Here is a 54,679-nt window from a genome sequence, read left to right as displayed (position 1 = left end):
GCGTGGCCCCGGTCTTCTATCATTCGGACCCCGAGACCTGCCTTGAAGTCATCCGCGCCTGCTACCGCGGCGGCGTCCGCGCCATCGAGTTCACCAACCGCGGCGACTTCGCCTGCGACCTGTTCGGCGACCTGGCCAAGGAGCTTCAGCGCACCGACCCCGACATCATCATGGGCATCGGCTCGGTGATCGACGCGGGCACCGCCTCCCTGTTCCTGAACCGGGGCGCGCGCTTCGTGGTCAGCCCCTGCCTGGTCCCCGACGTGGCCCGGGTCTGCAACCGGCGCATGACGGCCTACTTCCCCGGCTGCGGCTCGGTGCGCGACATCGGCGAGGCGCATGAACTGGGCGTCGAGATCGTCAAGCTGTTCCCTGGCGCCAGCGTCGGCGGCCCCGACTTCGTCAAGGCGGTGCTGGGCCCCATGCCCTGGACCAAGATCATGCCCACGGGCGGCGTCGACCCCGACGAGGCCTCCATCGCCAAATGGTTCGGCGCGGGCATCGTGGCGGCGGGCATGGGCTCCAAGCTGATCACCGACGCCGCCGTGCGCGACAAGGACTGGGCCGGGATCGAGGCTCAGGTCAGGAAGACCGTCGAGGCCATCGCCGCCTTCCGGGCCAAGTAGGATGCCCCAGGACCTGCGAAGGCTCGCGGATCTGCCCGGCGTTGACGACCTTGAGCTGAAGGCGCTGATGAAGCCGCGCTTCGCCGATCCCGACATGCCCGAGGGTCGCGACGAGATCGACGCCCTTTCGTTGGCCATCTTCGGCCTGTCGCTGGACGACGCCGAGGCCACGCCGCTGCCCGCCGACTGGGACAAGGCCCACACCTGGCCCGCCGCCGATCAGGCCGAGGCCTTCGAAGCCGAGGGCTGGGATGTCACCGACAAGAAGAGGAAGCCCCTGCGCCTGCTGCCGATCCTCAGCCTGCCGTTGTGGCTGGCCGTGCGCGGCGTCGCCGGAACCCTGCCCTTCCACGCCGAGCCGGACGTGAAGGAAACCGACTGGGGCTCGGGCCTGGCTGCCGAGGCCGCGCGCTTCCGCAAACGCTAGGGATCACGACCGCCGTTTTTCGGTCCGGTGCGGAACGACCATCGGCTCTGTCGGTTGGCCTACATAGCGTCCGCCTCAACCCTGCCGATCCGATGAGACCGTCCATGACCGACTTTCGAGATGTCGTCGCCCAGCAGCGCTTTGAACAGGGTTTCACCGACCCCGACGGTCAGACACGCACGGTCTGGGCCGACTATTCCGTGCAGAAGATCGAGGGCGGCGGCGAGCGCCTCGCCATCCTGCACGTCGAGGCCGAGGATGAGTTGCGCGGCACGGGCGCGGCCGGCAAGTTCATGCAGAGCCTGGCCGATCACGCCCGCGCCGAACGCCTGACCCTGGCGCCGCGCTGCAGCTATGCGGTCGCCTGGTTCAAGCGCCACCGCGACTATGAGGACGTGCTGGGCTAGCCGCCTGAATAGCCGCCGATGATGGGCAGCACCTCGCCCGTGATGAAACTCGACATCTGAGGCGAGGCCAGAAAGACGTAGGCCGGCGCGATCTCCTCGGGCTGGGCCGGGCGTTTCATCACCGTCTGAGAGCCGAACTGGGCGACCTGGTCCGCCTGCTTGTCGGCGGGATTCAGCGGCGTCCAGACAGGGCCGGGCGCCACGACGTTCACCCGGATGCCGCGCGGCGCCAGATGGGTGCCCAGCGAGCGCGCATAGGCGTGGATGCCGCCCTTGGTCAGGGAATAGTCGAGCAGGTCCTTGTTGCCCTGAAGCCCCGTCACCGACCCCGTCATGACGATGGCCCCGCCGGTCTTCATGTGCGGGACCGCCGCCTTGGTCAGGTTGAAATAGCCATAGAGGTTGGTCTTCAGCGTCCGGTCGAAATGCTCGTAGGTCAGATCCTCGAAGGCCTCGACATGTTCCTGAAATGCCGCGTTGGGCACCACGACATCCAGCCGGCCAAAGGCGTCGAGCGTGGCCTTCACCGCCATCTCGGAAAAGGCGGGATCGGCTACGTCGCCCTTGAGCACGATGGCCCTGCGCCCTTCGGCCTCAATGGCCTTCTTGGTGTCTTCGGCGTCGCCGTCCTCATCGAGGTGACAGACGGCGACGTCGCAGCCCTCGCGCGCGAACAGCACCGCCACGGCCCGCCCGATGCCGGAATCGGCGCCTGTGATCAGGGCGGCGAACCCCTCCAGCTTGCCCGACCCCTTCCAGAAGGGGGCGTCATACATGGGCGCAGGATCCAGAGCCGCCTCGTCGCCGGGCTTGGTCTGGTGCTGTTTGGGGAAGGGCGGCTCAGGATACCGGCGAGCGCCGGCCTGGACCGCCCCGCCTGATTTGTCGCCGGATGCTTCGCCGTCGGCCTTGTCGTCGATGACCTTCTGGATCGCGCGTTCGTTCTCGGCGATGTTCTCTGCGGCGGCGGTGAAGCGGTCGGACATGGGCGGCCCTCTGGAAAAACTGCGGGCCAGAACAGCGGCCTGCATCGTCGCCGGTTCCTAAGTCCATTGGCGGACGCACCGATCCGAACCATGATCCGTCAAACGACTTGGCGCGTTGACCCGTAAAGGAGGCCGTTCATGCCGATCGATTCCCTGCCGGACCTGGGCGCCTCTGCGGGGGTGTTACAGACCTGGATCCTGCCCGCCCTGCTGGGGTTGGGTCTCGCCTCGGCGACCGGGCTGCGCACCTTCATGCCATTGCTGATGCTGGCCATCGCGGCGCGGTTCGGCCTGTTCGGGATCAGTTTGAACGAGCAGATGGGCTGGCTGGTCTCGACCCCGGCCATCGCCGCACTGGGCGTCGCTGCGGTGGTGGAGTTCGCGGGCGACAAGATCCCGGTGCTGGATCACGGCCTCAGCGCCATGGGCGTCTTCATCCGCCCCATCGCGGGCGCCGTCGCCGCCGCCAGTGTCTTTGCAGGGCTGGATCCGACCACCGCCGCCATCGCCGGGGTGATCGTCGGCGCGCCCACGGCCCTGGCCTTCAACGCAGCGCAAGGGGGAACACGTCTAGCCTCGACGGCGACGACCGGCGGGCTGGGCAATCCCATCCTGTCCTTCATCGAGGACGTGCTGAGCTTCTTTACGGTTCTGCTGGCCTTCGTCGCGCCGATCCTGATCCCCATCGCCATGATCTTGGTGGCGGTGCTGGTCTTCCGTCTGGCCAACCGGCTGCGCGGCCGAGCCGAGGACGTTCCGTCCTTCTAGCGCGTCTGGCGGCTAGGTCGTCTTGTGCACGATCGCGCGGATGGTCTCGGCCTTGACCGGCAGGTCCGCGTGCAGCCGTGAGGCGATCTCGCGCGCTCCGACCGGATAGGCGTCGCCGCCCTCGGCGATTTCGCGCGCCATCTCGGCGGCCTGCAGCAGCACGGTCTCCAGCGCCTCGACCTGTTCCAGCGCCAGGAACCGCGCCTCGGATTGCAGGCGCTTGACCCGGTCGCCCGTGGTCTCGGGCGTCTTCATGATCTCGTAAACGGCGCTCTCTGCCTCGACCAGGCGCAGGTCGGGCTTGCCGGATTTCGAGGAGGGAGACTTGGCCATCTGAATTTCCTTGTCAGGGAGAAAATGAGCGGCGGAGTCGGGCGTTCCGTCAACCTTCGCCATTAAGGACAATCCAGCGTCAGTGTGGCGGTCGGACCACAGGTCGGGCCGTCAGACCTTCTCCCTGCGCGCCTCCGCCTCCTCCAGCAGGTCGCCCGCCTCGTCGTTGAGGGCGGTGCTTTCGCGGCGCGGTTTGACATAGGGCTCGGGCTGCGGCGTCGAGGTGTTGTTGCGCCACAGTGACCGCCCGGCCTGCAGGCCGCCGGTGACCTGAAGCGTCAGCCGTTCCTCGTCGCGACGGCGGACGTCCTCGATGGTCTCGCGCGCCTCGTCTTCCGAAAAGCCCAGGTCCTTCAGGACGTGTTCGCCAAAGGCCAGGGCGCTCTCGAAGGTCTCGCGGATGTGGAACTCGACCCCCGCCTGGATCAGGCGGATCGAATGCCCGCGGTCATAGGCGCGAACGAACAGCTTGGTCAGGGGGAACTCGGACTGGACCAGTTCGACGATCCGGTCCGCCGTTTCGGGCCTGTCGACGCAGACCAGGATGGTCTCGGCCTTTTCGGCCCCCGAGGCGCGCAGCACGTCCAGCCGCGAGCCGTCGCCGTAATAGACCTTGAAGCCGAAGTTTCCGGCCGCCTGGATCATCTCCACGTCCATGTCGATGATCGAGACATCCACGTCGCGCGCCAGAAGGGGCTGGGCCACGACCTGGGCGAAGCGGCCAAAGCCTATGATCAGCACCCGCTCGCGCAGGTTCTCGGCGCGGTCGATGCCGTCCATGTCGTCCACCGATACCGCCTGATCCCGCAAGAGAAAGCGCGACACCAGGATGGTGACCAGCGGCGTCAGCACCATCGACAGGATGACGATGGCCGTCAGGATAGCGCTGGTCCGGGCGTCGAACAGGCCGGCCATGAAGGCGGCGCCGAACAGGACGAAGGCGAACTCGCCGCCTTGCGCAAACAGGGCCGCCCGCTCCAGCGCCTCGTTGTGACGGGCCTTGAACAGCCGGGCGATGGCATAGATGCCGATAGCCTTAACCACCATGAACAGGATCACGCCCCCGATCACCCAGCGCCAGTCGGCGACGACGACGCCCAGGTTCAGCGACATGCCGACACTGAGGAAGAACAGGCCCAGCAGGATCGAGCGGAAGGGCTCCACGTCCGCCTCCAACTGATGCCGGAAGGTCGAATCCGACAGCAGCACCCCGGCCAGGAAGGCGCCCATGGCCATGGACAGTCCGCCCAGCGACATGGCCCAGGCGGCGCCGAACACCACCAGCAGGGCGGCGGCCAGCATGACCTCGCGCCCGCCGTACTTGGCCAGTTGGCGGAAGATGGGGTTGATCGCGTACTTGCCGGCCAGGATGACGCCGCCGACCGCCGCAACGGCCAGGCCTATCGTCTGCCACAGGGGCGGGCCGTCCTCGGCCGTGCCCATGACCGAGCCCAGCACGGCGACGATGGCCAGGAGCGGCACGATGGCCAGGTCTTCCAGCAGCAGGATGGACACCGCCCGCTGGCCGTGCGGCGAGGTCATCTCGTTGCGCTCGTCCAGAGTCTGCATGATGACGGCGGTCGATGACAGGACAAAGCCCATGGCGCCGATGAAGGCCACGGCCGGGGCGACGCCGAACACCATGGCCGCCGCCGTCAGCAACAGGCCGCAGGCGATGACCTGGGCGGCGCCGAGGCCGAAGATCTCCTTCCTCAGCTTCCACAGCTTGGCGGGTCGCATCTCCAGCCCGATGATGAACAGGAAGATGACCACGCCCATCTCGGCGACGTGCAGGATGGCCTCTGCGTCGCCGATCAGGCCCAGGGCGTAGGGGCCGATGACCACACCGGCGGCCAGATAGCCCAGCACCGAGCCCAGGCCGAACTTGCGGAACAGCGGCACAGCGACCACGGCCGCGCCCAGGAGGGCGACTGCGTGCCCCAGATTCAGTCCCGCTTCCGTCGCCATGTCGCCTGCCCTGCTGCCGAACCTTGATAGTGGGGGCGGATGGGCGCGATTGCGAGCCCCGACCTGGCTCCGACATCAGCCGTGATCGCCATTTCTGCAACAGTCACGCCTCGCCCTTTTTCGCGCGCGGCCCGGCCACAGTTTCGCCGAACCCCGATCCGCCTCATGCGCCCAAGGACATAACCGAGGGAGACGGAACGATGCTGGCGACCATGCTGAAACAGGGGGTGGCCGCCGTGATGGGCCTGACCCTCGCCGCACCCGCCGCAACGGGCGGGACCGCGCCCCAGGCGCCGACACCGCCGCAGGTGATCGACGGGACGGCCAATGCAGCGACGTGTCTGCAGTACGGCTTCGACCTGAAACGGCGTCCAGACGCAGGCTACCAGTACCGCATGCAGATGGTCGCGCCCTCCAGCGGCATGGCTGGGCCACCGCCGCCGCCAGCTCCACCGCCCCCGCCTCCGCCGCCTCCTCCTTCCAGCGCCCTGCCGATGGAGGCGACGAAAAGGGAGGATCGGGTCGAGTACCGGGGGCCGCCGGTCATCGTCCCCGGGTCACCCGGCATCGTGTCGCCCAGACCCTTGCCTCCGGGACTGCCTCGGCCGCCCGCCGACACCGAACGCTATCCCGACGCCACGCCCAATCCGGTCAAGCGCACGGCGGATGAGCCGGTCTCGACCTTCTCCATCGACGTGGACACCGCCGCATACGCCAACGTCCGCCGCTTCATCGACGACGGCTCGGCCCCGCCGCGCGACGCCGTGCGGGTCGAGGAGCTGATCAACTATTTCGACTATGGCTACGACCGGCCGACCGACCCGAACGAGCCGTTCGCGATCACCACCGTCGTCGCGGCCTCGCCCTGGGCCGCCGCCGCCGGTCGCCAGATCGTCCACATCGGCCTGCAGGGCTATGAACTGCCCGCCAACGCACAGCGGCCGCTGAACCTGACCTTCCTGGTCGATGTCTCCGGCTCGATGGGGTCGGAGGACAAGCTGGGTCTGGCGCAGAAATCCATGAACCTGATCATCGACCGGCTGAGGCCGCAGGACACGGTCGCGGTCACCTATTACGCCGAGGGCGCCGGCACGACCCTGGCCCCCACGCCGGGGACCGACAAGCTGCGTCTGCGCTGTGCGGTGGCCAGCCTCTCTGCGTCGGGCGGCACCGCCGGGGCGACCGGCATGACCAACGCCTACGACCAGGCCCAGGCCAGCTTCAGCCGCGACAAGGTCAACCGCATCCTGATGTTCACCGACGGCGACTTCAACGTCGGCGTGACCGACGACAAGCGGATCGAGGACTATGTCGCCGACAAGCGGGCGACCGGCATCTATCTGTCGGTCTATGGCTTCGGGCGCGGCAATTATCAGGACGCGCGGATGCAGACGATCGCCCAGTCGGGCAACGGCGTCGCCGCCTATGTCGACGACCTGAACGAGGCGCGCCGCCTGTTCGGCCCCATGTTCGACCGGGGCGCCTTTCCCATCGCCGACGACGTCAAGATCCAGGTCGAGTTCAACCCGGCCCGCGTCAGCCAATACCGTCTGATCGGCTATGAGACCCGGCTTCTGAACGAGGAGGACTTCGCCAACGACCGCATCGACGCGGGCGAGGTCGGATCGGGTGCCTGGGTCACCGCCCTGTACGAAATCACCCCGGTCGGCGCCGCATCCCAGGTCCCCGAGCGACGCTATGAGGCCAACCGCCCTGCGGCCTCGGCGGTCAGTCCTGCGGGCGAGATCGGCTTTGTCCAGGTGCGCTACAAGCGGCCCGGCGAGGCGACCTCGCGCCTGATCCAGCACCCGCTCGCCAATCACGTCTCGCGCGCCGCCTCGGCCCAGCCGCCCGAGAGCACCCGCTGGGCCCTGGCCGTCGCCGCCTTCGGCCAGAAGCTGCGCGGCGATCCCTGGATGGCGGCGGACTACGACTGGTCCCAGGTGCTGGAACAGGCGCAAGGCGCACGGGGCTCAGACCCCTACGGCGACCGCGCCGAGTTCGTGCAGATGGTCAGAGCGGCGGGTGAGCTGCCAGCGAGGTCTCGGCCCTAGACCTCGAACTTCACCCCCTGGGCCAGCGGTAGGTCGTGGCTGAAATTCACCGTCTGGGTCTGGCGGCGCATGTAGGATTTCCAGGCGTCCGAGCCGCTCTCGCGCCCGCCGCCGGTGTCCTTCTCGCCGCCGAAGGCCCCGCCGATCTCGGCGCCCGAGGGGCCGATGTTGACGTTGGCGATGCCGCAGTCCGAGCCCCAGGCCGACAGGAAGGCCTCGGCCTCGCGCACGCTGTCGGTGAAGATGCAGGACGACAGCCCCTGTGGCACGTCGTTCTGGATTTCGATGGCCTCATCCAGATCGCGCCAGGTCAGGACATAGAGGATGGGCGCGAACGTCTCGTGTTTCACGACCTCGCTCTGGGACGGCATCCGCACGATGGCGGGGCGGACATAGACGCCGTCCCGCTCCACCCGCGCGCCGCCGACGACGATCTGGCCGCCCTGTTCGACGGCCTGTTTCAGCGCCGCGTCAAAGCCCTCGCCAGCCGCCTCGTCGATCAGAGGCCCGACCAGAACCCCATCGTCACGCGGATCGCCGATGGGCAGGGTCTCATAGGCCCGGGCCAGCCGCGCGATCAGGGCATCGGCCACATCCTCGTGCACCAGGAGGCGACGCAGGGAGGTGCAGCGCTGGCCCGCCGTTCCGACCGCCGAAAACGCGATGGCGCGCACGGCCATTTCCAGATCTGCGCTGGGCGTCACGATCATGGCGTTGTTGCCGCCCAGTTCCAGCAGGCTTCGTCCCATCCGACCCGCCACGACCTGGGCCACCGCCCGGCCCATCCGCGTCGAGCCGGTCGCCGAGACCAGGGCGATGCGCGGATCGGCGGCCAGGGCCTCGCCGACCTCACGACCGCCGATCAGCAACTGCGCCAACCCGTCCGGCGCGCCCGGTCCATTGTCCTCGGCGAACCGGGCCGCAGCGCGCTCGAACACCGCCTGCACCCCCAGCGCCGTCAGCGGCGTCTTCTCTGACGGTTTCCAGATCACCGCATCGCCGCAGACCAGGGCCAGGGCTGCATTCCAGGCCCAGACCGCGACGGGGAAGTTGAAGGCCGTAATGATCCCCACGGTCCCCAGCGGTTGCCAGATCTCGCGCATATGGTGGCCGGGCCGTTCGCTGGGCATGGTCAGGCCGTACAGCTGGCGCGACAGGCCAACGGCGAAGTCGCAGATGTCGATCATCTCCTGAACCTCGCCCAGGCCTTCGGACACGACCTTGCCCGCCTCCAGGGTGACCAGCATCGCCAGGTCGTCCTTGGCGGCGCGCAACTCTTCGCCCAGCAGCCGCACCAGCTCTCCCCGGCGCGGCGCCGGCACGCGACGCCAGGCGGCGAAGGCTGTGGCCGAGGTTGCAAACGCCGTTTCGATGTCCTGCGGCGTCGCCTGACGCAGACCGCCCCCGCTGGATCCGTCGATCGGCGAGCGCGTGGCCAGACCGCCGTCGGTCCAGACCGCCTCGTTCACGCCCAGCCGCGCCAGGATTGCCTTCGTCTCGTTCGCCGCCGTCGTCATTCGTCATCTCCGTCTTCGGCGCAGCCCATAGCCCGGCCGTGCGGCCCCCGCCATGGCCCAACCCGCTGCAGCCCAGCCCGCTAAGGCCCAGCCCGCTATGGCCCAGCCCGGAACTCGCCCCCTGCCCAGGGGTTCTGTCGCCAGCACAACATTCGAAAGACCCCGCCATGAAGATCCGCGACGTGATGAGCAAGGACGTCCATGTGGCCCGCCCCGGCGACAGCCTGAGAGCCGTGGCCGAGCGCATGGCCTCTGGCGACTTCGGCTTCATCCCCGTGGCCGACGGTGACCGTCTGGTCGGGACCCTGACCGACCGCGACATCGTCGTGCGCGGCGTCGCCTCCGGTCTCGGCGTCGAGGCGACGGTGACCCAGGTCATGACCGCCAATGTCACGACGGTTCTGGACACCGACGATCTGAAGGTGGCGCTGGACGCCATGGGCGGCGGCAAGATCCGCAGGCTGCCGGTGGTCGACAAGCACGACCGTCTGGTCGGCGTCGTCTCTCTGGGCGACCTGTCGACGCGGGTGAAGGAAAAGTACGCTGGCGAGGCGCTGGAGACCATTTCCCAGCCCGGCTGATTAACCCCTGCTTCACCCTGCTCGGCAACGGCCCGCTAAGCCGGACGTGCGAAGTGTCACGGTCGGATACGAGGGGATCGGGATGGCGCGCGCACAATTCCAGAAGGGCCAGAAGGTCTGGGTCGAATGCGTCGGCGCATGGGCCCAGATCGAGAAGGTCCAGCCGGTATGGGCCAAGGGTTTCGACGAGCCGGTCCGGGTCACCTACGACATCGGCCTGGGGCGCGAGTTCGTCGCCTCCGAACTGTTCCTGCCGGTCGAGGATCCGACCGACGCCGACCTGGGCCAATGGCGGATGCTGCGGGCGCGCAACAAGTGGCAGGCGGCCGAGGATGTGCCGCACCACCCCTTCCCCGGCACCTATCCGGTCGTGGTCACCGATACCCAGGACTGGGGCGGATGGCGGGTGCCGGGCGCCGAATACGACCGCGACCCGCAGCGTATCGAATACCAGGCCCGCCTGATCGCCGCCGCGCCGCGCCTGATGGCGGTTGCTCAGGCCCTGGTCGACGCCGTCGCCGAAAATCCCGAGGACGCCCCGCCCGAGTGCCTGTCCCTCGCACGACAGGCCCGCGACGCCCTGCGCACCGTGACCGACATTCTCTCAGCCCCGCCCGAGGCTCTGCTGGCCCCGCCCTCGGCGCCCGGATCGGCCAGCGGGGACGCCGTCACCCGCCCCGGTGCGGCCTCATCGGCACGACGCACAACTGTTCGCGCCGCCTGACAGAGTTTGGTTAACCAGTTCTCGACACGAATCCGCGACGCAGCCTAGATTCCCAGGCGTCGTCGAATCATTCGTGCGCGCCTGGCGGCTGATCCCAGCCCCCGCCGCGCCAAGTCCGGGAGAGCGCCTTGCGGGGCAACGAGCGCCGCATTGAAAAGTCCGGGCGGCGATCCACGGATCAGGCCGCCGGCGGCTTGCCGATCTGGGCGCGTGTGGCCGTGCTGGCCGTGACCCTGGGCGTCGCCATCTATGTGCTGCTGGTGGCGCGCGAGACTGCCCGCCCCGAACGGGAACTGGAACTCAGCCGGACCGCATCCCTGCAACAGGAAGCCCGGCTTCTGGCCGCCGTCATGGACGGGCGGATCACCGCCGCCCGCGCCGCCTTGCAGGTCGGCGAGGCCGCCCTGGCCGCCCAGCCGACCCGCCCGCTGGACGCCGCCGAGGCCGCTCGGGCCGCCGCGCCCCAGGCCGGGTTCTCGGTCCTGTCGCCGACCGGCGTGCAACTGGCCGCCGTCGGAGCATCGCCCGAGGGTTTCACCGCCCCGCTGGCGTCACAGACGACGCCGGAGACGGCTTCCGACATCCAGCTCAGCACAGGCCGCGACGCCCTCTTGATCGCCCGCTCCGCCGGTCGTTTCCGCATCCTGGCCCGGATTCCCCTGCCGCCCTCCATGCTGGTGAAGACCGCTACGGGGCCGTCCCTGGCCCTGGTCTCCGCAACGGACGGCGTGATCTCCACCGCCCTGTCGCAAGGCGCGCCCGCCGCCGTCCTGGGCGCCGACCTCAGCGCCCTGGCGACCCAGAACAGCCCTGCCCGCACCCAGCCGACCGGAGGCGAACCCGTCACAGTGGCGGCGGCGCCGATAGGCGAGACCGGCCTTCTGGCCGTCGCCGTCAGCCAGCATGAGGGCGGCTCGATCTGGCTTTCGGACGCCTGGGTCCTGGCCGTGCCGACGCTTCTGGGCGGACTGGTCATCGCCATGGTCCTGTTGCAGGGCTGGCGACAGAGGCGACAGGGACGCGTCTGGGCCGAGACCGAGCATCGTTTCCGGGTCGCCGTCGAGGCCGCCCGTTGTGGTGTCTGGGAATGGGACCTGGAAACCGAAGAAGTGGTCGTGTCGGACTATATGGCCGCCCTGCTGGGCCTGCCGGCCGGCGGCGTGGTCGGGTCCGAGGCCGTGCTGAACTGCGTCCACCCGAAGTACCGCGAACAGGTCGCCCACGCCCTACGCCAGGCCGCCGCCTACGGCGCCTTCGACACCACCTTCCCGGTGCCGGGCGAGAACGGCTCCGTGCGCTGGATCGACGCCCGTGGACAGGCGCGCGGCGAGCGCGACGCCCACGGCTTCACCAGCATCCTGGGCGTCGCCATGGACATCACCGAGGCCCGGCGCGCAAAGGCCCACGCCCAGGCCGCCGAGGGGCGGCTGCGCGATGGCATCGAAAGCGTCTCGGACGCCTTCGCCCTGTTCGACCGCCAGGGTCGGTTGATCCTGTGCAACCAGGCCTTCTCCGACACCTTCGCCCTGACGCCCGAGGTGGCCCGCCGCGGAGCCCTGAAGGACGAGTTGAACCGCATCGCCGCCCTGGCCATCAAGGCCGATCATCCGTCCACGGACGATCGCGCCGGAACCCGCGAGGTCGAGCTGCATGACGGTCGCTGGCTGCGCCTGTCGGAGCGCTACACCTCGGATGGCGGCACGGTGGTCAGCGCCGCCGACCTGACCGTCATCAAGCGCCAGGAAGCCGAGAGCCAGAGGGCGGCGGCGGCGCTGCGCCTGATGGTCGACCGGCTGGAATCCAGTCAGGAAAAGCTCAGCCTTCTGGCCCGCAAGTACGAGGTCGCCATGACCCGGGCCGAGGCCGCCAACCAGGCCAAGTCCGAGTTCCTGGCCAATATGTCCCACGAACTGCGCACCCCGCTGAACGCCATCAACGGCTTCTCCGAGATCATGGCCGGCCAGATGTTCGGCCCCCTGGGGGACAAGCGCTACGTCGGCTATGCGGGCGACATCCTGAAGTCGGGCCAGCACCTGCTCAGCCTGATCAACGACATCCTCGACATGGCCAAGATCGAGGCCGGCAAGATGACCCTGCACTACGAGAAGGTGTCGCTGAAGGAGGTCTGCGAGGACGCCATCCGCCTGATGCGCGGCAAGGCCCAGGATTCAGGCCTGACCCTGGTGCTCGAGGCGCACGACCTGCCCGACATCGACGCCGACCAGCGCGGCATGAAACAGGTGATGCTGAACCTGATCTCCAACGCGGTGAAGTTCACGCCCGAGGGCGGCTCGATCACCGTTTCCGTCACTCCGCACGGCGACGGCCGTCAGCAGGTCGCGGTCATCGACACCGGCATCGGCATCGCCGCCGAGGATGTCGCCCGTCTGGCCCGGCCGTTCGAACAGGTCGAGGGCCAGCACTCCAAGACCACCCAGGGCACCGGCCTGGGCCTGGCCCTGACCAAGTCCCTGATCGAGATGCATCAGGGCGGCCTGAAGATCGATTCCGAGCCCGGCAGCGGCACCACCGTCAGCTTTGACGTGCCCGTGCTGCGCCCCGCCGCCCCCGCCGCACTGGCAGAGGCGCGTGCGGCCTAGGATCTGACCGAGGCTCAGCCCTTGGGGGCGGCAGGGGCTTGGTCGCGCGGATGTTCGCCATGACCGCCCTTACCGCGTTCGCCGCCCCCTTCACCGCCGCGACCTCCGCCCCGACCGTGACGGGTCAGGATGGCGCCCAGGGCCTTGCGGTCATCGGGCTCCAGCGTCGCCAGCAGGGCGACGGCGTCGCGCTCCAGTCGCGCCCGTCCGCGCAGTTCGGCAGCGCGCGAGGTCTCCAGCAGAGCGCTGACCGCCGCCGGGTCGAATCCGTCGGTCGCCGTCGTGGCGGCCACGGCAGCGCGGCGCGCCTGGCGTGCCGCCTCGAAATCGGGGCGCGCAGCCAAGGCTGAGGCGCGCAGGCCTTCGCGCACCCGGTCGCGAACTTCCGGGTCCAGGGTGGCCACGATCTGAGGCACCGAACCGTCGCGGCCGGGCCGACGCTGATCCTCGACCTTCTGGTCCACATTGGCGCGGGTGATCAGGGCGGTGGTCCCGCCGACCACGGCGAACAGGTTCAGAGCCACGGACACGGCCAGGGCGATCTTCAGCGCGCGCGAGCCGGATTGGACTTGGCCTTCGGGGATCATCCCAGCACCTCGGTGTCGTCCACGGCGACCATCTGCGCCTGATAGAGGACCGCGTCGGCCCGTGCGTCGGCCGTCATGTGCAGGGTCAGGTTGGCGCCGGCGATGACGCCCGCACAGGCCGCCACGGCCCACCCCGCCCCGGCCCACAGCATCAGCCGATCCCAGACCATCTTCGCCTTCTTGGGCGACAGGCCGGCGGCCATGGCCGAGGCGATGACCGCGTCGCGCAGGGCGTTGGAGACCATGGGGCGCGCCGAGGCGTCCAGCGCCGCATCCGTCTGGCGCGCATCGAACATCAACCGCTCGGCCTGCGCCGGATCGGCCACGACGAAACCTTCAGCCGCCGCGCGCTCGCTCTGGGGCCAGCGACGTTTGTCGGCGCCGTAAGCCTCGGCCAGCTGTCTCATCCTCTCGGCGTTCATGGTCATCCTCGTTCAGCCCCTGCACTCTTCGTCGACAGATCCGCCAACGACTGCCTCAGCGCCCTTCGACCCCGCGACAGCAAACTCTCCAGCGCCTCGACGCTGACCGACATCAGGTCGGCCGCCTCGATATTGGTCAGCTCCTGATAATGACACAGGACGATGGCCTCGCGCTGCCGATCCGGCAGTCTCTTCAGCGCCGCATCGACCCTGAGGCCCAGTTCCGCGCTCAGCAGACCCGCATCGGGCGCCGGCCCCTCGTCGGGTCGATCCGGCGGCGTCTCGGTCGGGACCTCGCGCCTGCGTCTCAGCCGATCGTAGCAGAGGTTCAGGGCGACACGGTGCAGCCAGGTGTCGAACTTGGCCTTGCCCGGCCGCCACTTCGGCGCCTGCTTCCAGGCCCTCAGCATGGCCTCCTGCGCCACATCCTCGGCCTCCGACGGATCGCCCAGCATGCGTTGGGCGAGCGCCAGCATGCGCGGAAGCTTGCGCGCCACCATGGCCTGAATGGCCGCGGGCTCGCCTTGAGCCACGCGGCGCACCAGATCCTCGTCGGGGTCGGCGATTACAGACAAGCCGGCCTGTTCCCTCAAAAACATTAGGGCTCGATACGTCCATGACGGCCGACCCCGACATCGGGTTTACTCCGAAGCGGGCGCCGAAGGCGACGCCGTATTGGCCGTGCGGGCTGCACGACGCTCGGCCCGGCGTTCCTGCCATTGCGAACGCATGGCCTCGCGCGAGGCGGTCTGTTCGGCGGCGCTCAGGAAGCCGTCGCGGTCGGTGTCGATGGCGGCGAAGCGTTCCGTCATCTTGGCCTGGACCTCGGCGATGACGACGGGTCCGCCGCGCTCGCCGCCGCCACGAGGGCCGCCTTGCATCCGCCCGTGGTCACGGCCGTGACCGCGTCCGCCGCGCATATGATGTCCACGGGGCCCGCCCTCGGCCCGCTCGGCCCGATCCGGGCGTCCAGCGCGATCAGCGCGAGGCGCATCGAACTCGGCCCGGGTGACCGAGCCGTCCTTGTTGGCGTCCAGCCGGTCGAAGCGGGCGGCCTGGCGTTCAGCCCGACGCGCCTCCATGCCAGCACGCCGCTCTTCGACCGAGACCGTGCCGTCTCGGTTGGCGTCCAGCGCGGTCAGGCGGGCGATGCGGTCGCCCATGAACTCGGCCTGGCTGATGCGGCCGTCATTGTCGGCGTCGCGCGAGGCGTGGCCGCGGTCCCATCCATGACCCGGTCCGGCGGGCGCCGGTGCGGTCTGGGGCGCGGTCTGGGCGGTGGCGATGCCGGCTGCGGCGGCCAGGGCGGCGACCGACAGGCCCGTGAAAATCTTGATCGTCTTCATGTCTCTGCTCCTGGGCCGGCGAACCGGCCATGTGCACCCCGTCTGCAAGGTTCAACGCACAGGAAATCAGAGTCCGTCGCCATCCTTCTGAGCGACCGCAGGCAGCCCCGCCTCGAACGCCGCCCGACAGGCCGCCCGCGCCATCTTCAGCCGCTCGACCAGGGCGTCGAAGTCGGTCTCTCCGACCGCCTCGGCCAGCCGCTGGCGGAAGGTGGCGGATTCGGCCTCCGGGTCGGGCCGCTCGTCATAGGCGCAGGCCAGCACCTGCCCCACCCCCTGCTGCAGCCGCCAAGCCGCCGCCGCGTCCGGCTCCTCGGCCAACTGGGTCAGGGTCGAGACCGACAGGTCCCCGCCGTCCGGTCCCGCCTGAAGCTGGCGGAACTGGCCCAGGAACTCGGCGTCCACCAGACCGCCCGCACTCAACTTCATGTCCCAGAACCCGTCAGCCCGCCGCTCGCGGTCCATCAGGTCGCGCATGCTGCGGACGTCGGCGGCGACATCCACGCCGGGGCGGGGCCGACGCAGGGTGTCGATGACCGCCGCCTCGGCCCGCGCGCCAAAGCCTGCGTCGCTGGCCCAGACCACCCGCGCCCGCGTCAGGGCCATGAACTCCCAGGTCGCCGCCTCGTCGCGGTAATAGTCGTCGAAGGCCGACAGCCGCACCGACACCGGCCCCTTCGAGCCCGAGGGCCGCAGCCGCATATCGACCTCATACAGCCCGCCCTCGCCGGTGTTGACCGACAGGGCGGCGATCAGCCTCTGGGTGAAGCGTGCGCCCCAGACATCGGCGCTCCACCCTTTCAGCGAAGACGTCGCCTCTGGCGGCGCCTCATAGACGGTCATCAGATCCAGGTCGGAGGCCGCCGTCATCTCGCGTGACCCGGCCTTGCCCAGCGCGATCACCGCCACCGCGCCGGGGAAGTCGCCGCCCAGCCGCGTGGTCTCCCTCAGGGCCGCATCGGCCAGCACCCGCATGACGGCGTCGGCCAGGTTGGTGAACCCCAGCCCCGCCGCCTCGGGGCCGATCCGTCCGGTCAGGGTCTGCATGCCGATGCGGAAGGCCTGATCGCGGTGCAGCCGGCGCACGGCGTTCATGGCGCCCTCGAAATCCTCGGCGGCGACGGCCTCGGCCTCCATCTGGGCGAACAGGCCGGTGTTGGGGCCCAGCGGGGTCTGGAACCGCGCATCCAGCATGGAATCCAGCGCGGTCGGATAGCGTCCCAGCGTCCGCGCCAGCTTGGGCGCAAAGGCCATGACCCCGACGATCAGGCGAAACAGTTCGGGCTGGTTCAGGAACAGGGCCTGGACCTGCACGCCCGAGTTCATGCCGGAAAAGAACACCGCAAACCGCTTGAAGGCGGCATCCGCCGCCCCCGTCTCGGCCAGGGCGGTCAGCAGCTGGGGCGCCAGGCGGGTGAACAGTTCGCGCCCGCGCGCCGAGCGTGTCGCGGGGATGCGGCCATGGTGCCAACTGCGGATGGTGTCGGCGACCTGGCCGGGCTGGCTGAAGCCCATCCGCGTCAGGGTCTCCAGCGTCTCGGGGTCGTTGTCCACGCCGGTGAAGACCAGGCTGCCATAGGGGGAGGACAGGTCCTCCTCGCCCTCGAACAGCTCGCCATAGCGCTGGTTGACCCCGATCAGCAGGGCCTCGACGCCCGCATCGAAGGCGGCCAGATCGCCGTCTCCGGCCAGGGCGGCGACCATGCCCCGCCGCACCGGATCGACCGGCAGGCTGTGGGTCTGTTCGTCGTCCAGCATCTGCACCCGATGCTCCAGCCCGCGCAGGGTGGCGTAGGCGGCGGTCAGTTCGACGGCGACCTCGGGCGGCACATGACCCGCCGCCGCCAGGGCCGCCAGGGCCTCGTCGGTGCGCCTCAGACGCAGGCCCTTGTCGCGTCCGCCCAGGATCAGCTGCTGGGTCTGGGCGTAGAATTCGATCTCGCGGATGCCGCCGCGGCCCAGCTTCAGATTGGCCCCCGCCGCCTCCAGCCCCTCGCCGGTCTTGTGGGCGTGGATCTGTCGCTTGATCGACTGGATGTCGAGCACCGCCTGATAGTCCAGGCTGCGGCGCCAGACGAAGGGGATCATCTCGTCGAGGAACTCGGCCGCCGCGATCATGTCGCCGCACACCGCCCGCGCCTTGATGAAGGCCGCCCGCTCCCAGTTCTGGCCGACGGATTCATAGTAGGATAGTGCCATGGGCGTGGCCACGACGGCGGGCGTCGAGGACGGGTCAGGCCTGAGGCGCAGGTCGACGCGGAAGACATATCCGTCCGCCGTCCGCTCGCTCATGACCGCCGTCAGGGTCTGGGCCGCGCGGTTGACGAAGGTCTGGGCCTCCACCCCCGCGCCCAGGACGGGAACCAGGGCCTCGGGATCGAAGAACAGGCTGATGTCGATGTCGCTGGAATAGTTCAGCTCATTGGCGCCGTGCTTGCCCATGGCCAGGCCGAACAGGCCCGGTATCGGCCCGCGCGGGTCATCGCCCGCCGAGGTCAGCCGCCCCTTGTCGCGCGCCTCGCGTCCGACCGAAGACAGGGCCGCCTGGGTCGAGGCGTCGGCGAAGGCGGACAGGGCCGCCGTCACCTGGGTCAGGTCCCAGACCCCGCCCAGATCGCACAGAGCCGTCAGCAGATGCAGGTCCGCCTTCAGCCCCCTCAGCGGCGCCTTCATCGCCTCGGGCAGGTCGTCCAGCGCGACGGTGGCGCTGAGGATGTCCAGCAGCCTCTGGCCCGGCTCGGCCTGCAGCGTCGCGCGCAACCGCTCGGGCGAACGCCGCGCCAGTCCGGCCAGATAGGGAGACGCCGCGAACACGGAGGCCAGGGCCGGCCAGGCCGCCTCCAGCGTCGCGGTCCAGCCGCCTTCGGCCGCCGCCGGGATCAGGCGCTGGTGAATGCGCTCGGCCGCCTCGGCGTCGAAGATCGGGCCGCACGGGGCGATCCGCGCGCCAAGGGGGGCGGCGGGGTCTGCGTTATCGTCGGTCATACGGTCGTCGCCGGGGCGGGCGGCAGGACCAGGGCGACTCGCAGGCCCGGCCCGAACCCGCCATAGGCGCCCGGCCCCTCATCCAGCTGCACCCGCCCGGCGTGGGCCTCCAGCACGGCGGACACCAGCGACAGGCCCAGGCCGGAACCGGCCTCGGAACGGCTGTTGTCCAGCCGCACGAAGCGCTGGACGACCCGCTCGCGGTCCTCGTCGGGGACGCCCGGCCCGGTGTCGGTGACCGAATATTCGATCTCGCCCGAGGACCGCCGACGCGCTCTCAGCTTCACCGCCCCGCCGGTCGGGGTGTATTTGATGGCGTTGTCGATGACATTGGCCAGGGCCTGGGCCAGGAAGGGCTGGTTGCCTTCGATCATCAGGCCGCGCTCGATCTCGGCTTCGAAATCCAGCCCCTTGTCCTCGGCGGCGGGCTCATACAGCTCGGCCATGTCGGCGGCCAGATCGGCGGCGTCGAACACCTTGGGATCGGGCGCGCCCCCCGCCTGTAACCGCGCGATGGCCAGGACGGTGTTGAAGGTCTTCAGCAGCTGGTCCGCCTCGTTCAGGGCGATATCCAGGGCCTCGACGCCCGACACCTTGCCCGCCTCGGCGTCGATCAGGGCGACCTCCAGCTTGGCTCTCATACGGGTCAGCGGCGATCTCAGGTCGTGGGCGATGGCGTCCCCGGCGTGGCGGATCGACGACATGGACGCCTCCAGCCGGTCCAGCATGGTGTTCAGCCCACGCCCCAGTTCGTCCAGTTCGTCACCGGACGCGCGCACCTGGGCACGCGCCTTGAGGTCGCCCTCCTGCACCGCCAGCACGACCTTGTTCAGCCTGCCCATCGATCGTTCCAGGTTGCGGCTGACCAGCAGACCGCCCCCGGCGCCCAGCACCAGGACCATGCCCATGGCCATCCACAAGGCCTGGGTCAGGCGCGCCAGATAGGCCTCGGTGTCGCCGATGTCCTCGCCCACGAACAGGTGGTTGCCGTCTGCCAGCTTCATCGTCACCCCGATCGCCTGGCGACGCCGCACATGACCCTCGGCGTCGGTGTCCGTCAGGTTGAAGCTCTCCCAGTCGCCGCGTCCGACAGGGGCCTGCGGATTGGGCTCGACCGGCGCCGTCGAGACATTGCCGGTGATGTTGCCGCCCGCGGGGTCGCTCAGCAGATACAGGTAGGGCCCGCCCCGAATGGCCCGCTCGACCAGGGCCTGGTTCAGCGCATCCAGCCCGCGCGTGCCGTAGATCGAGGTCAGGACGCCCAGCTCGGCCTCGACATCCGTCTGCGCCCGCGCCCGCGCCTCGGCCGCCGAGGCGATATAGACATAGGCCAGGATCGCGCTCGCCGCCGCCGCGAACAGCGCCAGGAACAGCAGGGTCAGCCGGAAAGGCGTGCGACGAAAGAGCGAGGGAAGCTGCATGGCTGAAGGTCAGCCCTCCAGCCGATACCCAGCCCCACGCACGGTCTGCAGCAGCGCGCGGTCGAAGCCCTTGTCGATCTTGGAGCGCAGGCGGCTGATATGGACGTCGATGACGTTGGTCTGGGGGTCGAAATGATATTCCCAGACCTTCTCCAGCAGCATGGTGCGGGTGACCGACTGGTTGGCGTGGCGCATCAGGAACTCCAGCAGCTGGAACTCGCGCGGCTGCAGGTCGATCTCGGTCGCGCCCCGATGCACCGTGCGGGCGATCAGGTTCATCTCCAGATCGGCGACCTTGAGCACCGTCTGGACCCCGCCGCTTTCGCGACGGCGCGACAGGGCCTCGACCCGCGCGATCAGCTCGGCGAAGGCATAGGGCTTGACCAGATAGTCGTCGGCGCCGGCCTTCAGGCCCGTGACCCGGTCCTCGACCTCGCCCAGGGCCGACAGGAACAGGACCGGCGTCTGATCGCCGTTGCCGCGCAGGGTCTCGACCATGCCGACGCCGTCCAGGCGGGGCATCATCCGGTCGACGACATAGACGTCATAGCCGCCGTTCTGCGCCTCCAGCAGGCCATAGGCGCCGTCGACCGCATGGGTCGCCTGATGCCCGGCCTCGGTCAGGCCGCGGATCATCGCCGTCGCCGCCTCCGCGTCGTCCTCGACCACCAGAATACGCATCAGCCCCTCCCGAAATTCAGAATCGTCGCGGACGATAGCGCATCCGCGACGATCCCGTGAGTTAAGGCTCGGTCATAGTTCGAGCCTGACGACGCTCGGTTTCACTCGGCCTTGGACAGTTCCAGCACCTGCAACACCGTCTGGCCGCTGGCCGTACGGAACTGCAGCAGGACGCCCGGGCGACCCGCCGCCCGTGCCGTGTCGATGGCAGCCTTCAGCTCGGCCGGCGTGGTCACCGCCCGGCTGTTGGCGCGCAGGATCACCGTGCCCGCCGGAACACCCAGCTCGCCCGCCTTGGAGCGAGGGGTGACGCCGGTCACGACCACGCCGCGCACGTCCTCGGCGATGGAATACCGCTGACGCAGGGCCGCTGTCAGGGGCGAGACCGACATCCCCTCGATGGACTCGGTCGAGGGTGCAGCGGCGTCGGGACGAGCCATGCCGCCAGCGCCGTCCTCGGTCGGATAGAGCTCGGTCTCGGACGGACGCTTGGCCGCCCGCACCGTGACCGTCTGGCGACGACCATCACGCAGGAACTCGACGCGCAGCTCGTCGCCGACCTTGGCCCCGGCCACGGCGCGGGTCAGGGCGTTGCCCGTCTCGGTGCGCTGGCCATTGACGGTGGTGACGATGTCGAAGGCCTGAAGCCCCGCGCGTTCGGCGGGACCACCGGCGGTCACGTCGTTGATCAGGGCGCCCTTGGTGTCGGCGGGCAGGCCCAGGGATTCGCGCTCGTTGTCCTGAAGCGTGCGCATCGACACGCCCAGATAGCCACGCTCGACCGAGCCGCCGCGGATCAGCTGGTCGGTCACCGCCTTGGCCGTCGAGGCGGGGATCGCAAAGCCGATGCCGACCGACCCGCCCGAGGGCGAGAAGATGGCCGAGTTCACGCCGATGACCCGACCGTGGATGTCGAAGGTTGGGCCGCCCGAGTTGCCACGGTTGATGGCGGCGTCGATCTGCAGATAGTCGACATAGGCCGACGAACGGTCCTGCAGGTCGCGGCCGCGGGCCGAGACGATGCCCGCCGTCGCCGTGCCGCCCAGGCCGAACGGGTTGCCGACCGCCACGACCCAGTCGCCGACGCGCGGATCGGCCTGTTCCTCGAAGCTGACGAAGTTGAAGTCCGAACCCTCGACCTTGATGACGGCCAGGTCGGTGCTCTCGTCGCGGCCGACCAGGGTGGCGTTCAGGCTGCGCCCGTCCGACAGCTTGACCTTGATGCTCTCGGCGTCGGCGACGACGTGGTTGTTGGTGACGACATAGCCGTCCGCCGTGATGAAGAAGCCCGAACCCGCGCCTTGCGCCAGTTGAGGCTCGGCCTCTTCCGCCTCGGGATCGGCGCCGCCGGGGGCCTGAAACTGGAAGCCCGGCAAACCGGGGATGGAGAAGGCGCCGCCGCGCGGACGCTCGACGCGGGTCTCGACCTCGATCTGAACCACGGCCGGGGCGACCTGCTGGACGATGTCGGCAAAGGACAGGGGCGCGCCCTGCGGCGGGGCGAAGGCCAGGCCGGCCGCGCCGGCGGAGGGGACCAGTCGGCCCGCGCTGGTGGTTTCGGCGTGGGCTCCGGGCCAGCTTATGACGCCGCCCGCCGTGGCGACTGCGGCGAAGGACAGGCCGACGGCCGCACCCAGGATGAACTCTTTCCGCTTCAGCATCGTCGTATAGCGATCCTCTTTCGGCGCCTTCACCGGCGCCGTTTCGCGTTGAGATATAGGCCGATGTTCAGCCGAAGCCAAAACACCGCCCGGAGATCGTTGATACCCCCGAACGTCAGTCGTGGGACGAAGATGCGTCAGGATCGGGGCGAACCGCGCCCGATGCGAGAAGTTCTTCCAGCCGTCGCGTCTCGTCGGGCGACAAAGGCGCTTCGGCCGCCGTGTCGGCGCGTTTTTTCCAGCCGCGCCAGGCCAGGATCCCGCCGACGCCCAGCAGGGCCGCAAGGGGCCCGAACCACAACAGCCAGGTGCCCGGCTCGACGGGCGGCTTGAACAGGATGTAGTCGCCCCAGCGTCGCACCAGATCGGCCCGGACCTCGGCGTCGCTCGATCCCGAGGCGATCTCCTCGCGCACCAGACGGCGCATGTCCCCGGCGATGCCTGCGGGCGAATCGGCAATGGATTCGTGCTGGCAGACGACGCAGCGCACGTCCTGGAACAGGGCCTGGGCGCGGGCTTCCTGACGGGCGTCGGCCAGAGGCTGATCTGGGGCCGAGCCCGGCTCCTGGGCCAGGGCCGAGGCGGCGAGCGAAACGGACGCCGCCGCGATCAGCAGCACCCGCTTCATGACGCCGCCGCCTTGCGCCGCACCACCGGCCCGACCCTGAGGCGGCGATCCAGCAGCGACAGCACCCCGCCCACCGACATGATCAGCGGCCCCAGAAAGATCAGCCGCGCCCAGGGGTTCCAGTGCACCCGCACGGTCCAGGCCTGGGCCTTCTCCGGCGTCGCCCGGCGCTCGCCCATCACCACATAGACATCGTCCAGGCCCCGGAAATCGAGACCGACCTCGGTCGTGGTCTGGCCGCCGGCGGGAAAGAAGCGGCGCTCGGCGGTGATTGTGCGCGGGCGCGACCCGGCCCGCTCGATGGTCATGCGTCCCTGCTCGGCCAGATAGTTCGGCCCCTCGATGATGTGGACGCTGTCCAGCCGCACGCTGTAGGCGCCGGCCTGGACGCGCTCGCCCAGGGCCAGGGGCGCGCCGGCCTCGACCTTGAACGCCGTTTCGGCCACGGCGCCCAGGACGAAGACGCCCAGGCCGGCGTGGGCCAGGGTCATGCCCCAGGCGCCCAGAGGCAGGGCCTTGGCCCGGCGCAGGGTCTCAGCCAGACCAGCGCGGAACAGCCGCGTCCGCTCGGCGACCTCGGCCAGTGATCCCAGGATCAGCCAGGCGCCGACAGCCAGACCCGCGGCGGCCATGGCCTTCTTGGGCTCGAACGCCAGCCAGCCCGTCAGGCCGCAGGCGATGGCCAGCCCGGCGGCGACCGCCAACCTCTGCATCGCGCCCTTCAGGTCGCCGCGCTTCCACGCCAGCAAGGGTCCCGCAGGCAGGATCAGGAAGGCGACCAGCATCAGGGGGGTGAAGGTCAGGGCGAAATAGGGCGGGCCGACCGAAATGGTCGATCCGGTCGCCGCCTCCATGATCAATGGATAGAGGGTCCCCAGCAGCACGGTCGCCGCCGCCGCCGTCAGGAACAGGTTGTTCAGCACCAGCGCCCCCTCACGGCTGATGGGGGCGAACAGGCCGCCGCCAGTCAGCTTGGGCGCGCGCCAGGCGAACAGGGCGAAGGCCGCGCCCGCCGTCAGACCCAGGATGCCCAGCAGCATCAGGCCGCGCTCGGGATCGACGGCGAAGGCGTGGACGGATGTCAGCACCCCCGACCGGACGAGGAAGGCGCCCAGCATCGAGAAGGTGAAGGCCAGGAGGGCCAGGAACACCGTCCAGCCGGCCAGCGCCCCGCGCCGCTCGGTCACCACCGCGCTGTGCAGCAGGGCCGCGCCCGCCAGCCAGGGCATGAAGGAGGCGTTCTCGACCGGGTCCCAGAACCACCAGCCGCCCCAGCCCAGTTCGTAATAGGCCCAGAACGAGCCCAGGGTGATGCCGATGGTCAGCAGCACCCAGGACGCCAGCGCCCAGGGCCGCACCCAACGCCCCCAGGCCGTGTCGACGCGCCCCTCGATCAGGGCGGCCACGGCCAGGGAGAAGGTCACCGAGAAGCCGACATATCCGGCGTAGAGCAGCGGCGGATGCACGGCCAGGGCCGGGTCCTGCAACAGCGGATTCAAGGACGCGCCCTGGAACGGCGCGGGGTCCAGCCGGGCGAAGGGGTTGGAGGTGAAGACGGCGAAGGCGATGAACAGGCTGGACAGCGCCCCCTGCACCGCGACCGCCGAGGTCTTCAGCCCGAACGGCAGGCCGCCCCCTGCGCCCGAGCGCGCGCGCGCCAGCACCGCGCCGAAGCCGGTCATGACCAGGCACCACAGCACCAAGGAGCCCTCGTGGCTGCCCCAGGCCCCGGCGACCTTGTAGAGCATAGGCTTGTCGGTGTGGCTGTTGTTCGCGACATTGGCGACCGAGAAGTCCGAGGTCACGAAGGCGAAGATCAGGGCTGCGAACGCCAGGGCCACGGCCGCCGCCGCCGCAATCGCTGCGCCCTGCGCCCCTCCGGCCAGCACCGGGCTGGCCCGCATGCGGCCCGCCGTCGCCAGCCCCGTCTGCAGGAGCGAAAGCCCGAACGCCAGCAGCAGGGCGAAGGCGCCGAATTCGACGATCAAAGCGACGAACTCCCCACGGTCGCGGAGCTGCTTTCAGGCCGCCACTCGCCCTTTTCCTTCAGCCGGTCGGCGACTTCGCGCGGCATATAGGTCTCGTCATGCTTGGCCAGGACCTGTTCGGCCTTGAAGGTGCGGTCAGGCAGAAAGGCGCCCTGAGCCACGATCCCCTGCCCTTCGCGGAACAGGTCGGGCAGGTCGCCGTGGAAGACGACCCGCGTCGAGGCCGCATTGTCGGTGACGGAAAAGCTCACGTCGGCGCCGTGCCTTTGCACGCTGCCCGCCTCGACCAGACCGCCCAGACGGATGTTGCGCCCCGCCGGGGCCTTCTCCGCCGTCACCTCGGAGGGCGAGAAGAAATAGGTCACGCTGTCGTTCATGGCCCACAGCGACAGGCCCACGGCCAGGGCCAGGATGGGCGCCGCCGCGGCCACGACCCACAGGCGGCGACGCGCCTTGGGCGATCGGGGAAGCCAGCTCATTGTCCCGCTCCGGCCAGTCGTTGTTCCAGTTCGGCCCGGCGCGGATCGGCCGGATCGAGGGCCGCCATCAGGGGCGTCCACTGTCGGCGCGCCTCGGCGACGTCGCCGCGCGTCAGGGCGGCATCGCCCAGAAAGAACAGGGCGCCCAGCTGATCGGGATCGCGTTTGACGGCCTCGCGGAAGGCGGCCTCGGCGTCGGCGCCGACCACGCCGTCCTGGGACCGCACCAGGCTCTCGCCCAGCCGCGCCCAGCTCTGGGCGTCGTCGGGCCGGATCGCCAGCACGCGGCGGAAGGCAGAGGCTGCGCCGATGGGGTCGCCCGCCTGGAACCGGGCCGCGCCCAGCATGGTCAATATGGCCGGCTCGTCAGGCCTGTTGGCGGCCTCGCGGGTCAGCACGGCCGCGACCTGGGCAGGCTCCAGCGGCTCGGTGCTTTCGGCCCAGGCCTCGACCCGGCTGGCATAGGCCTGGTCGCCCATGCCCGGCGCGCCGAACAGACCATAGAGCCCCAGCACCCCGAGCGCCGTCACGGCCAGGCCGCCCAGCACCCACTGGCGATCCCGGCGTCCATTACGCAGCACCATCGGCGCGACCGTCGTGGACAGCAGCCGGCGCGCCGCCTCGGCCCGCGCACTGACCCAGGCGTCCTCGGCCAGCAGGCCGCGCGCCTTCAACCGGTCCAGTTCATCCAGTTCGCGCGCCGCCGCATCGGCGGGTTCGGGATCGCCGGAAGCCTGGCCCTGATTGTGCTGGCCCGCGTCGGCGCCACGCCGCGCTCCGGTCAGCACCATAAGGGCCGCCAGCGCCGTCGCCAGGGCGCACAGAATGGAGAAGATCGCCATGGTGGTGGCTCTAGAACCTGATCCCGCAAAAGGTAAGCGGTTTTCAGCGTCCTCCACGCGCCATATCAACGCATCAGGCGGCCTGGAAGGGCCTGGTCGGCAGGTTGAGAGGCTTGAAGGTCGGCGGCGTCCCGGCGACGGCGGCGCGCCGGCGCACCGTGCGGGCTGCGTCCGTGGCCTCGATCAGCTCCAGGAATCCAGCGGCGGTCCCGATCATGTTCAGCGCCAGGGTCTCGTCGGGCCAGTCGCCGGCATTGATCGTCTCCAACCCGGCGTCGGCATAGGCGGCCAGGGATTCCTTCAGCGCCTCCAGCACCGACCATCTCTGCTGCTCGCAGCCGAACACCCCGGCGGTGGTGCGCACGGCCCGCAGCAGGGCCAGGGACGCAGTCGCAGCCTGAACCGCCTCGTCGTTCACCGGGACATCCAACCTGGGGACCAGCCGCGTCATGCGGCCCGAAGTCTGTGCGCGGATCGTTGGCAGGGCCTTGTCGACGGCGCCCTCGACCGAGCCCAGCAGGCGCGACAGTTTCTCGTTGATGCGGATGCGGGCGTCGCGCACCTGCTTGCCCCAGACGCCGCCGGGCCGCATCTCGATAGTCATGTCCAGTTCGGTCAGCACCCCCGCCGACCAGGTCAGGACCTCTTGCAGGGGTCCGACCACGTCCTTGACGTCGGCGGGGCGCCAGCCGGAAATCCGGGCCACCCGATCCTCGACCGCGCCGATCAGCCGCTCGACGAAGACGGCCAGTTCGCTCTCGGCCAGGAAGACCTCGCGCCCCGCCGCGCTGGACGAATGCGACACCAGCCGCAGCACCAGGGCCGCGTCGGCCAGGTTGGCGAACAGGATCTCCAGCATCCGCTGCGCCCCGTCCGGCGCGATCTCGGCGGCGTCACGGACCAAGAGCCTCAGGTCGGCCAGCTGATCGGCGGTGGGCCGCCCGACCCAGGCCTTCAGCGAGGGCATGGCCCGATGCGCCAGCAGCGCCAGGTCGAAACTGCAGGCCAGGTCGGTCAGGCCCTTTTCGCGCGCCTCCGGCTCGCTCCAGGCGGCAGGCCAGACCGTTTCGGCCTGGTCGCGCACGGCGGCGGCGGCGGCGACGCAGATGCGCCCGCAGACCTGGGTCACCCGGCCGATATTGCGCTCGTCGTCATCGTCCAGAATGGACAGGAAATCGGCCTCGCCGCGCCGGGCGATGCCCCAGACCCGTGACATGGACCCGGCCGGAAACACCATCGAGGCCACGCCGTCGGGGCGAGCGCGAAACAGGGGCAGAAGGGGGGCGAAGGCGCGGGCGCGGCGCACGCGGTCCAGCCGCTCGGCGTCCAGCATCTCTTCCAGATCGCGGGCGCGGCTCCCGGCCATGCCCGCCGCCAGCAGGGCGAGCTGGGTCAGCGTCCCGTCAGGAACGTTTCCAAGCAACTGCGCCAGCGCGGCGCGATGGGCGATCGAAAGATCGGCCATGAACACTCTGTTCCGCCGGTCGCCAACGGGGCGACCCGACCGTCACGGTAAAGAGGGCGAGTTAACAGTTTGCCGCAGAGACGGTCGTCAGCGCTCCGCGGCGGGCAGTTCCAGCATCGCCTTCAGCCCCCCCATGTCGCTGGCCGCCAGGGTCAGCCGCCCGCCATAGGCGCGGGTCAGGTCGTCGACGATGGACAGGCCCAGGCCCGATCCCGGCGCCTCCTCGTCCATGCGTGCGCCCCGCTTCATCGCCGCCTCGCGCTGATCCTCGGGCAGGCCCGGCCCGTCGTCCTCGACCACCACGATCATCTGTCCCAGACCGTTGGCTCCCGCCGAGATCCGCACCCGGCGCTTCGACCATTTGCAGGCGTTCTCGATCAGGTTGCCGAGGATTTCCTGCAGGTCTTGCCGCTCGCCGAGAAAGCCCAGTTCGTCGGGCGCCCGCCAGTCGATCTCGACCCCCTTGGACTGGAACACCCGCTCCAGCATCACCGCCATCTCGTCCAGCACCTCGGCGACGGGGGTGCGCTCGCCCAGGCCGTGGGCGGCGCGGGCGGCGGCGCGGGCGCGGCGCAGGTGGTGATCGACCTGACCCTTCATCACCTCGCTCTGGCGCCGCACGATCTCGGCCAGGGCGGCGCGGTCGCCGGATAGGTCGCCCGCCTCGGCCAGCATCACCGACAGGGGCGTCTTCAGCGCGTGGGCCAGGTTGCCGACATGGGTCCGCTGGCGCTCCACCACCTCCTGATTATGGTCCAGCAACTGGTTCAGCTGTTCGGCCAGGGGCGCGATCTCGGTCGGGTAGGCGCGCTCGATCCGCGCCGACTTGCCCTGGCTGACATTGGCGATTTCCTGTTTCAGATCGAACAGGGGCCGCAAGCCCACCTGCACCTGCAGAAACACCGCCGTGACCAGGCCCAGGCCCAGCAGGCCCAGGGAAATCCACGTCACCCGCGCGAAGTCGCGGGTGTCGGCGTCGATGGCCGAGCGGTCGATGGCGGCCAGAAATATGATCGGCGCCTCGCGTCCCGGCAGGGTCTTGATCGTCGCCGCGACCCGCAGCGGCTCACCCTTGGGGCCCGTGGCGTTATAGGTGATGGTCTGGCCGAACGCGTCCTGCAGACGGTCGGGCAGTTCGGCGGGGACCGTGATCTCACCGTCCCAGATCGACAGCGAGCGGGTGATGACCTTCAGGCTTCCGTCGGGCGTCTGTTCGGCCACGGACCAGTATTTGCCCGAGAAGGTCTCCAGCGTGCGCTGATCCAGGATCTGCGGCGTGACCACCGCCGTCGGACTGGCCGTCGTGGCCAGGATGACGCTGTCGATGGTGGTGTTCAGCACCCCGCCCAGACGGCGCAGTCCCGATTCCTGAAACTGGGAGGTCAGCACCATGCCGGTGGCGATCAGGGCGCCCATGATCCACAGGGCCGCCAGCCAGATCAGCCGGCGCGTCAAGGACCGCCCCGGCAACAGAGCCGCGCCGACCGCCTGCAGCACGGACGTCGAGGCCTTCTCGCGCTGAGGGGCCGCCGGGCTCGGCGTCGTCACGGGCCGGTCAGCCCGCGTCCGATTCGCCCGCAGGCATGGTCAGGCGATAGCCGAGGCCCCGCACCGTCTCGATCCGGTCGGACCCGACCTTCTTGCGCACCCGGCCGATAAAGACCTCGATGGTGTTGGAGTCGCGGTCAAAGTCCTGGTCGTAGAGGTGTTCGACCAGTTCGGTGCGGCTGATGACCCGGCCCTGATGCATCATCATGTAATGCAGCAGCCGGTATTCCAGCGAGGTCAGGCGCAAGGGCTCGCCATTGACCGTCGCCCGCGCCGCACGCGGATCCAGCCTCAGGCCGCCGCACGACAGGGTGGCCGAGGCGATGCCGGCCGAGCGTCGCAGCAGCGCCCGCAGACGCGCCAGAAGCTCCTCGGTGTGGAAGGGCTTGGTCAGATAGTCGTCGGCCCCGGCGTCGAAGCCCGACACCTTGTCCGACCAGGCGCCGCGCGCCGTCAGGATCAGGACCGGCGTGGTCTTGCCGTCGCGCCGCCAGCGCTCCAGCACCGAGACCCCGTCGATCTTGGGCAGACCCAGGTCCAGGATGATGCAGTCATAGGGTTCGGTGTCGCCCAGGAAATGCGCTTCTTCGCCGTCGGCGGCGTGGTCCACGGCATATCCGGCGTCCGACAGAGCGCCTTTCAGCTGACGCGACAGATCGGCGTCATCTTCGACGAGCAGCACACGCATTCTCAGCGTTCTCCGATGATGCGGCCGGTTCGGCCGTCGACGGTGATATCGACGATGCGGCCGCCGCGGTACTCCCAACGGACCACATAGTTTTCGCCCTGTGGACGGACGCCCAGCATACGGCCTTCGCGACCGGATTCGACCATCCGCACGATGTCGCTCAGATCCATCCGGCGGCCGTTCTGGGCCTCCGAACGGGCCTTCTCGCGACGAGAGCCGTCCACCTGCAGCATCACGTCAGCCGAGGCAGCGACCTGGGCCGTGGCGGCCTGAGCCGCCGAGGCCGTCCCCAGGGGGGCTGCGGCCAGGGCCAGGGTGATGATCAGAATGTCTCGAACGCGGGTCATGGTGGTGTGTCTAATGCTCAGGCCCTGAACGCCGCCTGAACGCCGGCATAAGGCGACAGTAACCCAGCCCCGCCGGTTCGTCGCCGTTTCATCTGCCTCTGTTGTTTTGCGCCCGCGTGAGATCACGCCTCTCAGGATTACGGATGTTTCATCCCGATGAACCCCGCCTGACCCGAGGTGTTCAGGTTCGGCTCAAGCCCCGGATGGTCATCTGCCTGCATCGACGGCGCCCCGCCGCCGACCCTGTTGATGGAGTGATCCGATGCTCAAGAAGTTTCTTGTCCCCGCCCTCGTCCTGGCCGCAGCCTCGGCCGCTCTGCCCGCCGCCGCCCAATCCCATGGCGCTCAATCCTATGGCGCACCCCGCCACGGGCCGACCCATTCGGCTCCCGCCTACCAGAACCCCGGCCACAACGGCTGGCAGTCGATCAATCAGCGCCAGGCCAATCTGGACCGCCGCATCGACGTTGGCCTGCGCAACGGCGCCCTCAGCCGTCGCGAAGCCACCCGCCTGCGCAGCGAGTTCAACCAGATCGCCCGGCTGGAACAGCAGTACCGCCGCAACGGCCTGAGCCAGTGGGAACGCACCGACCTGGACCGCCGCTTCGACCGCCTCTCGGCCCAGATCCGCAACGAGCGCTGGGACAACAACAACCGCCGTGGCCCCGGTCGCGGCTAGGCCTCCCACAGACTGAAAGCGATAGGGCGCGATCCGAAAGGGTCGCGCCCTTTTTCAGGTCGGGATCCGCAGCACGGATTCCATCACGCTCACCGCCTGCCCCCGGATCAGCACCCGATCGCCGCGCACCTCGGTCTGCATCGGCCCGCCCCGCCCCGGAAAGGCCTGAAAGAACCGCACCACTGGCCGCTCCAGCTTTTCGGCATAGAGCGGGCCCAGGATGGCGTGGGCAGACCCCGTCGCGGGGTCTTCGTCGACGCCGCATCCGGGCGCAAAGAAGCGGTCCATCACGTCATGGGCGGGATCGTCGGACAGAGCCGCCACGACCACCTGCCCGGGCTCTCCGGCCTCGCTTTGCAAGGCTGCGATGGCGCGGATGTCGGGCGTCAGGGTCCTGACCGTCGCAGCGTCCTTCAGGATCACCACCAGATAACGCGAGGTCCAGACCTCGACCGCCTCGGCGCCCAGCGCGCGGCTCAGGGCGGCGATCAGATCCGGCGTCGTCGTCCGCGTCGACGCACTGGCGGGCAGATCCATCTCATACCCATCGCCCGACCGCACCACCGTCAGAGGCCCCGAACGGGTGTCGAAGGTGAGGACGGGCGCCTTCAGCCCCAGCTCGGCCGCCAGCACATGGCCCGCCGCCAGGGTCGCATGGCCGCACAGATCGACCTCCATCCCCGGCGTGAACCAGCGCAGGTCGAACCGGGCGGCGTCGGTCGTCCGGCGCAGGAAGGCGGTCTCGGCCTGATTGTTCTCCTGCGCCAGCGACTGCATCCAGCCGGAGTCGGGCCAGGTGTCGAACGGCTCGACCACACAGGCCGGATTGCCCCGGAACGGGCGGTCGGCAAAGGCGTCGACGGTCCATTGGCGCATCAGTCCGCCTGCCTTTCGACCACCGTCAGCTCCGGCCACCGCGTCCGCGCGCTGGCGACGATCTTGTCCCAGCCCTTGGCGCAGGGGCGGTTCGGATTGGGCCTCAGGGTCATGGCGAACATATCCTCCAGGCCAAAGGGCGCGGCCACACTGATGGTGTCGTCCGCCTCCAGCCTCACCCCCACCGAAAACGCCGGGGCGACGAAGCGGGACAGGGCCGTGTCGGTGTCGGGCAGGGGGTCATAGGGCTCGTCGAAATGGTCGGGGAACCAAATGTGCACGCGGGCTTGATTGCGCACCTCGACCTCGCTGCGGAAGGGTTCGTCGAAGGCGGCGGCGACCCGTTTGATCACCACGTCCTCGGCGTCCCAGGATGTGTCCGGGTCGAAATAGCCCAGGTCATAATCCTTGCGGCCATAGCCGACGGGGCGGCCCGAGACGTGGTTCCAGACGTTCTGATAGACGGCGCCCGAAAAGACCCGCCAGTCGGGCACATCCAGCCCGCGCATCGTCGTCAGCACATGCATCAGGCCCGGATCGGCGCGCAGGATCGCGTCCAGCCGCCCCGTATCCGATACGGAAAGATCGCTCATTTCCCGGCCCTCATTTTCCGGCCCTCAAGGTCCAGCCGTGATCCAGCGGCCCGTGCCCGCCGCCCAGGCCCGGCGCCCGGCGAATCGCCTCGGCGACATAGGCCCAGGCCTCGGCGACCGCGACCTCCAGCGGCAGGCCCCTGGCGATCCCGGCGGCGCAGGCGCTAGCCAGGGTGCAGCCGGTGCCGTGGGTCGAGGTGGTGTCGATGCGCGGTCCCTCCAGCAGGGTCTCGCCGGACGGCGTCATCAAGATGTCGATCACGGTCGTGCCGCCCTCGCCGACATGGCCGCCCTTCATCAGCACCGCCCGCGCGCCCAGCTTGAGCAGAGCCTCGCCCGCCCGCCTCTGGCCGTCCAGATCGACGACGCTGATCCCTGTCAGCGCCTCGGCCTCGGGCGCATTGGGGGTCAGCAGCGCCGCGCGCGGAATCATCAGCGACCGCACGGCCGCGATGGCCCGATCTTCCAGAAGGGCTGCGCCGCCCTTGGCGATCATGACCGGATCGACCACGGCGGGGGCGTTGCAGGTGTCCAGGATGGCGGCGACCCGTTCCACCACCTCGACCGAGCCCAGCATGCCGGTCTTGATGGCGTCGGCGCCGATGTCGTCCAGCACGACGCGCGCCTGTTGCTCGATCAGGTCCAGCGGCAGGGGATGGACCCCGTGGACGCCCAGGGTGTTCTGCACCGTGATGGCGGTGATGGCGGTGGCGGCGTATCCGCCCATGGCGGTCACGGCCTTGATGTCGGCCTGGATTCCCGCCCCTCCGCCCGAGTCCGAGCCGGCGATGATCAGCACGCGTCCGATGGAAGAAGTCATGGGGGTGGAGATGGCCGAGTCCGTTCCGTCAGGCAAGTCACTGGTGCTAGGCTGGAGGCGACGCCACCCGCCTCGGAGACCCGATGACCACCGCCGTGCCCTTCCTGATGTTCCAGGGTGAATGCGAAGCCGCCCTGACCTTCTACGTCGGCCTGATCCCCGGCAGCTGCGTGGTGTCGCTGGAACGTTACGAGGATGGCGGCGCCGTTCGCATGGCCCATGTGGTCATCGCCGACATGGAAATGCGGGCCAATGATTCGACCATTCGCCAGGGGTTCAGCTTCACCCCGTCCAGCTCGATCTTCCTCGACTGCACCGACAATGACGAGTTCGAGCGCATCGTCGCCGCCATGGCCGAGGGCGGTCAGTTCCTGATGCCGGTCGCCGACTATGGTTTCAGCCGCCGCTTCGCCTGGCTCAACGACCGATTCGGCGTGTCCTGGCAGATCAACCTGCCCTAGCGACCCGCCGCGTCCAGCAGCGCGGCCTGCACCTTCAGGGCCTGGACCGTCTCGCGCACGTCATGGACCCGGACCATCTGCGCCCCCCGCCGCGCCCCTTCCAGCGCCAGGGCCAGCGACCCGCCCAGCCGGTCCAGCGGGTCGGTGGCGGTGGGGTCCAGGCTCAGGATCGTGCGCTTGCGGCTGGCGGCGTAGAGTACGCGAAAGCCGGTCGCGACCAGCCGGTCGGTCGCCGTCGTCAGGGCCAGGTTATGGGCTACGGTCTTGCCAAAGCCGATGCCGGGATCCAGCCAGATCCGGTCGCGCGACACCCCCGCCGCCATCGCGGCGTCCGCGCGCTCGACCAGATAGGCGATGACCTCGGCTGCCACGTCGTCATAGCGGGGGTCGGCCTGCATGGTGCGCGGCTCGCCCTTCATGTGCATCAGCACCACCTCGCACCCCAGGCTTGCCGCCGTGGCCAGGCTGTCGGGCGAGAAGCTCAGGGCCGAGACGTCGTTCCACATCGTCGCCCCGGCCTGGACGGCGGCCCGCGCGGTCTGGGGCTTGAGCGTGTCGATGCTGATCGGACCGTCCCAACGCGCCCGGATCGCTTCGATCACCGGCGCCGTGCGCGCGATCTCCTCGTCGGCGCCGACCGGCTCGGCGCCCGGCCGGGTGCTCTCGCCGCCGATGTCCAGAACATCCGCGCCCTGTTCGACCATCCGCATGGCCTGATCGACCGCCGCCTCGACCGTCGCCAACCGCCCACCGTCCGAGAAGCTGTCGGGCGTGGTGTTGATGATGCCCATGATGCGAGGCCGCACGTTCATTTCGTCGCCCCTTGCGGATAGATGGTCTCGCCGCGCGCCAGCATCTCGACGAACCGGACGATTGCCTTCGCCCGTCCGGCCTCGGTCTTCAGGGCGTTGGTGCGATGGATCAAGGCAAAGCGGTTCTGGCTGGTCAGGGTCTGGAACATCGCCTGGGCCTTCGGGTGGGCGGCGATGGCCGCGGCCAGGTCCTGCGGGACCTCTGCACCCTTGACCCGGTAATTCTTCGTCCAGCGCCCGTCCGCCCGCGCCGCCTCGACCTGCTTCAGCCCGGCCGGCTGCATCCGCCCCTCGGCGATCAGGCGTTCGGCATGGGCGACATTGATCTCGCTCCAGCTGCTCTTGCCCCCGCGTGGCGTGAACCGTTGCAGGAAGCTGACCGCGTCCAGGCTCTTCCTGACACCGTCGATCCAGCCCCAGGCGAGGGCGGCGGGGATGGCGTCTTTCCAGCTCACGCTAACCGTACCCGACCCCACCTTGAAGACGCGGATCCAGACCTCGGGCTCGCGGTCGTGATGTTTCGCCAGCCAGTTCTCGAACGCTTCCGCGTCTTCAAAGGCGTGGACACGGTTCGGATCCACGACCATGGGCGCCATCAGCCCCGCCCCCCGATCAGGGCCGACATGGCCTTCAGATAGGCGGCGAAGGCTTTGCGACCGGCGGGGGTGATGGCGACGCGGGTCAGGGGCTTGTTGTCCTTGAAACTCTTGGCCACAGCGACATAGCCCGCCTTTTCCAGGGTCTTGATATGGACCGACAGATTGCCCTGGGTGGCCTCCAGCACGGTCTTCAGCTCGGTGAAGTCGGCGACCTCGGCGTCGGCCAGATAGACCATGATCCCCAGCCGCATTCGGCCGTGGATGACCTCGTCGATCCTGTCGAGATCCAGCGCCATGACCGGCTCAGGCCGCCGCTGTGTCAGCCGCGCGGGCTTCGCGCAGGATCAGCCCGCCGGGCAGGGCGAACAACATAAACAGGGCGGCGGTGCAGACCCACAGATAGGCCATCGGCTCGCGCACCAGCAGGCCCAGGGCCACCGCCGTCGTCCAGTGGCCCAGGGCCATCAGACCCATCCAGCCCTTGCGCTTCAGCTGCCAGGCCATGAACCAGGCGATGGACTGGAAGGCGAAGACGATGGCCGGATAATAGAGCCAGACCGCGAAGTCGCCGTCGCGCGAGGCGCCGACGCCGAAGATGATGATGACCGCCAGATTGGCCGCGCCCGTGCCGCTGAAGGCGCCGTTCATGGCCCGGCTGGCCAGGGGGCCGGAGGTGGATTTCACGCCCGCCTTCCTGTCCTTCATCACCGCCCAGGCGATCACGATGCACATGGCCACGGTGATGGCGATGACGAAGGCCAGGGTGGCCAGGCCGGGCCAGCGGATCACGCCCGCGGCCTGACCCAGGTGGAACAGGCACTGGAGGCCGTACAACAGTCCCCCGGCCAGAAGGACCACGCCCATGGTCGTCTGGTTGCGGCCACCGCCCTCGACGATGCCGCGCAGGAAAGCGAGGTCCGCCTCGGCAGTGGAGACGGGCGTTCTGGGGGGTCGGGCGGTCTTCTCGGTCATGGCGACTCTCCGTGTCGGCCCGCCCGGAGTGGACGGGCCGAGGGGGCTTGGCAAGCTATTCGGCGGCGGCGAGGGCGTGTGCAGGCGAAGGGCGACGCCACGGCACGCGCCGACCGTTCAGCCAGCGGCCCATGAAGCTGTGGCGGATCAGCAACTCATAGCTGGCGACCGAGACGCCCATGACGCCCGCGACCACGACGGCCAGCTTGACCGGCCAGGCCATGTCCCAGTCCTGCACCAGCACCTGGGCGGCCATGACCAGCGGCAGGTGGACGATGTAGATCCAGTAGGAGGCGTCGGCCAGATAACGGCGCACCCGGCTGTGCCCCGAGGCGAACCGCAGCGCCAGCCCGACTGCGGCAAAGGCCGAGGCGAAGGTCGCCACGCCCAGGGCCGCCGCCGCCATGGCCTTCATCACCGGGTCCGTCAGGGGAACTATGGAGGGCGCGGGCCCGCCGGCCAGCATCAGCAGACTGACCCCTGCGCCGACCGCCAGGCCCAGGTTGGCCGGCGCCCAGGCCTCAAGTTGCTTGAGCAGGTCGCGGCGGCGGTCCAGCAGGAAGCCGAACCCGAAGGCCAGCCCGAACCCGACCAGGGCCGGCAGGTTGGGGATCAGGCCGTGATCCGGCGTCGGAATGCCGAAGAAGGCGACCCAGACCGGCTCGCGCCAGACGGCGATGGCCAGGGGTGCGGCTAGCAGGATCGCGCCCCAGGGCGTGGCCAGAAATCCCGTCAGCCGGTCGACCGCCCGCCCCCAGGCTCCGCTCCGGTCGAGGACCGCGAACGGCGTCCTCAGGATCAGGGCGGCGGCGTAGAACAGCATCAGCACCCACAGGAACCACAGATGGGTCAGGGGTATCGTCGCCCAGCTATAGGTCGGCGGCGGCGGGGGCGGTCCCATCGGTGCGCCGGCGGCCTGTCGCACGGCGTTCCAGATCAGCACGGCGATGATCGCCGCCATGACCGGCGCCCAGAACACCACCAGCGGCCCGGCGATGCGGATCGCCCGGTCCCTGACGAAGGCCACGACGCCGCGCCGCCCCAACATCATGTGGGCGAACAGGCCTGCGATCAGGAAGAAGGTCGCCATGCGGAACAGGTGGATTGCGAAGAACAGTCCCGCCGCCCAGACCGAGGGGTGGTCGTCGGCGACGATCCAGATCGGCGCCGGAATGAAGGACATGGCGGCGTGCAGCACCACGCCCAGCAACAGCGCGCCGCCGCGCAGGGCGTCGAGCCCGTGCAGGCGTTCCTGGGTCTGTGCCGGGGGCGTCTGAAAGGCGGATGACATCGGCGTTCTCCGAAGGGTCGATGACCTCGGATACTTCAGACTTGTTTGTAATGCAAACCTGTCGGTTCGTAAGAACCCGCCACGGACGAGTCCAGGCGGGTCCTGCCGTCTGTCTATGCCCCGCCTCAGTGAACGGTGGCGACCTCTACCGTCGTGCCGTCCGAGACGGCGGCCACGGCCACCGGGGTCAGGGGTACGGACACCGACGGTCCGGCGTTGGGGAAGTTGTTCTCGTCGCGATTGGGCATGGCGCCCTTCTCCAGCAGGTCCTTGATCTCCTGGCCGGACAGGGTCTCGAACTCCAGCAGGGCCTGGGCCAGTTTTTCCAGGTCCCCGGCCTTGTCGGTCAGGATCTGGCGGGCTTCGTCCCAACCCGAGGTGACCAGCCGCTTGACCTCGGAATCGATGATCCGGGCCGTCTCTTCACTGATGTTCTGGCTGCGCGCGACCGAGTGGCCCAGGAAGACCTCCTGCTCGTTCTCGCCGTAAGCCACGGTGCCCAGGACTTCGGAGAAGCCCCACTGGGTCACCATTCGACGGGCCAGTTTCGACGCCTGCTGGATGTCCGAGGATGCGCCCGAGGTGATGTTCTCCTTGCCGAAGATCAGCTCCTCGGCGACGCGGCCGCCGGCCATGATGGCGATGCGATCGACCATCTGCTGGTACTTCATCGAATAGCGGTCGCCCTCGGGCAACTGCATGACCATGCCCAGGGCTTGGCCGCGCGGGACGATGGTCGCCTTGTGCACCGGGTCGGCCATCTTGACGTTCATGGCGACGATGGCGTGGCCGCCCTCGTGATAGGCGGTCAGGCGGCGTTCTTCCTCGTTCATGGCCATGGATTTGCGCTCGGCGCCCATCATGACCTTGTCCTTGGCGTCCTCGAAGTCGCGATGGGTGACCATCTTGCGGTCCTTGCGCGCCGCCATCAGGGCCGCCTCGTTGACCAGGTTGGCCAGGTCGGCGCCCGAGAAGCCGGGCGTGCCGCGGGCGATGGTCTTGACGTTGACGTCCGACGCCAGGGGCACGTCCTTCATGTGGACGCGGATGATCTTCTCGCGGCCGTTCACGTCGGGGTTGGGCACCACGACCTGGCGGTCGAAACGGCCGGGACGCAGCAGGGCCGGGTCCAGAACGTCGGGACGGTTGGTCGCCGCGATCAGGATGATGCCCTCGTTGGATTCAAAGCCGTCCATCTCGACCAGCAGCTGGTTCAGGGTCTGCTCGCGCTCGTCATTGCCGCCGCCCAAGCCTGCGCCCCGGTGACGACCGACGGCGTCGATCTCGTCGATGAAGATGATGCAGGGGGCGTTCTTCTTGGCCTGCTCGAACATGTCGCGAACCCGCGATGCGCCGACGCCGACGAACATCTCGACAAAGTCCGAACCCGAGATCGAGAAGAAGGGCACGCCCGCCTCGCCCGCAACGGCGCGGGCCAGCAGCGTCTTGCCGGTGCCGGGAGGTCCGACCAGAAGCGCGCCCTTGGGGATCTTGCCGCCCAGTCGCTGGAACTTGCCCGGATCCTTCAGGAAGTCGACGACCTCCTGCAGTTCTTCCTTGGCCTCGTCCACGCCGGCGACGTCCTCGAACATCTTGCGGCCCTTGTGCTCGGTCAGCAGCTTGGCCTTGGACTTGCCGAAGCCCATGGCGCCACGGGCCCCGCCCTGCATCTGGCGCATGAAGAAGATCCACACCCCGACCAGCAGAAGGATGGGCAGGATGCCGATCAGCAGCCCCTGCCACCAGGCCTGACGCATAGTCTTCACATCGACCGTGGCGCCCGACTGGCGAATGGATTCGACCAGGGCCTCGTTGGGGTAGGGGCTGGTGGCGACGAAGCGGCGGTCGTCCTGCAGCACGCCGGTGATCTGGTCGCCCTTGACCGTCACCTCCTTGACGGCCTTGCCCTCGACGGCCTGGACCAGCTCGGAATAGGTCATGGGCGAGGGGCGCTGGGCCGCCGCGCCCTTGGCGCCCGGCATGGCCGCGCCGCCGTTCTGGCTGATCGCGGCATAGCCCGCCATCAGCAGCAGGGCGATGACGCCCCAGATCGCCAGGTTACGCAGGTTCATTACGGTTCTCGGTTCCTCGACGCCCCTTCCGGGACCGTCGCAATGTGTTCAGTCGTGTGAAAATAGGTCAGGCGGCGGCATTTCGCCATGGATGGTTCGTTCGAGGTCCGCTTCCTGCGTCGTTTCGCCCGTTGAGGCGTCCAGAAACAGGGCCAGACGGCGGGGCGCCAGGGCACGGACCTCGGCCTTTCGCCAGGCGAGCACCGGGCGCCCTGCAAGAAGCGGGTCACCCCCGCCGTCTCGGATCAGGACGGGCAAAGCGGCCCGCATCGCCTCGGGCACGGGCTTCAGGATCGCCCGGTCGGCCGGCGACAGCCGGTTCAGCCGGCCCGCAGCCGCCCCGACCGTCCAGCCGGGTTCAGCCGTCATGATCTCGAACCGGTTGTCCCAGACGGCGGCGACGCCGGGCTCCAGCGCAACCTCTGCCACAGGACGGCGGCGAAACTCCCCGGCTTCGCGCCCGATAATGATCCGATCGCGACCGGCCTCTATCCGAGCGCCCGACAGGGCGGCGGTGAAGACCTCGCCGCTGGACAATCTCTGCGCCAGCCGCTCCAGCCGGTCACGCCGCACCGGCTCGCTCCGCCCCGAGGCGCATAGCAGGACGGCGGCCAGTTCCGTCGCCCTCACCGACCGCGCGACAGCGAAACCCTCCCCCAGCGACAGAGGCTCCGCGCCTGCAAAGGAACAGCGACCTGAGACGGACGAAGGATCAGGGCGCTCGCCGTCCTCCGATCTCGGCCCATCGGCCAGCCTCGCCCTGGCCCGGCTCCTGCCGAACCTCTCATCGGCATTGGCCGGATCCTCGATCCAGACCTGCCCGTTTTCGCGCAACCACGCCCGCAGATCGTCCCGCCGGGCGTCCAGCATGGGCCGCAGCAGCATCAACCCCCGCCCCTCCGGCCAGGCCGGGCTGGGCGACCACTCGCGCAGCCGCCCCAGGGTCGAGCCGCCCTCCCCCATGGGCTGGCCCCGCATCCAGTCGCTCTCGGCGATGTCGTCGGCGGTGTGGGCGAACAGGACGACCCGCGCGCCCACTTCGCGCGCCGCCTCGGCGATCAGGCCATGCCGCGCCGCCCGCGCCGCCGCCGTCAGGCCTGTCGCGGGCTTGGTCTCCTCCCACCGGCGCTCGATCCAGTCCGCCCCCGCCTCACGCGCTGCGTCCTGACACAGCCGGCTCCAGGCGGGACTGTCCGGGTTCAGCCCATGATCGACGGTGATGGCCACAAGCCTGCGCCCCCGCAGCCGCGCCCAGTCGGACGCGATGCGCAACAGGGCCATGGAGTCCCCGCCGCCGGACAGGGCCAGGGCCACGGGACGATCCCCATTCGCCCGAAGACGCGCATCCAGCCGCGCATGGATACGCGCGGTCAGCCCCGAACCGGAGCCGCCGGTCAGGTGCAGTTCGCCTGTCCGCTGACCTGGGTCGCTATGCCCTTCAGCGCCGTCGACGCGGCGGCGGCATAGCGGCGGTTGAACTCGGCCAGGGCGCCGCAGGCCTGGGCGTCGCGGTCCGTGGCCACCAGGGCTCGGGCCAGTTTCAGCGTCGTCTCACCGGCCCAAGGCGCGGTCGGCCAGCCGTTCAGCGCGGTGGCGTAGAGTTGCACCGCAGAAGCATGGTCATTGGCGGCGCGGCGGATGTCGCCCAGCCGCCAGCTGGCCTCGCGCCCCGACGGCGTGCCGTTCCAGTTGTTGGTCACGGCTTCCAGCGCCGCAGCGCTTGCCGCCGGATCGGTCAGGGCGCGCGCGGCGGCCAGGTCCGCGACCGCATCTCCGGTGGGCGAGGCGCCGGCGACCGGCGCTGCTGCGGCAGCGGCGCGGGCGTCCTCGGCGGTCTTGAGCCGTGCTTCGACGGCGGTCAGCTGAGTCCTGAGCGCGGCGTTTGCGCGGGTCGATTCATCCAGCTGGAAGGTGGTGCGTTCCAGTTCGCCGTTCACCTGGCGCACCGTCTGTTCGATGTCGCCCAGGCGGCGATCCATCTGGGCCACCTGGCCTTGCAGGGTGACGACCTCGGGGTCCAGTTCGACGATCACCGGCTGGCCCACGGCGTTGCGCTGGGTCAGGGCGCGCTCCAGCCGGCGCACATTGCGGTCCAGCTGCTCCAGGCGGCGATTGTCCCACTGGGTCGCCGGCAGGGGCGCGACCTGAGACACCGCGACGCCTCCGGCCAGAAGACAGACGCCGGCCGTGGCCAGCAGGATGAGGCGGGATGAAGGCTTGATCGTCATGCGGCTTTCGTTCCACCGATTTGAGGCGTCTGCAAGGCGTCGCGCCCTGCCCTCAGTGCCCCAGGCCCAGATAGACGATCGCCGTGATGAACAGGCCGACCACGATGTTGCAAAACACCAGCAGGGCCGCGGCCCGCCACAGCGCCGAAAACACCGACAGGGAATAGGCGCCCTTCAACTGGGCGAAGACATGGACGGGTATTGCCAGTATCCCCGCAAAGATGACCAGACCGCCAAGCACGCCGTTCAGCGTCGCCGCAAGCACCATGGTCATCAGCAGCATGGCCATGAAGGTCAGGGAATACAGGACGAAGACCCCATGATCATAGAGGGTCGAGCCTCGCCGCCACAGAAACAGCAGGGCGACGAACGGGATCGACAGCGGCACCAGCAGGAAGGCGAACTTGTACATCGTCTGCTGCAATTTATAGACCGCCAGGTCCGGGTTCTGCAGCTTCTTCAACACCGTAGCGCCCACTCCGTGACCCTCGGCCCCGGCCTTGTGCCCCATCACCGTCAGCTTGCCCGCGCTGTTGCCGTCCGCCAGATCCTTGAGGCTGGACTGCCAGGTGCCGGGCTTCAGGCCGTCGGTCCGGCCGTCGCGCAGTTCCTGTTCCAGGTGGGCTAGGTCCTCGCGCCGTTTGACGACCAGTTTTTCGGCCACCTCGACCGCCATACGGCCTGCGGCCGCCGACTCAGTCGTCAGTTGCGTGCGCGTCTCGACCAGCGCAGCCTCGGCCTCGGCCAGTTCCTGCCGTTGCTCGGCGATGTCGCCTTGCAGCGGCGTGGATTCGCGATGAGGCATGAAGCTGAGCGCGAAGAACATCACGAACAGGGTGAACAGGAAGATCGCCAGCGGCGAGACGTATCGCGTGCGTTTGCCCTCAACCCATTCGCGCGTCAGCCGGCCCGGGTTTAGCCATAGCAACGGCAGGGTGCGCCAGATGCGGGCGTCGAAATGCATGACCCCGTGCAGCAGCTCCTCGCCTAGGTGCAGGAGGGTGCGATGGACGTGGGTCGGCTGGCCGCAGTTGGAGCAGAAATTGCCCTGGGTCTCGGACCCGCAGTCGCTGCAGGTGTGATGGGCCTCGCCCGCCTCGCCCGTCGGGCGTTCGATGGCTGCGGCGACCAGTCCCCCGGTCACCACGCCGCCCACTGCTTCCAGATCCATGGTCCCCCCGAACTCTACTGCCGTCCTCTCTGACGGGGCCAGCGGCGCAGGTCAAAAGGAAAGGGCGCCGACCCCACGGCCGACGCCCTCATAACGCTTCGCGCTGAAGCAGCGAGGCTCCGCGAGCCGAGCGTTAGCGCCCCAACAAGAATGCGCTCAAGCAGCGAGCGCCCGCGGCGCGAGCGTTAGCGCCCTCGCTTAAAGCCTACTGCGCGCCGGAGACGATGGCGGTGTGGCCGTTGCGGTTGCGCGCCCAGGAGTCTTGGCTCGAACCCGGCGCGATCGGCCGTTCCTTGCCAAAACTGATGGTGTCGATCCGGCCGGCGGGCACGCCGCGATTGACCAGATAGTTGCGGATCGACTCGGCGCGGCGAGCGCCCAGGGCCAGGTTGTATTCACGGGTGCCGCGTTCGTCGGCATTGCCCTCGATGCGGACATTGACCTGGGGATAGCGCTGCAGCCACTGGGCCTGGGCGTCCAGGCGTGGATAGGCCTCAGGGTTCACCTGATAGGAATCGAGGTCGAAATAGACCCGGTCGCCGACGTTGACGACGAAGTCCTGGGCCGAGCCCGGCATAGCCGCGCCGGTGTTGCCGCCGACGTTGCCGTTATTGCCGCCCGGATAGACCGGACCGCCCGTCTCCGGCGGCACATTGGGCACAGCCGGTTCGACCGCGCGCTTAGGCGTACAGGCGGCCATCGTCGTCGCAACAAGGCCCACGGCGGCCAGTTTGATCAGGGTGGATGCGGGGATCATCGGGTCGTCTCCTCGAAGCAGCGATCTTTGCGATCTTGGCGAGCCATCAAGCTCGACCATTAGCGTGGCGGTCTTGTGTCTGTCTGGAGCGATAACGCACAGTTGAGCCCTTCAGGTCCATCCGTGATCACCCCCCTGGGGAATCTCAGGACGGGCAGGAGTCCGGCCCCTGGTTCATGCCCAGGCTGGTCGGCGCCGGGTCCAGCAGCGGCGACCATGCGGGGTCGGACCCGCGTCCCTGATAGCCCGACTGGGCGATGACCCGGCCCGACAGGTCCACCATCCACAGATTGGTGTTTCCGCCCTGGGTCTGGCGCGCGAACATGATGTAGCGGCCATTGGGCGCCCACGACGGGCCTTCCTCAAAATAGCTGGACGACAGGCTGCGCTCGCCCGACCCGTCGGTGTTCATCACTCCGATCGAGAACCGGCCGCCCGACGACTTGGTGAAGGCGATCATGTCGCCGCGCGGGCTCCACGAGGGCGCCGTATAGCTGCCGCCGCCCCTTGAGATCGGCCGCTGGCCCGAGCCGTCGGCGCGCATGACATAAAGGCGCGGCGTGCCCGACCGGTCCGAGTTGAACACGATCTGCGACGCGTCGGGGCTGAAGGACGGCGAGGTGTCGATGCCGGGGTCCGAGGTCAGGCGGCTCAGCTGGCGGCTGCGCAGGTCCATCACATAGACGTCGGTATTGCCGCCCCGGATGATCGAGAAAGCGACCTTTGACCCGTCCGGCGAATAGCGGGGCGCCAGGGCCTGGCCGTCGAACTCGCCCAGGCTTTCGCGGCGGCCCGTCGACAGGTTGTAGAGGTAGATGCGCGAGTAGTTCTCGCCCAGCGCCATATAGGTGATCTCGTTCGGATTGGACGAGAAGCGCGGCGTCAGGATGATCTCCTCGCCCTGGGTCAGGAAGACGGGATTGTAGCCGTCCTGGTCCACGATGGCCAAGCGACTGAGCCGGTTCAGCTCGGTGCCGCTCTCGGCGACATAGATGATGCGGGTGTCGAAGAAGCCGCTCTCGCCCGTCATGCGCTGATAGACGACGTCGGCGATCTTGTGCGCGATCCGGCGCCACTGTTCGGACGTGGCGGTGAAATTATAGCTGACCAGCTGGCACTGGCGGTAGGGGTCGTACAGGCGAAAGCCCACGTCGTTGCGACCGTCCGGGCGCGGCGTCACCGATCCGTACAGCACGGCCTGGGCGCCGATATTGGTCCATTTGGCGAAGTCGGGGGCATTGGCCAGGGTCAGGCCGGTCTCGATGAAGCTGGCCGGATTGATCGGCTCGAAAAAGCCCGAGCGCCGCAGGTCGGCCGAAACGACCTCGCCGATGTCGGATCCGTTCTGGCCGCTGAAGGGGGCCACCGCGATCTGGAAGGGACGCAGCACGCCCTGGTCGATCTCGACCTCGATGGGACCGCCCTGCTGCGGACGGTCCTGCTGCTGGGCGACGCCGGGCGTGGAGGCCGCCACCGCGATTGCGGCCACCGTTGTGAGCAGAAGGTTCAGACGCATGCAAAGGCTCCCAGGTCGAGACGGTCGTCAGTCCTTATCGCGAGACTGTACGACAAACGCCACCATCAGTGGGATTGGGGCGACTTTCGGGACGGCAGGTTTTGCCCGGCTGCCCCGCTACCGGTTCCGGCAGGCCCGTTCGGTGTTGAACGTCGGGCGGAAACTGCCGCCGGGGAATCCGGCGGGCACGTCGAAGGGGGCGGTCTGGCGCAGGGCTCTGAGCGCGCCGTCCGCCGCCGCGCGATAGACGTTGCCCGACTGCGGATTCAGCAGGGTCGGCCCGTCCGTGATCCGCCCATCCGCCGACAGGGTGACGTCGATCTGGATCCTCAGCTGGTCGGCCCCAGGGATGTCGCAGGGCAGGGTCCAGTTCGGATAGACCTGGTTGAAGATGGCCGTCAGCTGCGGCCCCGTGGCCTGTGACGCCTGACCGGCGCCCGTCTGGCCCGTGGCGGGACGGCCCGTATTGCCTGTCGGACGGCGCGGGCCGGCCAGGGCGTTCAGGTCCAGCGACGGCTGGGTGCGTGGCGGCGTGGGCGCAGCGCGCGGCGGAGTCGGCGTCGGGCGTGGCGGCGTAGGCGTCGGACGCGGGGGCGTCGGCGTGGGGGTCGGCCTGGGCGGCGTAGGACGCGGCGTCGGCGTGGGCGTCGGTGTCGGTGTCGGACGTGGCGGCGTGGGGCGCGGGGGCGTCGGCCGGGGCGGTGTGGGCGTCAGCGGCGTGGGAACCGGCGGTGAAGGCGGCGCAGGCTCGGGCGGAGCCTCGACCGCCTCGCTCGGCGCGGTCGCAGCGTCGTCGGTGACCAGTTCATCGGACGGATTGTCGGCGGCGGCCTCGATCACCTCGCTGGAGATGATCGACACGGGCACGGACGAGGTGATCGGCGTCAGCACCTTCTCGCGCGGCAGGGCGAACACGGCCAGGCCGACGATGACGGCGTGCAGCGCCACCGAGCCGACGATGGAGGGCCAGGATTTCGGTTCCGACGCCGCCTGCGTCACGAGATCAGCCTTCCCCGCCCGGCGTGGCGGGAGCCGTGGCCGCTCTGGCCGGCGCCGCATCGGCTGCCGTGTCGGTGATCAGGTTCAGCTTGGAATATCCGCCCGCCGACAGCCGCGCCATGACCCGCGCCACCGCCTGATAAGGCGCCCGGCCGTCGGCCCGCACGAAGATCGGCTTTTCGGACCGCTCAGCCTCGCCCGCCACATCGGACACGCGCGTCAGCAGGGCCTCGTAGGAGGTCTCGTCCTTGTCGATGAAGATCGCGCCGTCCTTGTCCACGGACACGGTGACCGGCTCGTTGTCGGTGTCCACCGCGCTGGCGTCCGTCTTGGGCAGGTCCACGGGCACGCCCACGGTCAGCAGGGGCGCCGAGATCATGAAGATGATCAAGAGCACCAGCATCACGTCCACCAGGGGGGTGACGTTGATCTCGCTCAGCGGCCGCTTGCGCGCACGTCTGCGCCCCCGCACATGGCCGCCTGCTCCGCCTCCGACGCCGCCCGCCATCAGTCGGCCCGGTGGAAGGCGTCGGCCTGGGGCGCCGGTTGCGAGGTCGCGGGCGAACCCAGGCGGCGCGCCACGGCGGCCTGCAGGTCGTCGGCGAAGCTTTCCAGCCGGCCCGTGAACTTGCCCGCGTCGATCGAGAACTTGTTGTAGGCGATATAGGCCGGGATGGCCGCCGCCAGGCCGATGGCCGTGGCGAACAGGGCCTCGGAAATCGCCGGCGCCACAGTGGTCAGGTTGGTGTTCCCGGCCGAGGCGATGGCGCCGAACGCGCGCATGATGCCCCAGACCGTGCCGAACAGGCCGATGAAGGGCGAGGCGGTGGCCACCACCGACAGCACGCCCAGGCCGTTCTCGACCCTCTGGCCCTCGCGGGCGATGATGGAATCCAGCGCCCGGTCGATGCGGCTGATCAGCAGGTTGCCCTGGGTGTCGGTCAGGGGGCCGCGCTGGCGGGTCTCGCGCCAGTCGTGCAGGGCGACCACCAACATGCGCGGCAGGGCGTGGCTGGGGTTCGGCCCCGCCTGCGCCGCCACATCCTCCAGCGACCGGCCCGAGGCCAGCTGGCGCTCGAAGGCGGTGGCCTGGCTGTTCAGGGCGGCGAAGCGGAACGCCTTGTCGATGATGACGGCCCAGGACCACAGCGAGGCCACGGCCAGTCCGATCATGATCCCCTTGACCACCAGGTCGGCGGCCAGGAACAGCGCGATGGGATTCAGCATCGAGGCTTCGGCGGCGGCTTCCATTCAGATCGGTCCTTCAAGCGTCACGGCCCCATGGAGCGGGTGCGCGTGACCATAGTGTGGCGTCCGCCCCAAGGCGTCGGTCGGGTCTAACGGCGGCAAGCGCCACCGTCACCCATCCTCTCCTGCCCGTTGCAAGATATGACTAACAGCCGGCCCCGATACGGACGAAGCGAGCGGCCTATTCAGGCCTTCCGGCGTTGGGGTTGACCGCCACCGAGACCGGGGCGCCGACCGAGACGATCACGCCTTCATGGCCTTCCTTGGCGATGGAATAGGTGGCGGCGTCGCGCAGCAACTGGTCGATACAGGCCCGGTCCTGCGACAGGCCCACATCCTCGCAGCCCTTTCTGGCCGCATCGGCCCAGCCGCGCACGCGCCGGGTCGCCGCCTCGGCCCGCTTGATGGAGGCCTCGTCCTCGGCCGCCGCCTGGGCGATCAGGGCCTGACGCGCGCCCTGCTGGTATTGCAACTCGGCCTGACCGGCCATCTTGCGCTCCCAGACCTTGTAATAGGGACAGCCCACCAGCCCGCCGCCCAGCAACAGGGCGCCGAGAATGACGATGGTGCCCAGCATGTTCCAGGTCTGACGATCCGTCAGTCCGGTGGTGGGGTCGATCTTGGGCGCCATGTCAGTCGTCTCCTGCGTCGTCAGCCAAGCCAATACCTTGGGCAAGCCAGGGCGTCACGCTGTCGACCAGGGCCTTGACCGGCCGGCGTGGTCGCCCGTCCAGGTGGATGCAGACCGCCGTCACCGCCGCCCGGCACAGCACCTCGCCGTCCCGCTCGACCGTCTGCGAGATCAAGAGCCTCGGCCCCTTGATCCGGTCATAGGAGGTCCGCACCGTCAGGGCGTCGTCGATGCGCGCGGGCTTGAGGAATTTCAGCTTCAGATCGGCGATGACGAAGGCCATCGGCTCGTCGCCCGTCATCAGGGCCGCATGATCGCTGGCCGTCAGCCGCAGGAAGTCCGACCGCCCCCGCTCCAGATAGCGGACATAGTTGGCGTGATAGACCAGGCCCGTGAAATCGGTGTCCTCGTAATAGACGCGCACAGGCAACAGATGCTCGCGCCCATCGAACCGACCGGCGGTGGGTTGGTCCGTCATGGCGTGACCCGGGGCTCGACGAAGGCGAAGCCGGGGCAGAAGCGCTGGCGCATTTCGCGGAATTCTCCGGGCAGGGGGTCATCGCTGAACAGGATACGGTTGGGCCGCGACACGAATGCGACCGCCCGCGCCTGTCCCTTCAGGCCCGCGTACCCGCACAGGGCGCGGCCCTCGCCGGCTTCGAAATAGCGCAGCTCGCCCGCCCGTCCCATCTGCTCGCGCACCTGTTGCAGCGCCCGCTCCGGCGCCGGGGTCTGGGCCATAGGCGGCCCGCCGCGCGTGACGGCCCACAGGCAGACCCCGCCCAGCGCCAGCACGGCGACGCCCAGCACGGAGATCAGCACCCGGATCAGCCTCTGCATGTTCAGGCGTCGCGCCATCCGCGTCTCCTTACGCCCCCAGCATGAAGCCGTTCGGCGACGCGGTGAAGACCCCTATTCGAACAGCCCGCCCTGACCCGCGACCGGCGGCTTGGGCGGTTCAGTCAGGCCCAGGTGGGCATAGGCCTTGGCGCAGGCCATGCGTCCGCGCGGCGTGCGCTGGATGAATCCCTGTTGCAGCAGATAGGGTTCGATCACGTCCTCGACCGCGTCACGCGCCTCGGCGATTGCGGCTGCTAGCGTGTCCATCCCGACCGGCCCGCCGCCATAGTTCTCGATCAGGGCCTTGAGGAAGCGGCGGTCGTTGGCGTCCAACCCCGCCTCGTCGATCTCCAGCCGGGCCAGGGCGCGCGCCGCGACCAGCTTGGAGATGATCGGCGCTCCGTCCGCCGAGGCGAAGTCCCGCACCCGGCGCAGCAGCCGCCCGGCGACGCGCGGCGTGCCGCGGGCTCGCGACGCGATCTCTCGCGCCCCCTCGTCGTCGATCGGCGCGCCCATCTTCCTCGCCGCCCCGGTGATGACCCGCACCAGTTCGTCGGGGGTGTAGAATTCCAGCCGCAACGGAATGCCGAACCGGTCCCTCAGCGGCGTGGCCAGAAGCCCCGCCCGCGTCGTCGCCCCCACCAGGGTGAAGGGCGCCAGGTCGATCCGCACCGAGCGCGCCGACGGCCCCTCGCCGATGATCAGGTCCAGCACATGGTCCTCCATCGCCGGATAGAGGATCTCCTCCACCGTCGGGGCCAGGCGGTGGATCTCGTCGATGAACAGGACGTCGCGCGGTTCCAGATTGGTCAGGATCGCCGCCAGGTCCCCCGCCTTGGCCAGGATCGGCCCCGAGGTGGCGCGAAAACCCACGCCCAGTTCCTTGGACACGATCTGGGCCAGGGTCGTCTTGCCCAGACCCGGAGGCCCGAACAGCAGGACGTGATCCAGCGCCTCGCCGCGCGACCGGGCCGCGTCGATGAAGACCTTCAGATTGCCCTTGGCCTGCTCCTGGCCGACGAACTCAGACAGGCTCTGGGGCCGCAGCGCGCGGTCATAGGCCTCTCCCGGCGCCGGTTCCGGCGAGATGATGCGGTCGTCGCTCACTGTTCACACCCGCTCATCCCCGCGAAGGCGGGGACCCAGTTCTTTCGTGGAGCAAGGTGCGTGGGATGACTGCAAACGCGACGCCGGCCTAACCGATCGCCCAAAACACTGGGTCCCCGCCTTCGCGAGGATGAGCGGAATTTGAATGTCACCGCCCCAGCTCCTGCAACGCCGCGCGGATCACCGCCGACAGTTCGGCCTCGTCACCCAGCCGGATCAGGGCGTGGTCGACCGCCCGGCGCGCATTGACCTCGGCCATGCCCAGACCCAGCAGGGCGGAGACCGCCTCGCCCGTCACGCTCGGGACCGGCGGCGCGACCTCGGCATGGACCCCAGCCGCGCTTGGCGTGAAGGACACATCCCCCAGAGGCTTGCCCTTCAGTTCGGTGACGATGCGCAGCGCCAGTTTCGGCCCCACGCCGTTGGCCCGGCCCACCGCCGCCTTGTCGTCGCGCGCCACGGCCTGCGCCAGTTCGCCCGGCGGCAGCACGTCCAGCACCGACAGGGCCGCCTTTGGCCCCACGCCCTGGATGCCGGTCAGGGTGGTGAAGGCGCGGCGTTCATCCCGCGTCAGGAAGCCGTACAGGCGCGGGCCGTTCTCGGCCGACCATGAACTCTCGATATGCAGGGTCGCCTCGTCGCCCGGCGCCGGCAGGCGTTGCAGCGTCCGCGCCCCGCACGTCACCACATAGCCCACGCCCGCGCAGTCGATCAGGCAATAGCCCTCCTCGACCTCGGCCAGCACCCCGCGCAGCCGCCCGATCATGATGCAATCCTCCCTGTTCGCGCAGCGAATGGTGAGGTGGCTCCGAGCCGCTTGCGAGGAGACGGAGGGGGCGACACCGCGTCGAAAATGAGGGCTGGCTGATCGCTCACTGGCGCCAGCCGGTCGCCCCCTCCGTCACGGCGCCAAGCCGCGCCGCGCCACCTCCCCATCGGCTGCGCCGACAGGGAGGAGAAGGCCATGCCACCCGTCACGCCGCGCCCCGCATCGGGTTCAGCGCCGCCAGCAGGGTCCGCTTCCTAAGTTGCGCATGGGTGATCGCCACCGCCAGGGCGTCGGCCGCATCGGCCTTCACGTCCCCCGCAGTCGGCAGCAGTCGTTTCACCATGAAGGCGATCTGGCTCTTGTCGGCATGGCCGGCGCCGACCACCGCCTTCTTGATCAGGTTGGGCGAGTACTCCGCCACGCTCAGCCCGTGCCGCGCCGGGGCCAGCATGACCGCCGCCCGCGCATGGCCCAGCTTCAGGGTCGAAGACGGGTTCATGTTGACGAAGACCTCCTCGATCGCCGCCTCGTCGCAGTCATGGGCGGCGCAGACCTCGCCCACCGCCTCCAGCAGATGCAGCAGCCGCTCGGAGAAGGGCGCCTTCTCGTCGGGCGTCACCACCCCGTGGGCGACCCAGCGCAGGCGCGAGCCCTCGGCGACCACTACGCCCCAGCCGGTGCGGCGCAGGCCAGGGTCCAGCCCCAGGATGCGCACCGGGCCGCTGTTTCCGCCGAATTGAGTCGCCGCGTTCGTCATTCGTTCCGTTCATGCCTCAAACGGAGTTACCGAACAATGACCGGATGATCCCGCCGGTTTGTCAGCCGGCGGCGCCCCTGCTGAAATCGTGGACGAACAGGCCCCGCTGGCGGGTGTCGAAGGTGGCCTGGACCTCGCAGCCCGTGCCGCCGTCGCGGCGGCAGCGGATTTCGCCGGCCGATCGTGCCCGCTCGACACTGGTCTCGACCACCGTGAAGTCGCGACCGCGATCATTGGTGACCGTCTGGATGAAGGTCCCGCCGGCCTCGACGGCGATCTGGCAGTTCCGTCCCGGATTGGCCGCCAGACAGGCCGCGATGGCCAGGGGCCTGGCCTCTTCCATCGAGCGATAACCGCTGGCCAGATAGAGTTTGCGGTCATAGCCGTCGGCGATCGTGCCCTGGACCCAGGCCCCGACCGCATAGGATCGACGCGCCTCGGGACCGGGCCGGTGACGGCGCCCGTTGGCGTTGATGGTCTTGAACACCTGGCAGGGCAGTTCCTGACGCGACGAGCACAGGTCCATGACGCGGCGGCGTTCGGCATCGCCCTCGCCCAGCCAGGCATGGAAGAAGACGCCAGTCTGATCGCGGATGATGGCCATGGAGGAATCGTTCCATTCCCCGCTCTCGCAGCCGCCGCCCATGGCGCGGTTGCACGCCTCAAGCGCGATCCGCTCGGCGACCCCCGCCTGTCTTTGATTGCCCTCGCTCCAGATGTCGGTCGCGTCGATGTGCGCGGCGAAGGCGCCATAGGTCAGGACAGGCGGACGCGTCGGCGCCGCATAGCCCCCGCCCCCGCTGCCGTCGCTCATGCACAGGGGCACGCCGCCCTGGCCATTGGGCCCTGGGGCGTGACCGACCATCCTCTCGCCGGCCGCGCCGGAACAGGCGAAGGTCTGGGCCTGGGCGGACGATGGGGACCACAGACACTGGACGACGATCAAGGCGACGACGGCCGAACAAAGACGCAGGAAAACAGTCAAGACGCGACCTCCAATCACTCGAAACTTCGCAGACCTTAGCCGTCCGACGCCGGCGGCAAAACAGCGCTTTCCCGGCCGTGTCGTCGCACGCAGACCGCCGAGTCGCTGAGGACAACCGCGCACGATCGGTCTATGGCTGCCGCGAACGGGAGCGGATCATGACGACAGGTACAAACTCAGCGGCCACCATGGCGGCCGTGCGGATACGCTCCGAGCGGCGCATCGTCCGCACCCTGCGCGAAGCCGGGGCCCACGCGCCGGACACCGCCGCCGCCCTGCCTGTCGGTCGTCTGCCCGCGCGCGGCGTCCTTCGCACCCTGGTCAAGCGCAAGGCCGTGGTCGAGGCCGGCGAAGGCCGCTTCTGGCTCGACGAGGCCGCCTATGAGGAGCACCGCAACCTGCGCCGCAGCCGTCTGTTCCTCAGCCTGTTCGGCATCGCCGCCGTCGTGATCATCGCGGCCACCGTGACCATCGCCAAGGCCGACACCCCGTCGGGACCGGCCCCCGTCCTGACCCTGACCCAGAGCCCGGCGACGCTTCGTCCCGATCAGGCCGTGTTCCGAGAGACCTACAAGGAGCTGGTCGAGACCGACACCAGCCTGTCGACCGGCAGCTGCACCCTGGCCGCCGAGAGGATGGCCGCCCGACTGACCGCCGCCGGATACGCCGCACCCGACGTCGAGGTCGTCATCGACCCGACCCAGCCCAAGCTGGGCAATCTGATCGCCACCCTGCCCGGCTCGGACGCCTCGGCGCCCGCCATCCTGCTGCTGGCCCATATCGACGTGGTCGACGCGCGGCGCTCGGACTGGCAACGCGACCCCTTCACCCTGATCGAGGAGGACGGCTTCTTCTATGCGCGCGGCGCTTCGGACGACAAGGCGCAGGCCTCGGTCTGGGTCGATAGCTTCGTGCGCCTGAAGCAGGAGGGGTTCACGCCCCGCCGCACCCTGAAACTGGCCCTGACCTGCGGCGAGGAAACCGACGACAACTGGAACGGCGTCAGCTGGCTTCTGGCCAACCGGCCCGAGACCCTGCGGGCCGGGTTCGCGCTCAATGAAGGCGCCGGCGGACAGTTGGACGCCCACGCGAACCGCATCGCCCTGAACGTCCAGGCGGGCGAGAAGGTCTATCAGGACTTCACCGTCGAACTGACCAACCCCGGCGGCCACTCGGCCCGGCCGCGCAAGGACAATGCCATCGCCGCCATGGGCGAGGCCCTGGCCCGGCTGACGGCGCATGATTTCCCGCTGCAGCTCAGCGGCGTGACCCGCGCCTATTTCGCGGCCATCGCCGAGAGCACGCCCGAATACGCCGCCGACCTGCGCGCCCTGACGGCGACCGAGACCCCCGACGTGGACGCCGCCGCCCGGCTGGCCGCCGCCAATCCGGTGTGGAACGCCATGATGCGGACCACCTGCATCCCCACCCTGATCGAGGGCGGACACGCGCCGAACGCCCAGCCCCAGAAGGTCACGGTCAACGTCAACTGCCGCATCCTGCCCGGCAATACGATCGCAGACACCCAGGGCGAGATGGCGCGGGTCCTGGCCAATGACGCCATCACCATCGCCACGGTGGGCGAGCCCAGCCCGACCGCTCCGGCCCCGACCCTGGGCGCCGACATCCTGGGTCCGATCCAGGCCGCCGCTGCCGATCTGTGGCCCGGCGTTCCCGTCATCCCGACCCTATCGACAGGCGCCACCGACGGCCGCTTCACCAATGCGGCGGGGATTGCGACCTATGGCGTCACCGGCATGTTCACCGACCCGGACGGCAATGGGGTCCATGGCCTGAACGAGCGGCTGCGCGCGCGATCCCTCTATGAAGGCCGCGACTTCCTGTTCGCCATCGTCCGCGCCTACGCCATGCAGGAGTAGGCAGGGGGGGCGCGCCGAATGCGGACGCCTATTGCAGACGAAAGCTGGTGGTGAAGCGGATCCGGCCCGGCGAAGCCACGCCATCGACAGTCCGGGCCTGAAGCCTGGCGTCCCGGGCTGCGGCGATGGCTGCGCGCCCGAAGCCAAGGCCCGGCGGGGTCTCGTTCAGCACGATACAGGCGGCGATGATCCCGTCGGGGCGGACGAAACACTCCATCTGCACGCGACCGCCCTCGACATTCCGATAGGCTGCGGTCGAGGGGTAATAGGGTCGGGGCGCTTGCAGCCAGGACGGCGGCACGACCACCACCCCGGGCGGTTGGGCCATGGGTTTCTGTTCCGCCTCGTCATCTGACATGCCGGCGGCGCGCATCTCAGTCTCGTTCGGCACAGGGCCGTTGACCGGATAGAGAATGCCCAGCTCGACCGAGGCCTCGTTGCTGTCGGGTTCCAGCGGGGCCTGCTGTGACGCCCCGAAGGCCTGGAACACCTCCCGCATCGGCTCGATCAGTAAACGCGACCCCCAGGCCGCTGCGA

The 54,679-nt window shown here is 69.3% G+C and carries 56 protein-coding genes (2 of these 56 running past the window's edge); 11 read left to right on the top strand and 45 right to left on the bottom strand.

Annotated elements, in window-relative coordinates:
• The 3 genes from ACO05L_RS03315 to ACO05L_RS03305 form a co-directional block, all read left to right on the top strand.
• Positions 1-626, top strand: the 3' portion of a protein-coding gene (locus tag ACO05L_RS03315) for a bifunctional 4-hydroxy-2-oxoglutarate aldolase/2-dehydro-3-deoxy-phosphogluconate aldolase (protein ID WP_421730754.1). It extends 46 nt beyond the left edge of the window; the window shows 626 of its 672 coding nt (coding positions 47-672); its start codon lies beyond the left edge, outside the window; it ends in the stop codon at positions 624-626.
• A gap of 1 nt (position 627) precedes the next feature.
• Positions 628-1,053, top strand: coding sequence for a hypothetical protein (locus ACO05L_RS03310; RefSeq protein WP_421730753.1), 426 nt, complete (start codon positions 628-630; stop codon positions 1,051-1,053).
• Positions 1,054-1,157: 104 nt separating this feature from the next.
• Positions 1,158-1,460 carry a GNAT family N-acetyltransferase gene (locus tag ACO05L_RS03305; protein WP_421730752.1) on the top strand — a complete coding sequence of 101 codons (303 nt, stop codon included), beginning with the start codon at positions 1,158-1,160 and terminating at the stop codon, positions 1,458-1,460.
• Here the strand turns inward: ACO05L_RS03305 and ACO05L_RS03300 are convergent.
• Positions 1,457-2,446, bottom strand: a complete 990-nt coding sequence (locus ACO05L_RS03300; protein ID WP_421730751.1) for an SDR family oxidoreductase — start codon at positions 2,444-2,446, stop codon at positions 1,457-1,459. The two genes, ACO05L_RS03305 and ACO05L_RS03300, sit on opposite strands and share 4 nt — an antisense overlap.
• 138 nt (positions 2,447-2,584) lie before the next feature.
• Here ACO05L_RS03300 and ACO05L_RS03295 point away from each other — a divergent pair, with 138 nt between their 5' ends.
• Entirely contained in the window at positions 2,585-3,214 is a 630-nt protein-coding gene (locus ACO05L_RS03295; RefSeq protein WP_421730750.1) for a DUF4126 domain-containing protein, read from the top strand.
• A gap of 12 nt (positions 3,215-3,226) precedes the next feature.
• Here the strand turns inward: ACO05L_RS03295 and ACO05L_RS03290 are convergent, their stop codons facing one another.
• Both ACO05L_RS03290 and ACO05L_RS03285 read right to left on the bottom strand, forming a co-directional pair.
• Complete coding sequence (locus ACO05L_RS03290; RefSeq protein WP_421730749.1) at positions 3,227-3,547, bottom strand: hypothetical protein; 321 nt, start codon at positions 3,545-3,547, stop codon at positions 3,227-3,229.
• Between the two features lie 111 nt (positions 3,548-3,658).
• Positions 3,659-5,515: a monovalent cation:proton antiporter-2 (CPA2) family protein gene (locus ACO05L_RS03285; protein ID WP_421730748.1), complete on the bottom strand. Its 1,857-nt coding sequence runs from the start codon at positions 5,513-5,515 to the stop codon at positions 3,659-3,661.
• Between the two features lie 200 nt (positions 5,516-5,715).
• On the opposite strand from ACO05L_RS03285, the gene ACO05L_RS03280 reads away from it, so the two are divergent.
• Positions 5,716-7,569, top strand: a complete 1,854-nt coding sequence (locus ACO05L_RS03280) for a vWA domain-containing protein (RefSeq protein ID WP_421730747.1) — start codon at positions 5,716-5,718, stop codon at positions 7,567-7,569.
• Here the strand turns inward: ACO05L_RS03280 and ACO05L_RS03275 are convergent.
• Complete coding sequence (locus ACO05L_RS03275) at positions 7,566-9,086, bottom strand: aldehyde dehydrogenase family protein (RefSeq protein ID WP_421730746.1); 1,521 nt, start codon at positions 9,084-9,086, stop codon at positions 7,566-7,568. The genes ACO05L_RS03280 and ACO05L_RS03275 overlap by 4 nt on opposite strands.
• A 167-nt stretch (positions 9,087-9,253) precedes the next feature.
• Here ACO05L_RS03275 and ACO05L_RS03270 point away from each other — a divergent pair, with 167 nt between their 5' ends.
• The 3 genes from ACO05L_RS03270 (at position 9,254) to ACO05L_RS03260 (ending at position 12,991) form a co-directional block, all read left to right on the top strand.
• Complete coding sequence (locus tag ACO05L_RS03270; protein ID WP_421730745.1) at positions 9,254-9,667, top strand: CBS domain-containing protein; 414 nt, start codon at positions 9,254-9,256, stop codon at positions 9,665-9,667.
• 82 nt (positions 9,668-9,749) lie between these two features.
• Positions 9,750-10,391, top strand: a complete 642-nt coding sequence (locus ACO05L_RS03265) for a hypothetical protein (RefSeq protein WP_421730744.1) — start codon at positions 9,750-9,752, stop codon at positions 10,389-10,391.
• Between the two features lie 128 nt (positions 10,392-10,519).
• Positions 10,520-12,991, top strand: a complete 2,472-nt coding sequence (locus ACO05L_RS03260) for a PAS domain-containing sensor histidine kinase (RefSeq protein ID WP_421730743.1) — start codon at positions 10,520-10,522, stop codon at positions 12,989-12,991.
• Between the two features lie 14 nt (positions 12,992-13,005).
• Here ACO05L_RS03260 and ACO05L_RS03255 read toward each other — a convergent pair whose 3' ends face one another.
• From ACO05L_RS03255 to ACO05L_RS03180, 16 genes are all read right to left on the bottom strand, one after another.
• Entirely contained in the window at positions 13,006-13,578 is a 573-nt protein-coding gene (locus tag ACO05L_RS03255) for a periplasmic heavy metal sensor (protein ID WP_421730742.1), read from the bottom strand.
• Entirely contained in the window at positions 13,575-14,000 is a 426-nt protein-coding gene (locus ACO05L_RS03250) for a hypothetical protein (RefSeq protein ID WP_421730741.1), read from the bottom strand. Before ACO05L_RS03250 ends, ACO05L_RS03255 begins: the two co-directional genes overlap by 4 nt.
• 2 nt (positions 14,001-14,002) lie before the next feature.
• Positions 14,003-14,575, bottom strand: coding sequence for an RNA polymerase sigma factor (locus ACO05L_RS03245; protein ID WP_421730740.1), 573 nt, complete (start codon positions 14,573-14,575; stop codon positions 14,003-14,005).
• A gap of 66 nt (positions 14,576-14,641) precedes the next feature.
• A complete protein-coding gene (locus ACO05L_RS03240; RefSeq protein WP_421730739.1) occupies positions 14,642-15,346 on the bottom strand; it encodes an EF-hand domain-containing protein in 705 nt (234 codons plus the stop codon).
• Positions 15,347-15,412: 66 nt separating this feature from the next.
• Positions 15,413-18,331, bottom strand: a complete 2,919-nt coding sequence (locus ACO05L_RS03235; RefSeq protein WP_421730738.1) for a bifunctional [glutamine synthetase] adenylyltransferase/[glutamine synthetase]-adenylyl-L-tyrosine phosphorylase — start codon at positions 18,329-18,331, stop codon at positions 15,413-15,415.
• Positions 18,328-19,752: a sensor histidine kinase gene (locus ACO05L_RS03230; protein ID WP_421730737.1), complete on the bottom strand. Its 1,425-nt coding sequence runs from the start codon at positions 19,750-19,752 to the stop codon at positions 18,328-18,330. The genes ACO05L_RS03235 and ACO05L_RS03230 overlap by 4 nt, the downstream gene beginning before the upstream one ends.
• Positions 19,753-19,761: 9 nt before the next feature.
• Positions 19,762-20,433, bottom strand: coding sequence for a response regulator transcription factor (locus tag ACO05L_RS03225; protein ID WP_421730736.1), 672 nt, complete (start codon positions 20,431-20,433; stop codon positions 19,762-19,764).
• A gap of 101 nt (positions 20,434-20,534) precedes the next feature.
• Positions 20,535-22,094: a Do family serine endopeptidase gene (locus ACO05L_RS03220; protein WP_421731622.1), complete on the bottom strand. Its 1,560-nt coding sequence runs from the start codon at positions 22,092-22,094 to the stop codon at positions 20,535-20,537.
• Positions 22,095-22,209: 115 nt separating this feature from the next.
• Positions 22,210-22,722 (bottom strand): cytochrome c-type biogenesis protein, encoded by a 513-nt coding sequence (locus ACO05L_RS03215; protein WP_421730735.1) that lies wholly within the window; start codon positions 22,720-22,722, stop codon positions 22,210-22,212.
• A complete protein-coding gene (locus tag ACO05L_RS03210) occupies positions 22,719-24,710 on the bottom strand; it encodes a heme lyase CcmF/NrfE family subunit (protein WP_421730734.1) in 1,992 nt (663 codons plus the stop codon). Before ACO05L_RS03210 ends, ACO05L_RS03215 begins: the two co-directional genes overlap by 4 nt.
• Positions 24,707-25,189, bottom strand: coding sequence for a cytochrome c maturation protein CcmE (gene ccmE, locus ACO05L_RS03205; protein ID WP_421730733.1), 483 nt, complete (start codon positions 25,187-25,189; stop codon positions 24,707-24,709). The genes ACO05L_RS03210 and ccmE overlap by 4 nt, the downstream gene beginning before the upstream one ends.
• Positions 25,186-26,031: a c-type cytochrome biogenesis protein CcmI gene (ccmI, locus tag ACO05L_RS03200; RefSeq protein WP_421730732.1), complete on the bottom strand. Its 846-nt coding sequence runs from the start codon at positions 26,029-26,031 to the stop codon at positions 25,186-25,188. The genes ccmE and ccmI overlap by 4 nt, the downstream gene beginning before the upstream one ends.
• A 73-nt stretch (positions 26,032-26,104) precedes the next feature.
• Positions 26,105-27,496: a hypothetical protein gene (locus ACO05L_RS03195; protein WP_421730731.1), complete on the bottom strand. Its 1,392-nt coding sequence runs from the start codon at positions 27,494-27,496 to the stop codon at positions 26,105-26,107.
• 87 nt (positions 27,497-27,583) lie between these two features.
• On the bottom strand, positions 27,584-28,912 hold the full coding sequence (locus tag ACO05L_RS03190; RefSeq protein ID WP_421731621.1) for a sensor histidine kinase: 1,329 nt from the start codon (positions 28,910-28,912) through the stop codon (positions 27,584-27,586).
• Between the two features lie 139 nt (positions 28,913-29,051).
• Complete coding sequence (locus ACO05L_RS03185) at positions 29,052-29,732, bottom strand: response regulator transcription factor (RefSeq protein WP_421730730.1); 681 nt, start codon at positions 29,730-29,732, stop codon at positions 29,052-29,054.
• 2 nt (positions 29,733-29,734) lie between these two features.
• The gene (locus ACO05L_RS03180) at positions 29,735-30,079 is read right to left on the bottom strand and encodes a hypothetical protein (protein WP_421730729.1); all 345 of its coding nucleotides are present in this window, start codon (positions 30,077-30,079) and stop codon (positions 29,735-29,737) included.
• Between the two features lie 262 nt (positions 30,080-30,341).
• On the opposite strand from ACO05L_RS03180, the gene ACO05L_RS03175 reads away from it, so the two are divergent.
• Positions 30,342-30,758 (top strand): hypothetical protein, encoded by a 417-nt coding sequence (locus ACO05L_RS03175; RefSeq protein ID WP_421730728.1) that lies wholly within the window; start codon positions 30,342-30,344, stop codon positions 30,756-30,758.
• 54 nt (positions 30,759-30,812) lie between these two features.
• Here the strand turns inward: ACO05L_RS03175 and ACO05L_RS03170 are convergent, their stop codons facing one another.
• From ACO05L_RS03170 to thiD, 3 genes are read right to left on the bottom strand one after another with little or no spacing between them, the layout of a single operon-like run.
• Positions 30,813-31,634 carry a PhzF family phenazine biosynthesis protein gene (locus ACO05L_RS03170; RefSeq protein WP_421730727.1) on the bottom strand — a complete coding sequence of 274 codons (822 nt, stop codon included), beginning with the start codon at positions 31,632-31,634 and terminating at the stop codon, positions 30,813-30,815.
• Positions 31,634-32,227 carry a nucleotidyltransferase family protein gene (locus ACO05L_RS03165; RefSeq protein ID WP_421730726.1) on the bottom strand — a complete coding sequence of 198 codons (594 nt, stop codon included), beginning with the start codon at positions 32,225-32,227 and terminating at the stop codon, positions 31,634-31,636. The genes ACO05L_RS03170 and ACO05L_RS03165 overlap by 1 nt, the downstream gene beginning before the upstream one ends.
• A 10-nt stretch (positions 32,228-32,237) precedes the next feature.
• The gene (gene thiD / locus ACO05L_RS03160) at positions 32,238-33,047 is read right to left on the bottom strand and encodes a bifunctional hydroxymethylpyrimidine kinase/phosphomethylpyrimidine kinase (protein WP_421730725.1); all 810 of its coding nucleotides are present in this window, start codon (positions 33,045-33,047) and stop codon (positions 32,238-32,240) included.
• Between the two features lie 83 nt (positions 33,048-33,130).
• Between thiD and ACO05L_RS03155 the strand changes: the two genes are divergently transcribed.
• A complete protein-coding gene (locus ACO05L_RS03155) occupies positions 33,131-33,508 on the top strand; it encodes a VOC family protein (RefSeq protein WP_421730724.1) in 378 nt (125 codons plus the stop codon).
• Here the strand turns inward: ACO05L_RS03155 and folP are convergent.
• The 21 genes from folP to ACO05L_RS03050 form a co-directional block, all read right to left on the bottom strand.
• Positions 33,505-34,320 carry a dihydropteroate synthase gene (gene folP, locus ACO05L_RS03150; protein WP_421730723.1) on the bottom strand — a complete coding sequence of 272 codons (816 nt, stop codon included), beginning with the start codon at positions 34,318-34,320 and terminating at the stop codon, positions 33,505-33,507. The genes ACO05L_RS03155 and folP overlap by 4 nt on opposite strands.
• Positions 34,317-34,916, bottom strand: coding sequence for a YdeI/OmpD-associated family protein (locus ACO05L_RS03145; RefSeq protein WP_421730722.1), 600 nt, complete (start codon positions 34,914-34,916; stop codon positions 34,317-34,319). Before ACO05L_RS03145 ends, folP begins: the two co-directional genes overlap by 4 nt.
• On the bottom strand, positions 34,916-35,215 hold the full coding sequence (locus ACO05L_RS03140; protein ID WP_421730721.1) for a winged helix-turn-helix domain-containing protein: 300 nt from the start codon (positions 35,213-35,215) through the stop codon (positions 34,916-34,918). The genes ACO05L_RS03145 and ACO05L_RS03140 overlap by 1 nt, the downstream gene beginning before the upstream one ends.
• A gap of 7 nt (positions 35,216-35,222) precedes the next feature.
• Positions 35,223-35,891: a hypothetical protein gene (locus tag ACO05L_RS03135; RefSeq protein ID WP_421730720.1), complete on the bottom strand. Its 669-nt coding sequence runs from the start codon at positions 35,889-35,891 to the stop codon at positions 35,223-35,225.
• Between the two features lie 55 nt (positions 35,892-35,946).
• Complete coding sequence (locus ACO05L_RS03130; protein ID WP_421730719.1) at positions 35,947-37,182, bottom strand: acyltransferase family protein; 1,236 nt, start codon at positions 37,180-37,182, stop codon at positions 35,947-35,949.
• Between the two features lie 125 nt (positions 37,183-37,307).
• Positions 37,308-39,254, bottom strand: coding sequence for an ATP-dependent zinc metalloprotease FtsH (gene ftsH, locus ACO05L_RS03125; protein ID WP_421730718.1), 1,947 nt, complete (start codon positions 39,252-39,254; stop codon positions 37,308-37,310).
• A 48-nt stretch (positions 39,255-39,302) separates the two neighbouring features.
• Positions 39,303-40,568 carry a tRNA lysidine(34) synthetase TilS gene (gene tilS / locus ACO05L_RS03120; protein ID WP_421730717.1) on the bottom strand — a complete coding sequence of 422 codons (1,266 nt, stop codon included), beginning with the start codon at positions 40,566-40,568 and terminating at the stop codon, positions 39,303-39,305.
• 80 nt (positions 40,569-40,648) lie between these two features.
• Positions 40,649-41,482, bottom strand: a complete 834-nt coding sequence (locus tag ACO05L_RS03115; RefSeq protein WP_421730716.1) for a tol-pal system protein — start codon at positions 41,480-41,482, stop codon at positions 40,649-40,651.
• Positions 41,483-41,534: 52 nt separating this feature from the next.
• Positions 41,535-42,653 (bottom strand): DUF3667 domain-containing protein, encoded by a 1,119-nt coding sequence (locus ACO05L_RS03110; RefSeq protein ID WP_421730715.1) that lies wholly within the window; start codon positions 42,651-42,653, stop codon positions 41,535-41,537.
• A gap of 205 nt (positions 42,654-42,858) precedes the next feature.
• Positions 42,859-43,410: a peptidoglycan-associated lipoprotein Pal gene (pal, locus tag ACO05L_RS03105; protein ID WP_421730714.1), complete on the bottom strand. Its 552-nt coding sequence runs from the start codon at positions 43,408-43,410 to the stop codon at positions 42,859-42,861.
• A gap of 145 nt (positions 43,411-43,555) precedes the next feature.
• Positions 43,556-44,926 carry a Tol-Pal system beta propeller repeat protein TolB gene (gene tolB / locus ACO05L_RS03100; protein WP_421730713.1) on the bottom strand — a complete coding sequence of 457 codons (1,371 nt, stop codon included), beginning with the start codon at positions 44,924-44,926 and terminating at the stop codon, positions 43,556-43,558.
• A gap of 117 nt (positions 44,927-45,043) precedes the next feature.
• A complete protein-coding gene (locus tag ACO05L_RS03095) occupies positions 45,044-45,925 on the bottom strand; it encodes a hypothetical protein (protein WP_421730712.1) in 882 nt (293 codons plus the stop codon).
• A 4-nt stretch (positions 45,926-45,929) separates the two neighbouring features.
• Positions 45,930-46,433, bottom strand: a complete 504-nt coding sequence (locus ACO05L_RS03090) for an ExbD/TolR family protein (RefSeq protein WP_421730711.1) — start codon at positions 46,431-46,433, stop codon at positions 45,930-45,932.
• Positions 46,433-47,176 carry a protein TolQ gene (gene tolQ / locus ACO05L_RS03085; RefSeq protein WP_421730710.1) on the bottom strand — a complete coding sequence of 248 codons (744 nt, stop codon included), beginning with the start codon at positions 47,174-47,176 and terminating at the stop codon, positions 46,433-46,435. The genes ACO05L_RS03090 and tolQ overlap by 1 nt, the downstream gene beginning before the upstream one ends.
• Positions 47,177-47,354: 178 nt before the next feature.
• On the bottom strand, positions 47,355-47,804 hold the full coding sequence (locus ACO05L_RS03080; protein WP_421730709.1) for a hypothetical protein: 450 nt from the start codon (positions 47,802-47,804) through the stop codon (positions 47,355-47,357).
• Between the two features lies 1 nt (position 47,805).
• Positions 47,806-48,282, bottom strand: a complete 477-nt coding sequence (locus ACO05L_RS03075; protein ID WP_421730708.1) for a YbgC/FadM family acyl-CoA thioesterase — start codon at positions 48,280-48,282, stop codon at positions 47,806-47,808.
• Complete coding sequence (locus ACO05L_RS03070; protein WP_421730707.1) at positions 48,279-48,662, bottom strand: hypothetical protein; 384 nt, start codon at positions 48,660-48,662, stop codon at positions 48,279-48,281. The genes ACO05L_RS03075 and ACO05L_RS03070 overlap by 4 nt, the downstream gene beginning before the upstream one ends.
• Positions 48,663-48,716: 54 nt before the next feature.
• Positions 48,717-49,751: a Holliday junction branch migration DNA helicase RuvB gene (gene ruvB / locus ACO05L_RS03065; protein ID WP_421730706.1), complete on the bottom strand. Its 1,035-nt coding sequence runs from the start codon at positions 49,749-49,751 to the stop codon at positions 48,717-48,719.
• 148 nt (positions 49,752-49,899) lie between these two features.
• A complete protein-coding gene (ruvA, locus tag ACO05L_RS03060; protein WP_421730705.1) occupies positions 49,900-50,517 on the bottom strand; it encodes a Holliday junction branch migration protein RuvA in 618 nt (205 codons plus the stop codon).
• A 208-nt stretch (positions 50,518-50,725) separates the two neighbouring features.
• Positions 50,726-51,277: a crossover junction endodeoxyribonuclease RuvC gene (ruvC, locus tag ACO05L_RS03055; protein WP_421730704.1), complete on the bottom strand. Its 552-nt coding sequence runs from the start codon at positions 51,275-51,277 to the stop codon at positions 50,726-50,728.
• A gap of 61 nt (positions 51,278-51,338) precedes the next feature.
• Positions 51,339-52,262 carry a DUF4189 domain-containing protein gene (locus ACO05L_RS03050; protein ID WP_421730703.1) on the bottom strand — a complete coding sequence of 308 codons (924 nt, stop codon included), beginning with the start codon at positions 52,260-52,262 and terminating at the stop codon, positions 51,339-51,341.
• Positions 52,263-52,420: 158 nt separating this feature from the next.
• Here ACO05L_RS03050 and ACO05L_RS03045 point away from each other — a divergent pair, with 158 nt between their 5' ends.
• Positions 52,421-54,142 carry a M20/M25/M40 family metallo-hydrolase gene (locus tag ACO05L_RS03045; protein WP_421730702.1) on the top strand — a complete coding sequence of 574 codons (1,722 nt, stop codon included), beginning with the start codon at positions 52,421-52,423 and terminating at the stop codon, positions 54,140-54,142.
• Between the two features lie 28 nt (positions 54,143-54,170).
• Here ACO05L_RS03045 and ACO05L_RS03040 read toward each other — a convergent pair whose 3' ends face one another.
• Positions 54,171-54,679 carry the 3' portion of a TonB family protein gene (locus ACO05L_RS03040; protein WP_421730701.1) on the bottom strand. It continues 82 nt past the right edge of the window, so the window shows 509 of its 591 coding nt (coding positions 83-591); its start codon lies off the right edge, out of view; its stop codon occupies positions 54,171-54,173.

The organism is Brevundimonas sp. (assembly GCF_965227765.1).
In the GTDB taxonomy this organism is placed as follows: Bacteria; Pseudomonadota; Alphaproteobacteria; order Caulobacterales; family Caulobacteraceae; genus Brevundimonas.
Note: the sequence above shows the minus strand (reverse complement) of the source record. Positions and strands in the feature narration are given on the sequence as shown.

Excerpts from the sequence above, each read along its gene's own strand:
- ACO05L_RS03255 (WP_421730742.1), bottom strand. The coding sequence starts at position 13,578 with ATGATCCCCGAAGGCCAAGTCCAATCCGGCTCGCGCGCGCTGAAGATC.
- ACO05L_RS03290 (WP_421730749.1), bottom strand. The coding sequence starts at position 3,547 with ATGGCCAAGTCTCCCTCCTCGAAATCCGGCAAGCCCGACCTGCGCCTG.
- ACO05L_RS03235 (WP_421730738.1), bottom strand. The coding sequence starts at position 18,331 with ATGACCGACGATAACGCAGACCCCGCCGCCCCCCTTGGCGCGCGGATC.
- ACO05L_RS03220 (WP_421731622.1), bottom strand. The coding sequence starts at position 22,094 with ATGCTGAAGCGGAAAGAGTTCATCCTGGGTGCGGCCGTCGGCCTGTCC.
- ACO05L_RS03305 (WP_421730752.1), top strand. The coding sequence starts at position 1,158 with ATGACCGACTTTCGAGATGTCGTCGCCCAGCAGCGCTTTGAACAGGGT.
- tolB (WP_421730713.1), bottom strand. The coding sequence starts at position 44,926 with ATGCGTCTGAACCTTCTGCTCACAACGGTGGCCGCAATCGCGGTGGCG.
- folP (WP_421730723.1), bottom strand. The coding sequence starts at position 34,320 with ATGAACGTGCGGCCTCGCATCATGGGCATCATCAACACCACGCCCGAC.
- ACO05L_RS03045 (WP_421730702.1), top strand. The coding sequence starts at position 52,421 with ATGACGACAGGTACAAACTCAGCGGCCACCATGGCGGCCGTGCGGATA.
- ACO05L_RS03275 (WP_421730746.1), bottom strand. The coding sequence starts at position 9,086 with ATGACGACGGCGGCGAACGAGACGAAGGCAATCCTGGCGCGGCTGGGC.
- ruvA (WP_421730705.1), bottom strand. The coding sequence starts at position 50,517 with ATGATCGGGCGGCTGCGCGGGGTGCTGGCCGAGGTCGAGGAGGGCTAT.
- tolQ (WP_421730710.1), bottom strand. The coding sequence starts at position 47,176 with ATGGAAGCCGCCGCCGAAGCCTCGATGCTGAATCCCATCGCGCTGTTC.
- ccmE (WP_421730733.1), bottom strand. The coding sequence starts at position 25,189 with ATGAGCTGGCTTCCCCGATCGCCCAAGGCGCGTCGCCGCCTGTGGGTC.
- ACO05L_RS03230 (WP_421730737.1), bottom strand. The coding sequence starts at position 19,752 with ATGCAGCTTCCCTCGCTCTTTCGTCGCACGCCTTTCCGGCTGACCCTG.
- ACO05L_RS03295 (WP_421730750.1), top strand. The coding sequence starts at position 2,585 with ATGCCGATCGATTCCCTGCCGGACCTGGGCGCCTCTGCGGGGGTGTTA.
- ACO05L_RS03135 (WP_421730720.1), bottom strand. The coding sequence starts at position 35,891 with ATGACCGAGAAGACCGCCCGACCCCCCAGAACGCCCGTCTCCACTGCC.
- ACO05L_RS03180 (WP_421730729.1), bottom strand. The coding sequence starts at position 30,079 with ATGACCCGCGTTCGAGACATTCTGATCATCACCCTGGCCCTGGCCGCA.
- ACO05L_RS03075 (WP_421730708.1), bottom strand. The coding sequence starts at position 48,282 with ATGACGGACCAACCCACCGCCGGTCGGTTCGATGGGCGCGAGCATCTG.
- ACO05L_RS03300 (WP_421730751.1), bottom strand. The coding sequence starts at position 2,446 with ATGTCCGACCGCTTCACCGCCGCCGCAGAGAACATCGCCGAGAACGAA.
- ACO05L_RS03145 (WP_421730722.1), bottom strand. The coding sequence starts at position 34,916 with ATGGCGCCCATGGTCGTGGATCCGAACCGTGTCCACGCCTTTGAAGAC.
- ACO05L_RS03250 (WP_421730741.1), bottom strand. The coding sequence starts at position 14,000 with ATGAACGCCGAGAGGATGAGACAGCTGGCCGAGGCTTACGGCGCCGAC.
- ACO05L_RS03270 (WP_421730745.1), top strand. The coding sequence starts at position 9,254 with ATGAAGATCCGCGACGTGATGAGCAAGGACGTCCATGTGGCCCGCCCC.
- ACO05L_RS03110 (WP_421730715.1), bottom strand. The coding sequence starts at position 42,653 with ATGGATCTGGAAGCAGTGGGCGGCGTGGTGACCGGGGGACTGGTCGCC.
- ACO05L_RS03175 (WP_421730728.1), top strand. The coding sequence starts at position 30,342 with ATGCTCAAGAAGTTTCTTGTCCCCGCCCTCGTCCTGGCCGCAGCCTCG.
- ACO05L_RS03195 (WP_421730731.1), bottom strand. The coding sequence starts at position 27,496 with ATGGCCGATCTTTCGATCGCCCATCGCGCCGCGCTGGCGCAGTTGCTT.
- ACO05L_RS03215 (WP_421730735.1), bottom strand. The coding sequence starts at position 22,722 with ATGAAGCGGGTGCTGCTGATCGCGGCGGCGTCCGTTTCGCTCGCCGCC.
- ACO05L_RS03265 (WP_421730744.1), top strand. The coding sequence starts at position 9,750 with ATGGCGCGCGCACAATTCCAGAAGGGCCAGAAGGTCTGGGTCGAATGC.
- ACO05L_RS03240 (WP_421730739.1), bottom strand. The coding sequence starts at position 15,346 with ATGAAGACGATCAAGATTTTCACGGGCCTGTCGGTCGCCGCCCTGGCC.
- ACO05L_RS03165 (WP_421730726.1), bottom strand. The coding sequence starts at position 32,227 with ATGAGCGATCTTTCCGTATCGGATACGGGGCGGCTGGACGCGATCCTG.
- thiD (WP_421730725.1), bottom strand. The coding sequence starts at position 33,047 with ATGACTTCTTCCATCGGACGCGTGCTGATCATCGCCGGCTCGGACTCG.
- ftsH (WP_421730718.1), bottom strand. The coding sequence starts at position 39,254 with ATGAACCTGCGTAACCTGGCGATCTGGGGCGTCATCGCCCTGCTGCTG.
- ruvC (WP_421730704.1), bottom strand. The coding sequence starts at position 51,277 with ATGACGAACGCGGCGACTCAATTCGGCGGAAACAGCGGCCCGGTGCGC.
- ACO05L_RS03140 (WP_421730721.1), bottom strand. The coding sequence starts at position 35,215 with ATGGCGCTGGATCTCGACAGGATCGACGAGGTCATCCACGGCCGAATG.
- ACO05L_RS03280 (WP_421730747.1), top strand. The coding sequence starts at position 5,716 with ATGCTGGCGACCATGCTGAAACAGGGGGTGGCCGCCGTGATGGGCCTG.
- ACO05L_RS03070 (WP_421730707.1), bottom strand. The coding sequence starts at position 48,662 with ATGGCGCGACGCCTGAACATGCAGAGGCTGATCCGGGTGCTGATCTCC.
- ACO05L_RS03155 (WP_421730724.1), top strand. The coding sequence starts at position 33,131 with ATGACCACCGCCGTGCCCTTCCTGATGTTCCAGGGTGAATGCGAAGCC.
- ACO05L_RS03115 (WP_421730716.1), bottom strand. The coding sequence starts at position 41,482 with ATGACGATCAAGCCTTCATCCCGCCTCATCCTGCTGGCCACGGCCGGC.
- ACO05L_RS03310 (WP_421730753.1), top strand. The coding sequence starts at position 628 with ATGCCCCAGGACCTGCGAAGGCTCGCGGATCTGCCCGGCGTTGACGAC.
- ACO05L_RS03090 (WP_421730711.1), bottom strand. The coding sequence starts at position 46,433 with ATGGCGGGCGGCGTCGGAGGCGGAGCAGGCGGCCATGTGCGGGGGCGC.
- ACO05L_RS03130 (WP_421730719.1), bottom strand. The coding sequence starts at position 37,182 with ATGTCATCCGCCTTTCAGACGCCCCCGGCACAGACCCAGGAACGCCTG.
- ACO05L_RS03225 (WP_421730736.1), bottom strand. The coding sequence starts at position 20,433 with ATGCGTATTCTGGTGGTCGAGGACGACGCGGAGGCGGCGACGGCGATG.
- pal (WP_421730714.1), bottom strand. The coding sequence starts at position 43,410 with ATGATCCCCGCATCCACCCTGATCAAACTGGCCGCCGTGGGCCTTGTT.
- ACO05L_RS03285 (WP_421730748.1), bottom strand. The coding sequence starts at position 5,515 with ATGGCGACGGAAGCGGGACTGAATCTGGGGCACGCAGTCGCCCTCCTG.
- ccmI (WP_421730732.1), bottom strand. The coding sequence starts at position 26,031 with ATGGCGATCTTCTCCATTCTGTGCGCCCTGGCGACGGCGCTGGCGGCC.
- ACO05L_RS03190 (WP_421731621.1), bottom strand. The coding sequence starts at position 28,912 with ATGGGCGCCCTGATCGCCACCGGCATGGTGCTGACCTCCCAGTTTCAG.
- ACO05L_RS03170 (WP_421730727.1), bottom strand. The coding sequence starts at position 31,634 with ATGCGCCAATGGACCGTCGACGCCTTTGCCGACCGCCCGTTCCGGGGC.
- ACO05L_RS03080 (WP_421730709.1), bottom strand. The coding sequence starts at position 47,804 with ATGGCGCCCAAGATCGACCCCACCACCGGACTGACGGATCGTCAGACC.
- ACO05L_RS03185 (WP_421730730.1), bottom strand. The coding sequence starts at position 29,732 with ATGCGTGTGCTGCTCGTCGAAGATGACGCCGATCTGTCGCGTCAGCTG.